General features: G+C 64.1%; 52 protein-coding genes, 1 tRNA gene and 1 pseudogene (2 of these 54 running past the window's edge). 23 read left to right on the top strand and 31 right to left on the bottom strand.

From position 1 onward, the window contains the following. The 3 genes from poxB to AC0L20_RS08030 all read right to left on the bottom strand — a co-directional run. Positions 1-964 carry the 5' portion of a ubiquinone-dependent pyruvate dehydrogenase gene (gene poxB / locus AC0L20_RS08040; protein ID WP_473288101.1) on the bottom strand. The gene continues 773 nt to the left of window position 1, outside the view, so only the first 964 of its 1,737 coding nucleotides appear in the window; it begins with the start codon at positions 962-964; its stop codon lies off the left edge, out of view. 80 nt (positions 965-1,044) lie between these two features. Next, positions 1,045-1,677 (bottom strand): 2-dehydro-3-deoxy-6-phosphogalactonate aldolase, encoded by a 633-nt coding sequence (locus AC0L20_RS08035; RefSeq protein ID WP_473288100.1) that lies wholly within the window; start codon positions 1,675-1,677, stop codon positions 1,045-1,047. A 13-nt stretch (positions 1,678-1,690) separates the two neighbouring features. Continuing rightward, positions 1,691-2,605 (bottom strand): 2-dehydro-3-deoxygalactonokinase, encoded by a 915-nt coding sequence (locus AC0L20_RS08030; protein WP_473288099.1) that lies wholly within the window; start codon positions 2,603-2,605, stop codon positions 1,691-1,693. 239 nt (positions 2,606-2,844) lie between these two features. Here AC0L20_RS08030 and AC0L20_RS08025 point away from each other — a divergent pair, with 239 nt between their 5' ends. Then, complete coding sequence (locus AC0L20_RS08025; RefSeq protein ID WP_007596571.1) at positions 2,845-3,942, top strand: LLM class flavin-dependent oxidoreductase; 1,098 nt, start codon at positions 2,845-2,847, stop codon at positions 3,940-3,942. 55 nt (positions 3,943-3,997) lie between these two features. Then, positions 3,998-4,552: a flavin reductase family protein gene (locus tag AC0L20_RS08020; RefSeq protein WP_211396539.1), complete on the top strand. Its 555-nt coding sequence runs from the start codon at positions 3,998-4,000 to the stop codon at positions 4,550-4,552. Between the two features lie 205 nt (positions 4,553-4,757). Here AC0L20_RS08020 and AC0L20_RS08015 read toward each other — a convergent pair whose 3' ends face one another. From AC0L20_RS08015 to AC0L20_RS08000, 4 genes are all read right to left on the bottom strand, one after another. Further along, positions 4,758-6,638, bottom strand: a complete 1,881-nt coding sequence (locus AC0L20_RS08015) for a sigma-54-dependent Fis family transcriptional regulator (RefSeq protein ID WP_473288098.1) — start codon at positions 6,636-6,638, stop codon at positions 4,758-4,760. A 109-nt stretch (positions 6,639-6,747) separates the two neighbouring features. Continuing rightward, on the bottom strand, positions 6,748-10,053 hold the full coding sequence (locus AC0L20_RS08010; protein ID WP_473288097.1) for an acetyl-CoA carboxylase family protein: 3,306 nt from the start codon (positions 10,051-10,053) through the stop codon (positions 6,748-6,750). Positions 10,054-10,180: 127 nt separating this feature from the next. Next, entirely contained in the window at positions 10,181-10,870 is a 690-nt protein-coding gene (locus tag AC0L20_RS08005) for an aspartate/glutamate racemase family protein (protein WP_473288095.1), read from the bottom strand. A 12-nt stretch (positions 10,871-10,882) separates the two neighbouring features. Beyond that, positions 10,883-12,565, bottom strand: a complete 1,683-nt coding sequence (locus AC0L20_RS08000) for a methyl-accepting chemotaxis protein (protein ID WP_473288094.1) — start codon at positions 12,563-12,565, stop codon at positions 10,883-10,885. A gap of 287 nt (positions 12,566-12,852) precedes the next feature. Here AC0L20_RS08000 and AC0L20_RS07995 point away from each other — a divergent pair, with 287 nt between their 5' ends. Beyond that, positions 12,853-13,353: a hypothetical protein gene (locus AC0L20_RS07995; RefSeq protein ID WP_473288093.1), complete on the top strand. Its 501-nt coding sequence runs from the start codon at positions 12,853-12,855 to the stop codon at positions 13,351-13,353. Positions 13,354-13,365: 12 nt separating this feature from the next. After that, positions 13,366-13,839, top strand: coding sequence for a hypothetical protein (locus AC0L20_RS07990; RefSeq protein ID WP_473288092.1), 474 nt, complete (start codon positions 13,366-13,368; stop codon positions 13,837-13,839). A gap of 61 nt (positions 13,840-13,900) precedes the next feature. Here AC0L20_RS07990 and AC0L20_RS07985 read toward each other — a convergent pair whose 3' ends face one another. Together AC0L20_RS07985 and AC0L20_RS07980 are read right to left on the bottom strand one after the other, a co-directional pair. Next, entirely contained in the window at positions 13,901-14,830 is a 930-nt protein-coding gene (locus AC0L20_RS07985; RefSeq protein ID WP_473288091.1) for a CobW family GTP-binding protein, read from the bottom strand. A 3-nt stretch (positions 14,831-14,833) separates the two neighbouring features. Beyond that, on the bottom strand, positions 14,834-16,324 hold the full coding sequence (locus AC0L20_RS07980) for an amidohydrolase family protein (protein WP_473288089.1): 1,491 nt from the start codon (positions 16,322-16,324) through the stop codon (positions 14,834-14,836). Between the two features lie 1,143 nt (positions 16,325-17,467). Between AC0L20_RS07980 and AC0L20_RS07975 the strand changes: the two genes are divergently transcribed. Further along, positions 17,468-17,764, top strand: a complete 297-nt coding sequence (locus AC0L20_RS07975) for a HigA family addiction module antitoxin (protein ID WP_473288088.1) — start codon at positions 17,468-17,470, stop codon at positions 17,762-17,764. A 16-nt stretch (positions 17,765-17,780) separates the two neighbouring features. Here AC0L20_RS07975 and AC0L20_RS07970 read toward each other — a convergent pair whose 3' ends face one another. From AC0L20_RS07970 to AC0L20_RS07960, 3 genes are all read right to left on the bottom strand, one after another. Then, positions 17,781-18,314 (bottom strand): 2'-5' RNA ligase family protein, encoded by a 534-nt coding sequence (locus AC0L20_RS07970; RefSeq protein WP_473288087.1) that lies wholly within the window; start codon positions 18,312-18,314, stop codon positions 17,781-17,783. Between the two features lie 59 nt (positions 18,315-18,373). Further along, a tRNA-Glu gene (locus tag AC0L20_RS07965) sits at positions 18,374-18,448 on the bottom strand. A 229-nt stretch (positions 18,449-18,677) separates the two neighbouring features. Beyond that, on the bottom strand, positions 18,678-19,022 hold the full coding sequence (locus AC0L20_RS07960; RefSeq protein ID WP_473288086.1) for a hypothetical protein: 345 nt from the start codon (positions 19,020-19,022) through the stop codon (positions 18,678-18,680). Between AC0L20_RS07960 and AC0L20_RS07955 the strand changes: the two genes are divergently transcribed. The 3 genes from AC0L20_RS07955 (at position 19,021) to AC0L20_RS07945 (ending at position 21,783) form a co-directional block, all read left to right on the top strand. Continuing rightward, the gene (locus AC0L20_RS07955; protein WP_473288085.1) at positions 19,021-20,028 is read left to right on the top strand and encodes an RluA family pseudouridine synthase; all 1,008 of its coding nucleotides are present in this window, start codon (positions 19,021-19,023) and stop codon (positions 20,026-20,028) included. The two genes, AC0L20_RS07960 and AC0L20_RS07955, sit on opposite strands and share 2 nt — an antisense overlap. Positions 20,029-20,245: 217 nt before the next feature. Further along, positions 20,246-21,145, top strand: coding sequence for an RNA polymerase sigma factor RpoH (gene rpoH / locus AC0L20_RS07950; protein WP_007596598.1), 900 nt, complete (start codon positions 20,246-20,248; stop codon positions 21,143-21,145). Positions 21,146-21,441: 296 nt separating this feature from the next. Beyond that, on the top strand, positions 21,442-21,783 hold the full coding sequence (locus tag AC0L20_RS07945) for a hypothetical protein (RefSeq protein ID WP_027565289.1): 342 nt from the start codon (positions 21,442-21,444) through the stop codon (positions 21,781-21,783). Positions 21,784-21,790: 7 nt separating this feature from the next. Here AC0L20_RS07945 and AC0L20_RS07940 read toward each other — a convergent pair whose 3' ends face one another. The 4 genes from AC0L20_RS07940 to AC0L20_RS07925 all read right to left on the bottom strand — a co-directional run bounded on the left by AC0L20_RS07940 (position 21,791) and on the right by AC0L20_RS07925 (position 25,284). After that, the gene (locus tag AC0L20_RS07940) at positions 21,791-22,414 is read right to left on the bottom strand and encodes a peptidoglycan recognition protein family protein (RefSeq protein WP_473288084.1); all 624 of its coding nucleotides are present in this window, start codon (positions 22,412-22,414) and stop codon (positions 21,791-21,793) included. A gap of 34 nt (positions 22,415-22,448) precedes the next feature. Continuing rightward, positions 22,449-23,660, bottom strand: coding sequence for a GGDEF domain-containing protein (locus AC0L20_RS07935; RefSeq protein WP_473288083.1), 1,212 nt, complete (start codon positions 23,658-23,660; stop codon positions 22,449-22,451). Between the two features lie 581 nt (positions 23,661-24,241). Further along, positions 24,242-24,853, bottom strand: coding sequence for a LysE family translocator (locus AC0L20_RS07930; RefSeq protein ID WP_473288082.1), 612 nt, complete (start codon positions 24,851-24,853; stop codon positions 24,242-24,244). Between the two features lie 56 nt (positions 24,854-24,909). Beyond that, positions 24,910-25,284, bottom strand: a complete 375-nt coding sequence (locus AC0L20_RS07925) for a response regulator (protein WP_456767840.1) — start codon at positions 25,282-25,284, stop codon at positions 24,910-24,912. Between the two features lie 129 nt (positions 25,285-25,413). Between AC0L20_RS07925 and AC0L20_RS07920 the strand changes: the two genes are divergently transcribed. Further along, complete coding sequence (locus tag AC0L20_RS07920; RefSeq protein WP_473288081.1) at positions 25,414-26,250, top strand: SDR family NAD(P)-dependent oxidoreductase; 837 nt, start codon at positions 25,414-25,416, stop codon at positions 26,248-26,250. A gap of 130 nt (positions 26,251-26,380) precedes the next feature. Here AC0L20_RS07920 and AC0L20_RS07915 read toward each other — a convergent pair whose 3' ends face one another. Beyond that, a complete protein-coding gene (locus tag AC0L20_RS07915) occupies positions 26,381-27,187 on the bottom strand; it encodes a lytic murein transglycosylase (protein ID WP_473288080.1) in 807 nt (268 codons plus the stop codon). 158 nt (positions 27,188-27,345) lie between these two features. Here AC0L20_RS07915 and AC0L20_RS07910 point away from each other — a divergent pair, with 158 nt between their 5' ends. Together AC0L20_RS07910 and AC0L20_RS07905 are read left to right on the top strand one after the other, a co-directional pair. Beyond that, complete coding sequence (locus AC0L20_RS07910; protein WP_473288079.1) at positions 27,346-28,284, top strand: OmpA family protein; 939 nt, start codon at positions 27,346-27,348, stop codon at positions 28,282-28,284. Positions 28,285-28,891: 607 nt separating this feature from the next. After that, the gene (locus AC0L20_RS07905; RefSeq protein ID WP_007614643.1) at positions 28,892-29,128 is read left to right on the top strand and encodes a hypothetical protein; all 237 of its coding nucleotides are present in this window, start codon (positions 28,892-28,894) and stop codon (positions 29,126-29,128) included. A 210-nt stretch (positions 29,129-29,338) separates the two neighbouring features. Here the strand turns inward: AC0L20_RS07905 and AC0L20_RS07900 are convergent, their stop codons facing one another. The 3 genes from AC0L20_RS07900 to dnaG all read right to left on the bottom strand — a co-directional run bounded on the left by AC0L20_RS07900 (position 29,339) and on the right by dnaG (position 36,666). Next, positions 29,339-31,837: an ATP-binding domain-containing protein gene (locus AC0L20_RS07900; RefSeq protein WP_473288078.1), complete on the bottom strand. Its 2,499-nt coding sequence runs from the start codon at positions 31,835-31,837 to the stop codon at positions 29,339-29,341. A gap of 285 nt (positions 31,838-32,122) precedes the next feature. Then, a complete protein-coding gene (gene rpoD / locus AC0L20_RS07895) occupies positions 32,123-34,273 on the bottom strand; it encodes an RNA polymerase sigma factor RpoD (RefSeq protein ID WP_473288077.1) in 2,151 nt (716 codons plus the stop codon). Between the two features lie 377 nt (positions 34,274-34,650). Next, positions 34,651-36,666, bottom strand: coding sequence for a DNA primase (gene dnaG / locus AC0L20_RS07890; RefSeq protein WP_473288076.1), 2,016 nt, complete (start codon positions 36,664-36,666; stop codon positions 34,651-34,653). A gap of 192 nt (positions 36,667-36,858) precedes the next feature. Here dnaG and AC0L20_RS07885 point away from each other — a divergent pair. Further along, positions 36,859-37,421 (top strand): annotated as a pseudogene (locus tag AC0L20_RS07885) (chlorite dismutase family protein). On the opposite strand, the gene AC0L20_RS07880 reads toward AC0L20_RS07885, so the two are convergent. Both AC0L20_RS07880 and AC0L20_RS07875 read right to left on the bottom strand, forming a co-directional pair. After that, complete coding sequence (locus tag AC0L20_RS07880) at positions 37,418-37,816, bottom strand: gamma-glutamylcyclotransferase family protein (protein ID WP_473288075.1); 399 nt, start codon at positions 37,814-37,816, stop codon at positions 37,418-37,420. The pseudogene AC0L20_RS07885 and the gene AC0L20_RS07880 overlap by 4 nt on opposite strands. Before the next feature lie 184 nt (positions 37,817-38,000). Further along, positions 38,001-38,912 carry a transglutaminase family protein gene (locus AC0L20_RS07875; protein WP_473288074.1) on the bottom strand — a complete coding sequence of 304 codons (912 nt, stop codon included), beginning with the start codon at positions 38,910-38,912 and terminating at the stop codon, positions 38,001-38,003. 91 nt (positions 38,913-39,003) lie between these two features. Here AC0L20_RS07875 and AC0L20_RS07870 point away from each other — a divergent pair, with 91 nt between their 5' ends. After that, positions 39,004-39,810, top strand: coding sequence for an N-formylglutamate amidohydrolase (locus tag AC0L20_RS07870; RefSeq protein ID WP_473288073.1), 807 nt, complete (start codon positions 39,004-39,006; stop codon positions 39,808-39,810). An 11-nt stretch (positions 39,811-39,821) separates the two neighbouring features. On the opposite strand, the gene AC0L20_RS07865 is transcribed toward AC0L20_RS07870, so the two are convergent. Further along, positions 39,822-40,442: a LysE family translocator gene (locus AC0L20_RS07865; protein WP_081747781.1), complete on the bottom strand. Its 621-nt coding sequence runs from the start codon at positions 40,440-40,442 to the stop codon at positions 39,822-39,824. Positions 40,443-40,608: 166 nt separating this feature from the next. Between AC0L20_RS07865 and AC0L20_RS07860 the strand changes: the two genes are divergently transcribed. From AC0L20_RS07860 to AC0L20_RS07850, 3 genes are read left to right on the top strand one after another with little or no spacing between them, the layout of a single operon-like run. Then, positions 40,609-40,923 (top strand): ArsR/SmtB family transcription factor, encoded by a 315-nt coding sequence (locus AC0L20_RS07860; RefSeq protein ID WP_473288202.1) that lies wholly within the window; start codon positions 40,609-40,611, stop codon positions 40,921-40,923. Continuing rightward, a complete protein-coding gene (locus tag AC0L20_RS07855) occupies positions 40,916-41,386 on the top strand; it encodes an SRPBCC family protein (protein WP_473288072.1) in 471 nt (156 codons plus the stop codon). The genes AC0L20_RS07860 and AC0L20_RS07855 overlap by 8 nt, the downstream gene beginning before the upstream one ends. After that, positions 41,383-41,895, top strand: a complete 513-nt coding sequence (locus tag AC0L20_RS07850) for an SRPBCC family protein (RefSeq protein WP_473288071.1) — start codon at positions 41,383-41,385, stop codon at positions 41,893-41,895. Before AC0L20_RS07855 ends, AC0L20_RS07850 begins: the two co-directional genes overlap by 4 nt. An 18-nt stretch (positions 41,896-41,913) precedes the next feature. On the opposite strand, the gene AC0L20_RS07845 is transcribed toward AC0L20_RS07850, so the two are convergent. Then, entirely contained in the window at positions 41,914-42,090 is a 177-nt protein-coding gene (locus tag AC0L20_RS07845) for a hypothetical protein (RefSeq protein WP_197031093.1), read from the bottom strand. 409 nt (positions 42,091-42,499) lie between these two features. Between AC0L20_RS07845 and AC0L20_RS07840 the strand changes: the two genes are divergently transcribed. Continuing rightward, a complete protein-coding gene (locus AC0L20_RS07840) occupies positions 42,500-43,306 on the top strand; it encodes a transglutaminase-like domain-containing protein (RefSeq protein ID WP_473288070.1) in 807 nt (268 codons plus the stop codon). Beyond that, positions 43,306-43,497 (top strand): hypothetical protein, encoded by a 192-nt coding sequence (locus AC0L20_RS07835; protein WP_354208102.1) that lies wholly within the window; start codon positions 43,306-43,308, stop codon positions 43,495-43,497. The genes AC0L20_RS07840 and AC0L20_RS07835 overlap by 1 nt, the downstream gene beginning before the upstream one ends. A 27-nt stretch (positions 43,498-43,524) precedes the next feature. Here the strand turns inward: AC0L20_RS07835 and AC0L20_RS07830 are convergent, their stop codons facing one another. Next, positions 43,525-44,298, bottom strand: a complete 774-nt coding sequence (locus AC0L20_RS07830) for a DUF2189 domain-containing protein (RefSeq protein WP_473288069.1) — start codon at positions 44,296-44,298, stop codon at positions 43,525-43,527. 313 nt (positions 44,299-44,611) lie between these two features. Here AC0L20_RS07830 and AC0L20_RS07825 point away from each other — a divergent pair, with 313 nt between their 5' ends. Then, complete coding sequence (locus tag AC0L20_RS07825; RefSeq protein WP_473288067.1) at positions 44,612-46,840, top strand: ATP-binding protein; 2,229 nt, start codon at positions 44,612-44,614, stop codon at positions 46,838-46,840. 14 nt (positions 46,841-46,854) lie between these two features. On the opposite strand, the gene AC0L20_RS07820 is transcribed toward AC0L20_RS07825, so the two are convergent. The 4 genes from AC0L20_RS07820 to AC0L20_RS07805 all read right to left on the bottom strand — a co-directional run bounded on the left by AC0L20_RS07820 (position 46,855) and on the right by AC0L20_RS07805 (position 51,167). Next, on the bottom strand, positions 46,855-48,465 hold the full coding sequence (locus tag AC0L20_RS07820) for an acyl-CoA synthetase (RefSeq protein ID WP_473288201.1): 1,611 nt from the start codon (positions 48,463-48,465) through the stop codon (positions 46,855-46,857). Positions 48,466-48,587: 122 nt separating this feature from the next. Continuing rightward, complete coding sequence (locus tag AC0L20_RS07815) at positions 48,588-49,727, bottom strand: epoxide hydrolase family protein (RefSeq protein ID WP_473288066.1); 1,140 nt, start codon at positions 49,725-49,727, stop codon at positions 48,588-48,590. Positions 49,728-49,949: 222 nt separating this feature from the next. Further along, on the bottom strand, positions 49,950-50,405 hold the full coding sequence (locus tag AC0L20_RS07810) for a GatB/YqeY domain-containing protein (protein WP_473288065.1): 456 nt from the start codon (positions 50,403-50,405) through the stop codon (positions 49,950-49,952). Between the two features lie 42 nt (positions 50,406-50,447). Next, entirely contained in the window at positions 50,448-51,167 is a 720-nt protein-coding gene (locus tag AC0L20_RS07805) for an alpha/beta fold hydrolase (protein ID WP_473288064.1), read from the bottom strand. Positions 51,168-51,313: 146 nt separating this feature from the next. Between AC0L20_RS07805 and carA the strand changes: the two genes are divergently transcribed. Together carA and AC0L20_RS07795 are read left to right on the top strand one after the other, a co-directional pair. Continuing rightward, positions 51,314-52,504, top strand: a complete 1,191-nt coding sequence (carA, locus tag AC0L20_RS07800; protein ID WP_473288063.1) for a glutamine-hydrolyzing carbamoyl-phosphate synthase small subunit — start codon at positions 51,314-51,316, stop codon at positions 52,502-52,504. A gap of 126 nt (positions 52,505-52,630) precedes the next feature. Beyond that, positions 52,631-53,155, top strand: coding sequence for a hypothetical protein (locus AC0L20_RS07795; protein WP_473288062.1), 525 nt, complete (start codon positions 52,631-52,633; stop codon positions 53,153-53,155). Positions 53,156-53,328: 173 nt separating this feature from the next. Here AC0L20_RS07795 and AC0L20_RS07790 read toward each other — a convergent pair whose 3' ends face one another. Continuing rightward, positions 53,329-53,853 (bottom strand): Dps family protein, encoded by a 525-nt coding sequence (locus tag AC0L20_RS07790; protein WP_473288061.1) that lies wholly within the window; start codon positions 53,851-53,853, stop codon positions 53,329-53,331. A gap of 113 nt (positions 53,854-53,966) precedes the next feature. Between AC0L20_RS07790 and AC0L20_RS07785 the strand changes: the two genes are divergently transcribed. Continuing rightward, complete coding sequence (locus AC0L20_RS07785; protein WP_473288060.1) at positions 53,967-54,668, top strand: class I SAM-dependent methyltransferase; 702 nt, start codon at positions 53,967-53,969, stop codon at positions 54,666-54,668. 263 nt (positions 54,669-54,931) lie between these two features. Here the strand turns inward: AC0L20_RS07785 and AC0L20_RS07780 are convergent, their stop codons facing one another. After that, positions 54,932-55,303, bottom strand: a complete 372-nt coding sequence (locus AC0L20_RS07780) for an ArsR/SmtB family transcription factor (protein WP_473288059.1) — start codon at positions 55,301-55,303, stop codon at positions 54,932-54,934. A gap of 111 nt (positions 55,304-55,414) precedes the next feature. Here AC0L20_RS07780 and AC0L20_RS07775 point away from each other — a divergent pair, with 111 nt between their 5' ends. Further along, positions 55,415-56,268: the 5' portion of an MFS transporter gene (locus tag AC0L20_RS07775; RefSeq protein WP_473288058.1), read on the top strand. 316 nt of this gene lie beyond the right edge of the window; 854 of the gene's 1,170 nt are visible here — the first part of the coding sequence; it begins with the start codon at positions 55,415-55,417; the stop codon falls past the right edge of the window.

Here is a 56,268-nt window from a genome sequence, read left to right as displayed (position 1 = left end):
GCGCCTCGATGGTGAGCTTGACGTCGCCGACCAGGCCGAGGTCGATCTTGCAGCGACGACCGAGATTCTCCGGGCGGATGTCGATCTGGGCGACCTTCGCATCAGTCGGGAAGAACTGTTTGTAGGGAAAATCAGTGCCGAGCATCACCAGCGCGTCGCAGGCGTGCATGGCGGCATAGCCGGAGGAGAAGCCGATGAATCCGGTCATGCCGACGTCGTAGGGATTGTCGTATTCGACGTGCTCCTTGCCGCCGAGCGCATGCACGATCGGGCTCTTCAAGGCTTCCGCGAGTTGCATCAACGGCGCATGCGCACCGGCGCAGCCGCGGCCGCAGAACAGGGTGATGCGTTCGGCGCCGTTCAAGAGGTCCGCAAGCGCCTTCAGCTCATCGGCCTGCGGCACGACCTTCGGCGCCGACAGCGCAAGACCACGCGCCGTCGACAGCGCGCGCTTCGGTGGGCTGCGGAAGGCGACGTCGCCCGGCATGGCGACGACGGCGACGCCACGCATGCCGACCGCCGCGCGGATGGCGTTTTCCAGCACATAGGGCAGCTGACTCGAATCGGAGACCAGCTCACAATAATGGCTGCACTCGCGGAACAGGTTTTGCGGATGCGTCTCCTGGAAATAGCCGCTGCCGATCTCGGCGGTCGGAATTTGCGCAGCGATCGCCAGCACCGGAACACGACTGCGATGGGCGTCGAACAGGCCGTTGATCAGATGCAGATTGCCCGGACCACACGAGCCCGCGCACACCGCAAGGCTGCCCGTCATCTCCGCTTCGCCGGCCGCGGCGAAGGCCGCAACCTCCTCGTGCCGGACATGGATCCATTCGATCGTGCCGCGCCGCCGCAGCGCTTCGGTCAGCGCATTCAGGCTGTCGCCGACGATGCCGTAGATGCGCTTGACGCCAGCCTGTTCGAGCGTTGCCACGAACAGGTCGGCCACGTTGTTGATCGCCATGTCGGTCTCCTGATCTCGCTTCCTCGGCAAGATAGGATAACGCGCAACCGTGACGGCATCACGGCTTGTTTATTGCCGCTTCAGTCTTTCGCAATCGCCCGATCGTAGGCCGCGATCGTCAACTTTGCGCGAGCGGCAACATCCGTTGCCGTCATGCCGGGCTTGTAGAGGCTGGAGCCGAGCCCGAACGCGGTGACGCCGCCCTTAATGTACTCCGCAAAATTCTGGTCGGAGACGCCGCCGACGGCGGCGATCATCACGCCGGCCGGCAGCACGGCACGGATCGCGGCGATGCCGGACGCGCCGAGCACGCTTGCCGGAAAGAATTTCAGGCCAGAGGCGCCGGAGCGCGCGGCAAGCAGCGCCTCGGTCGGCGAAAACACGCCGGGCAACGTCACCATGGCGTATTGATGCGCACGCGTGAGCACCTGCGTATCCACATTCGGCGAGACCATCAGCTTGCCGCCGACATCGTTGAGCCGATCGACATCCGCTGTGGTCAGCACCGTGCCGGCGCCGATCAGCACGTCCGCCGGCGCCTGTTTCACGGCTGTTGCGATGGAGCGGAACGGATCGGGCGAGTTTAGCGGGATCTCGATCGCGGTCATGCCGGCCTCGATCAGCACGCCGACGATGGCCTCGGCTTCCTCCGGCTTGATGCCGCGCAGGATCGCGACCAGTGGCCGTTTCATCGCCGGAAAGGGAACGCTCATCTCAACAGTCCTCTCATTTCGTCCAGATCGCAGCAGCCGCCATCGACAGACCGCCGCGGACGGCTTCATCGGCGTCGACCGGCATCACGGTGACCGATAGCGCGTCGAAAGCCAGCCCGTACAGCTTCGCGAGCCGCCCCGAGGCAATCAGCGTGATTCCAGCTTTCGGCATCGCGCCCGAGAGCCCTGCCGCCAGCTCGACGCCGATCAACGTGCCCGACAGCGTTTCGCGCGCCGCGGCCGGTGTGCCCCCGAACAGGAGCTGACGCGACCGCGCACCGAACAGAAAATTGGCCGCGAAGGCCGGTGCCTCGTACGCTGCCCTCACCGCAGCCTGGAAGCTCGTGACATCCTCGGCGTCTTCGGCCCCGGCGACCGCAAGCGACAGGATGGTCTCGCGCGACACCACGCTGAAGAGCTCGCCGGTCATGAAGGTAGAGAAATGCGCGACAGTATCGTCCTTCAGGCGCACCCATTTCGAATGCGTACCGGGCATGCAGACCAGCGCTTCACCGGCGGCGTCGAGGCCGAGCGCGCCGAGCAGCTGCGTCTCCTCGCCCCGCATCACGTCCGGCGCCTTTGCATCGCGCTGCGCTATACCCGGCAGGATGCGGATGTCGCGTGCTTCGCCCGGCACGCGCGCGGCCTGCTTCAGGACGGCCGCGAGCGGCGCCGGTGTATCGACATATCCGGCTTCGACCCAGCCCGTCTTGGCGCCGGCCATGCCGCAGACCAGAACCGGCAGATGAGCTGGTGCTTCGACGGCGGCAAGATGCGATTGCAGCACGGCCGCGAAGCCGGTCTTTGCCGCCGCCAGCATGCCCTCGCCGCTGCGGCGCTCGGCCAGCACCACGCCGGTACGATCGATCAACCAGAGCCGGAAGCTGCTGGTGCCCCAGTCCACCGCGACGTAGGCGGGTTCGGTCATCTCGATTCTCGTCCTCGTCTCACCGGCAAGACGCCGTCTCGCGACAATGAGACGACATCAGGCAATTTCGACCCGGAGATATCGGCTATTGCCGCCGCAAACCAGCGTTTTCTCGCAGGTCTGAGACGCTGTAGCGGTGGCACACCGCTTGCGGAGCGGTGGCACACCGCTTGCTCAAGCAACCCTGCTCACATCCGTGAACCGCGCAACAAGACGCGTCAATTGTGGAGAGGAAACCCATGGAGATCGGCTATTTCACGATGCCTTCGCACCCGCCGGAGTGCGGCCTGAAGGAAGGGAACGACTGGGACCTGCAGGTCATGCGCTGGCTCGACGAGCTCGGCTATCAGGAGGCCTGGGTCGGCGAACACCACACCGCGCCCTGGGAACCCAATCCCACGCCGGACCTGCTGATCGCGCAGGCGCTGATGCAGACCAAGAACATCCGCATCGGACCAGGCGGCTTCCTGCTGCCCTATCACCACCCGGCCGAGCTCGCCAACCGCGTCGCGATGCTCGATCATCTCTCCGGGGGGCGGCTCAATTTCGGCGTCGCCGCTAGCGGCCTGCCGAGCGACTGGGCCATGTTCAACGTCGACGGCATGAGCGGACAGAACCGCGACATGACGCGCGAGGCGCTGGAGATCATTCTGAAGATGTGGAGCGATCCCGCGCCCTGGACCTACAAGGGCAAATTCTGGACGGTGACCAAGCCGGACACGATGTTCGACTTCCTGAAACCCCACATCAAGCCGTTGCAGACGCCGCATCCGCCGATCGGCGTCGCCGGGCTGTCGAAGAATTCGGACACGCTGAAGCTCGCCGGCGAGCGCGGCTTCATTCCGATGAGCCTCAACCTCAACCCGGCCTATGTCGGCAGTCATTGGGATTCGGTCGTAGCAGGTGCCGCCAAGACCGGACGCAAGCCGGACCGCGCGGATTGGCGGCTGGTGCGCGAGGTGTTCGTCGCCGATACCGACGAGGAAGCGTGGAGGCTCTCGACCGGCGACATGATGGGCCGGATGATGGGCGAGTACTTTCTGCCGCTGCTCGGCCATTTCGGCTTCAAGGACTATTTGAAGCACGCGCCCGACGTGCCTGATAGCGACGTCACCGTCGAATATTGCGCCAAGCGGAACTGGATCGTCGGCTCGCCCGCGACCGTCGCCGAGAAAATCGAGAAGATCTACGAGGAGGTCGGCGGCTTCGGCGTGCTGCTGGTGTTCGGCTTCGACTACAAGCACAAGGCTGAAGCCTGGCATCACTCGCTGTCGCTGCTGAGGAACGAGGTGATGCCGCGCCTGAAGCATCTCGGCTCCGCGCAGAAGGCGGCTTGACCCGACGCGGGTGCGGCGCGATCGTGCCGCACCCGTTCTTTCTGGAGACCATCGCGTGAGCGTGGACGCAAAGGATTTCAAGCAGGCGATGCGCCAGTGCGCCGGGGCCGTGGCGCTGGTGACTGTCGGCGCCGAGCACGGCAAGCGCACAGGGCTGACGGTGACCTCGGCCTGCTCACTATCGGACTCACCGCCATCCCTGATCGTCTGCGTCAACCGCAACGCCAGCGCGCACGCGCGTATCCGCGAGGAAGGCGCGTTCGCGATCAACTTCCTGCACGAGGACCACGCTCTCCTGGCGCTCACCTTCAGTGGCCAGAAGGGCGTCAATGGCGACGACCGTTTTGCGTTCGGGGAGTGGACGCGCGGGGTGACCGGCGCGCCGGTGCTGACGGACGCGGTCGCCGCGTTCGACTGCGTGCTGGCGCAGGAATTCGAGACGACGACGCATTCGATCTTCGTCGGCGAGGTCCGCGGCGCATCGCATTCCGACGGCGCGGCGCCGCTGGTGTATCTGCGCAGCAGTTTCCACGTCCCTCACGAAATCCGCGGCACCGTCACAGTCGGAGATCTCGACTCGCGGCATCTGAGCTGGAGCGATTTTTCGTAGAGAGCCGCACTGACGGTGCGCTCTTCCCTTCTCCCCTTGTGGGAGAAGGTGGCGCGAAGCGCCGGATGAGGGGTATCTATCCGCATACACAAATGGCTGAGGTGAATGCGGACGCAGACCCCTCACCCGTCTCGCCGCTGTCGCGGCGAGCCACCCTCTCCCACAAGGGGAGAGGGGAAGAACGTGCGCCGCATGCAGTTGAGGACTACTGCGTCGTCTCGATCTTCAACTGCTTGATCTTGCGATACAGCGTGGCGCGGCTCAGCTTCAGCGCGCGCGCTGTTTCCGTCACGCGGCCGCCATGCTTGCGCAAGGCTTCGACGATCGTGGCGCGCTCCGCCGCCGCGAGGTCCGACTCCACTGCACTTCCACCAAACGGGGGCAGATCGAGGTCGGCATCGGTGATGACGCCGTCCTCCGCCGTGCAGCCGGCGAGCCGCAGCACGTGGCGGAGCTGGCGCATGTTGCCGGGATAGGGATAGGCTGCCAGTTGCGCCCAGGCCTCGTCCGAGAGGGAGCAGTTCGGCGCTTCCTCGCGCGCGATCTGGCGGATGACGTCGTCGCGGTCGGCGCGCTCGCGCAAGGCCGGCAGCCGCACCTCCATGCCGCGCAGACGGAAATAGAGGTCGGTGCGGAAGGCGCCCTCCTCGGCCATGCGGCCGAGATCGCGATGGGTGGCGCTGATCAGGCGAATGTCGACCGGCACGGGCTTCAGCGCGCCGAGCGGCCACACTTCGCGGTTCTCCAGCACCCGCAACAGCCGCGTCTGCAGCGCGATCGGCATGTCGCCGATCTCATCGAGGAACAGCGTGCCGCCGTCGGCCTGCACGATCAGGCCCTTCGAGCCGTCGCGGCGTGCGCCGGTGAAGGCGCCGGCCTCGTAGCCGAACAGCTCGGCATCGATCAGGCTTTCCGGCATCGCCGCGCAATTCAGCGCGACATAGTTGTGGCGCGCGCGATTGCCGGCTGCGTGAATGGCACGGGCGAACACATCCTTGCCGACGCCGGTCTCGCCATACAGCAGCACCGGCAGATTGCGATCGCCGATGCTTCTAAGTCGCTTCACGCTCCTGATCAGGCCAGGGTCGCGGCCGGCGAGCCGCTGCAGAGCATCGAAGCGATCGACCGGTGCATCGCGGCGCGGCGCGAGCGGACGGCCCGAGACCCTCGCCCGCAGCGGCGGCGCGACATGGCCATGCCCCAACGGAGTGCCATCGGCCCGGCGCAGCTCGACGAGATCGTCTGCGTCGCGCGCGGCGGGATGGTCGAACTTGACGTAGCGCGACAGATCGATGCCGGATGCGATCAAACCGTCGGTGAGACCCAGCAGCGCGCGCGCCGAACGGCAGGCGCCGACGATACGGCGATCGTCGTCATAGGCGAGCAGGCCGCTGCCGCCATCGCCCGGAACGGTCGCGATCCATGCGTTGCGGAAATGACCGCGGAAGATCGCACCCTCCATGCGCCGCGTCGCCTCCATCGTCACCGCGAGCGCGAGCTGATGCGCCGTGCGTTCGAGGTCTTCGCGGCAGGAAGTGATGTTCACGGCGCCTGCGAGCCGTCCGGCCTGGTCGAATAGCGGCGTCACGGCGCAGGAAAACATGTGCCACTGCGCGCGAAAATGCTCGTCGCGATGCACCAGGATCGGCTTCTGCTCGGCGAGTGCGGTGCCGAGCCCGTTGGTGCCCTCACAAGCCTCAGAAAAATTCGAGCCGGTGTAGATCTTCCAGTCCATGAACAGTCTTGCGTCAGCCTCGCCAGGCAGGCGGCTGAACAGCATGGTTGCGTTCACGTCTGCCAGATTGACGCAATAGCCGGCATCGCGCAGCACACGGGCGAGGTCGTCGAGTTCCGGTGTTGCGAGCCGGATCGTCTCCTCCATGGGTCCGGCGACGTGACGGATCTCGGCTTCGGTCAGCGTCTGCGGCGGCCCCTGACGGGCGGGATCGAGCTTGTGGCTGACCAGGCAGCGCCGCCAGGAATTGGCAATGCGCGAAGAGGCATCGACGTCGGCCAAGCGGTTTGTAACCTGATTGGCGACGGACAAGACGCGGGCGACATGGTTCGAGGCCGAAAGGCTGGCCATCGCGGACGTCTCCACCCTGTATTATTGTGCAAAGTCTGGCACCGCAGGCGGGGATGTCAATCGGGAACCGGGAACGCGGCGAAGCGCAATCAGAATTGCTGCACCGCCCTCACCACGTATCGATGCACGGCCGCTTCTTCCCGGTCCGCGCCGGCGGCTTTGGCACCGAGCGCAGGCCCGCCATGATCCACCGCCGCGTCTCGGTGGGATCGATGACGTTGTCGATCTCGAACACGGAGGCGATCGAGACGGCCTTGCCGTTGGCATAGAGCTCGGCGACCTTGTTGCGATAATAGGTCTCGCGCTCGGCGGGGTCGGCGATCGCCTCCATCTCCTTGCGGAAGCCGAGGCGGACGTAACCCTCCAGGCCCATGCCTCCGAACTCGCCGGTCGGCCAGGCCGCGGTGAAGAACGAGGCGTGGAAGCCGCCACCGATCATCGACTGCGCCCCGAGCCCATAGCCCTTGCGCAGCACGATGCCGAACAGCGGCACCGTGAGACTCGCGCCCGTCACGAACATCCGCGAGACGTGGCGCACGATCGCGGTCTTCTCGGCTTCTGGGCCGACCATGAAGCCGGGCGTGTCGCAGAGCGAGACGATCGGCAGATCGAAGGCGTCGCAGAGCTGGAGGAAGCGCGCGGCCTTGTCGCCGGCATCTGCGTCAATCGCGCCGCCGAGATGGCGCGGATTGTTGGCGATCAGGCCGAACGGCTTGCCCTCGATGCGGATTAAGGCGGTGATCATGCCGACACCGTAGTCGCGGCGCAGCTCCAGCACGGACTCCTTGTCGGCGACGAGCTCGATCACGCTGCGGATGTCGTAGACCCGCAGCCGGTTCTCGGGGATCGCGCGGCGCAGCAGCCGCTGGTCGGCGGCCTGCCAGTCGGTCACCGCGCCCTGGAAATAGGAGAGGTATTTTTGCGCAACGGATGTTGCCTCTTCCTCGTCCTCGACGAGGATGTCGATGACGCCGTTCGGCGACTGGAACGTAACAGGACCGACCTCGGCCGGGTGATAGACGCCGAGCCCGCCGCCCTCGATCATTGCGGGGCCTCCCATGCCGATCGAGGCGTTTTTGGTCGCGATGATGACATCGCAGCAGCCGAGCATCGCGGCATTGCCGGCGAAGCAGTAACCGGAGACCACGCCGATGACCGGCACGAGACCCGAGAGCCGTGCGAACTGCACGAAGGACGGGCCGTCGAGGCCTGTCATGCCGAGCCGGTCGGTATCGCCAGGCCGGCCGCCACCGCCTTCGGCATAAAACACCAGCGGCACGCGCCAGTCTTCCGCGAGCGTCAGCATGCGGTCGATCTTCTTGTGGTTCATGTGGCCCTGCGTGCCCGCGAGCACGGTGTAGTCATAGGCCACGACGATGCAGCGGCCGCCCTCGGGGCCGAACTTCTCGGCGTTGACGGTCGCGACGCCCATGACGAGGCCGTCGGCCGGCGTGTTCTTGACGAGATCGTCGAGCTTGCGCCGCCGCCGCTGCGCCGCGATCGCAAGGCTGCCATACTCCATGAACGAGCCGTCGTCGACGAGCTGCGCGACATTCTCGCGCGCGGTGCGCTGATTGGTGTTGCGGCGGCGCTCGACCGAGGCAGGGCGATTTTCGTCGAGCGTGTTGGCCTGGCGCGCGATCAGTTCGGCGAGATCAGGACGGATGTGGTCGAGATCGATGTCAGTTTCCGTTGCCGACGCATCGGCCGCGACCTCGAGCGGCTCCAGATACATGATCGGCTCGCCATGCATCAGCGTGACGCCGTCGCCGGCGAGTAGCTTCGTGACGCGACCGCCCTGCTCGGCCATGACCAGATGCTCCATCTTCATGGATTCGATCACGGCGAGCTGCTGGCCCGGGCGCACGACCTCGCCTTCCTTCACCTGAATAGTGACAATGGTCCCTTGCAAGGGTGCTGCGACCATCACCGTGCCTTCGGGCACGGTCTGTGCCGTATGCGCCTCTATGCCGGGGCCGCCGCTTCGCTCGGTCGCGGCAAAATAGAGTGGTTTTGCGGCGCCATCCGCGGCCTCGACGAGCTTGCCAATGTTGCGATCGATGAAGTCTGTCGCGATGCGGTTGGCCTCGAAGTCGGGATGCGCCAGCACGGCCTGGAGGAAGCCGATATTGGTGACGACGCCGTCGATCCGAAACTCGCGCAAGGCGCGCGAAGCCTTGGCGACGACGTCGTGCCAGGCTTCTCCGGGCGTATGCACGATGACCTTTGCCAGCAGCGAGTCGAAGGCGGCGCTGGTCTTGTAGCCGGCATACCCGAAACTATCGACACGGACGCCGGGACCTGACGGCGGCTCGAACACGGCAAGCACGCCGCCGGTCGGGTGCGTCGCCCCCAGCTCGTCCAGCGTCTCCATGTTGACGCGGAGCTGCATGGCATAGCCGCGCGGCTTCGGGATCGAGCCTTGCGCCAGGCCGAGCGAGGCAAGCGAGGCACCGGCGGCGACCGCGAGCTGGGCGCGGACCAGATCGAGGCCGAGCACCTCTTCGGTCACGGTGTGCTCGACCTGAAGCCGCGGGTTGGCTTCGATGAAGGCAAAACTGTCGTCGGCAGAGCCGTCGACCAGGAACTCGAAAGTGCCGAGATTGTCGTACAACGCGGCCGTCGCAAGCTGCTTCGCCGCCTCGATGATGCGGCCGCGCAAGGGCTCGCTTAGCGACGGGCTCGGCGCCACCTCGATCAGCTTCTGGTGCCGGCGCTGGATGGTGCATTCGCGTTCCCAGAGGTGGGAGATCGCGCCGTGCCGATCGCCGATGATCTGCACCTCGATATGGCGCGCCTGCCGGATCAACCGCTCGGCATAGACGCCGTCGAAGCCGAACGCGGCCTTGGCCTCGGACTGGCAGCGCGCATAGGCCTCCGCGAGGTCGGATGCATTCTCGACCACGCGCATGCCACGGCCGCCGCCGCCGGCCATCGCCTTGATCACGATCGCCGCATTGCTGCCGAGGGAAACGAAGAACGCCGTGATCTCTTCAAGGCTCGACGGCCCGCTGGTGCCAGCAATGATCGGCACGCCACAGCGTTTTGCCAGTTGCCGTGCTGCGACCTTATCGCCAAACAATTCGAGCGCGGCCGGTGTCGGTCCGACGAAAGTTATGCCTGCATCCCCGCAGATTCGGGCGGACGCGGCGTTCTCGCTGAGAAAGCCGTAGCCGGGATGCACGGCATCGCAGCTGGCGGCTTTCGCCGCTCTCACCACCGCGTCGATGTCGAGATAGGCCCGCGCGCCGCGGCCGGGAATTTCGACCGCCTCGTCGGCAACCCGCACATGCAGCGACAGCGCATCGTCGGCGGGGTGGATCGCGACCGTCGCGATGCCGGAATCGGCTGCGGCGCGCGCGATGCGGATGGCGATCTCGCCGCGATTGGCGATCAGGAGCTTCTTGAACGACATGCAGCGTCTCCATGCCCGCGTGCCCAAGCGCGGGTCGGCAGGTCCGATGGTTCTGCTTCGTCACTTTAACCGAGGCCGTCAAGGGCAAGAACGCCGGTCGCGACGACCGTTCCCGCGGGCCGGAATTTCAGTCGGTCCCGCGCGCGGTGATCAGGCGAATAATCCGCGCCACGGCAGACGGAATCGGCGCGATGACCGGCACGGTGAACATCGGCTGAAGCTCGCGCGCGACTTCGCCCAGCGGCCCGCCGCCGATGATGACCGCCTCCGCGCCATCCTGCGCGATGCAGGCCTCGACCGCGCCGGCGAGCGCTGCACGCAATCGCGCCGGATCGCGCATCAGCTCCTGCGGATCGCCCTCCGCGAAGCGGACGCCGGTGTAACGCGATCGCAACCCCAGCGCGGCCGGCAAGGCGTCGATCTTTGCTGCCAGCAGCGGCGTCGTGGTCGCCAGGCCGAAGCGACGACCGTTCTCGGCGGCTGCCAGCATCGAGGACTCACCGATGCCGACCGCCGGCAGTTTCAACGCGGCCTTGATCCCGGCCAATCCGGGATCGCCGAACGCCGCGACGATGATACCGTCGCATGCATGCCGGTTCGACTGCGCGATCTCCAGAACTTCGGCGGAAGCTGCATCCAGCGCATCCGGCGTCACGATCATTTGCGGCGCGCGCGTGGCGGTCGCGCCGTCGATGTCGATGTCGACGCCCTCGACGGCGGCCGACCTCGCGATGGCGACCATCATCTCGGTGGTCGCCACGGAACTGTTCGGATTGATCAGGAGAATGCGCGCGCGCCGATCGGAAGTTTGGCCCATCACCCTGCTATACTAGGCCGCCCGAACCCCCGCAACGAAAGCGCTGACCTCGTCTTCCAGCGATTGCAGCTTCTGCGACAGCCGACCGCTCGATTGCAGCACGAGGCCGGCGGCCTGGCCGGTTTCCGCCGTCGCATCCGTCACACCCGAGATGTTCTGCGAAACCTGGTCGGTGCCGGAGGCGGCCTCGCGTACGCTGTGGGCGATCGCGGCGGTCGCGGCGCCCTGCTCCTCGACCGCTGCGGCGATCGACGAGGAGATCTCGTTGACCTCCATGATGGTGCTGCGGATGCTCTCGATGTTGCCGACGACCTGGTTGGTCTCGGCCTGGATCGCGGTGATCTGCGCGCCGATCTCGTCGGTCGCCTTCGCGGTCTGGCTCGCCAGCGACTTCACTTCGCTTGCCACCACCGCGAAACCCTTGCCGGCCTCGCCGGCGCGCGCCGCCTCGATGGTGGCGTTGAGCGCGAGCAGATTGGTCTGCGAGGCGATCTGGTTGATGAGGTCTATGACCTCGCCGATCTTGTGCGCGGCCGCCGCCAGCCCCTGCACGGTGTCGTTGGTACGCTGGCCATCGGCGGCGGCCTTGTCGGCCACGGTTGCAGCCTGCGCGACGCGCTGGCTGATCTCGGTGATCGAGGACGACAGCTGCGCGGCGGCGGAGGCCACCGTCTGCACGTTGCTCGAAGCCTGCTGACAGGCGGTGGCGACGAAGCTCGCGCGGTCGGTCGCCTTGTTGGCGGTTTCGGACATGCCCTGCGCGGCCTGCTGCATCGCGCGCGCCTCGTTGAAGACGTCGCGGACGACGGCCTGAACGTTCGCCTCGAACTTGCCGGCGAGGTCCGTCATCGTCTTGCGCTTCTCCTCGTCGGCCTTCTGCTTCGTCTCCTGCTGTTCGGCGTGCATCCGGCCGACGGCCGACGCATTGTCCTTGAACACGGCGAGCGCCTTGGCGAGCCCGCCGATCTCGTCGCGACGGTCGGTATGGGGCACGTCGAACGCGCTGTCGCCGGAGGCGAGGCGCTCGGTGAGCGCGGTGATCTTCGCCAGCGGCCGGGTCACGCTGCGGCCGATCACAAAGGAGGCGCCGAGCACGAGCACGAACACGACCAGGCACACCAGGGCGAAGGTCATCGCATTCTGGCGGAAGACGGCGTCGACGTCGTCGAGATAGATCCCGGTGCCGATGATCCAGCCCCAGGGCGCAAAACCCTTCACATAGGAGATTTTCCCGACCGGCTGGTCGAAGCCGGGCTTCGGCCAGAGATAGCTGTAGAAGCCCGCCCCCTGCTTCTTGACGACGTCAACGAAGCCGACGAACAGCGCGTTGCCGGACGGATCCTTCATCCCGGAGAGATCCTTGCCGTCGAGCTCGGGCTTGATCGGATGCATGACCATCTTGGGGGTCATGTCGTTGAGCCAGAAATATTCGACCTTGTCGTAGCGCAGGCTTTTGATCTCCGCGATCGCGGCGGCCTGCGCCTGCTCGCGTGGGAGTTTTCCTTCGCTCTCGAGCTTCTGGTAGTGCGCCAGAATGCCGTAACCGACGTCGACCATGTGCTGCGTCTTGGCCTCACGGTCCGCGATCATCTGCGTGCGCAAGGTCGAAAGCGCGATCGGCGCCAGCGCGATCATGCCAAGGAGGCTGATGCCGACAATCAGGACCAGCTTGAAACTGATGCGGGAGAAAAACATCGGTGCTCGCAAGATTTGGAAGGGCTGATATGCCAGTTTATCCCGCGTCCCTTAGCAAAGCTTTAAGCATTCGGGTTCCCGCAAAAACCCGCAAAGTCCGTAGGATCCTACCGGCATGTCCCGGACGGCCTCGCAGGCTCGCTGCATCCGAGATGCGAACTCTTCAAAACTAGAAGACCTCGACATCGCCCCTCCGAGCGTTGACTTGCAGGGGGCTCTGACGGAACGATCGGCGCAGATCATCAGCGCCAGCCGGGGCGCGGGCGCAGCCGGAGGCCAGAGGCTCAATGCATCAATCGACATCGACAGGATCCCTCGACCTACCGGCGCTGAGCGCGGCGGAGCGGCTCTTCATTTGGGGATTTCGGGCCAAGGCCCGCAGCGGAAGCGCCGTTCCGACCGCGGCCGACATCCAGCAAGTGTACGACCATTTTCGCGTGGGCGACGCCGTGCCTTCGCTGGAGTGCATCATCGAGATCTTTGCGTGCACGGCGCATACGGCCATCGCGGTGCACTGCCCGACCTGTCCGCGCATGTCCGACAGCGAGCACGGCATGTTGCGGGCGATCGCCGCCGCGCAGAAAGAGCGCGACGATATCGCGCGCGAGCAGTTCGAATGCTGGCTGCCGCCGGTCGGCGCCGATTGGGCTCTCGCACCCGTGCGCGGGCTTGCAACGATCTTCCGCATGGCGGGTCTCATCCTGCCCGACCGACACGTTCCGTCTTTCGACCATGACCGGACGATGGCGATGAAGAGCTGGCTGGTCGGTAGCCCCACCTTGCACTGACGGGAAGCGCGCGTGATGCAGGATAATTGCGGCTTTGTGCCTGTCACGGAAGCCGGCCAGGCGCGGCTCTGTCCGCTCCAGGCCGCGCTTGCGACGCGGCCTAATGTCGAGAGCTGCGATGATTTTGGCCGCGTCACGCTCTCGCTGTTCCGGTTCATCGCTGCCGCCTATGCGACCGGCGCGTCCGATTGCTGGGAGGCGGCCTATCGCTTTGCCGACGAGGCGCCTGGCATCGCCGACAGCCCGCTGCTGGTCGCACGCGTTGCCGCGCTGGTCAGACTCCTGCGCAGCGGCCGGCCATGCCCATTGTGCTTCATGCCGCCGTCGTGCCGGCGCCTGTCGCAGGACGAGGCAGAATTGATGCGACTGCTGGCGGTGGCGCGCGGCAACCAGCCGGGTGAGCTCGGAGCCGCCGTCTGCCAGTTCGTCGGCAACGAGAACGGGACTGCGACAACCAGGGCCGTCAACGCGCTCGCGTTGTGCTGACAGCTAGCGGTCCTTCCAGATCACCGTGTTCGCCTCGCGCAATTCGCTTGAGGCAATCGCTTCACCGATTCACGACGCATGTCTCCATGATCCCGTCGAGCTCCGCCTGCGAGAGCACGCCTAGCTCTGCGATGAAGACGATCCGCGCACGCGGCGCGCCCGACGTCGGCACTTCGCCAGGCGCCAGCGTGGCGCGGCCCGCGGCGAATTGAAACACCATCTGGCGCCCGGGTTGCTCGACGGTCTCGAACAGGCCTTTTGCCCGCGCGAGTTTTGGCGCGAGCCGGCCGATCGCCTGCTGCAGGCGGGGCAGCGAGATCGGCTGGTCCGAGGTCCAGCTCAGGGTTTCGAAGCGTTGCTCTGCCGGCCGTCGCGGTCCGGGCTCGCGTCGCGCGGGGGCCCGATCGACGGTTGCGGGAAACAGCAGCGCGGACGGAATCTCGCCGTGCGGCGCATCGACCACCACGGCAGGAACGCGTTGCGCGCGGATGGCCTCGCGCATGCGGGAGCCCGCGCCCTCGTCCGCCAGATCCGCCTTGCTCAACGCCACGATGTCGGCGACGCGCAGCTGCGAACGATGCAGCGCGTCGTCCAGGCTGGAGGGCGGTGTCGCCGCGTCCATCACGCAGAGCACCGTCTCCAGCGGCGCCTCGCGCAGGATCACGGGATCCATCAAATTGCGGACGATGTCGGCGGGATCGGCGACGCCGCTGGTCTCGATGACGATGTATTCGGGCTTCGGATCGCGCCGCAGCAGCGTCGAAAGCGTGCGCAGCAGGTCGCCTTCGAGCGTGCAGCAGATGCAGCCATTGGCGAGGCTGACCACGCCGTCGCTCGCGCCCGCGATCAGCTCGGCATCGATGTTGATCGCACCGAAATCGTTGACCACAGCTGCGATCCGCCGCCCCTGCGCATGCGCCAGCAGATGGTTCACGACCGTGGTCTTTCCGGCCCCCAAGAAACCCGTCACCAGGAGAATGGGGACCGGCATGGATCAGCTCCCGACGACGGGACGGCGCACGGGACGGCCGGGCCGCGCCGCCACGTCCAGCACACCGTCGGTGATCAGCGGCTCGCCGCTGACGATCAGATGCCGCACGCCTTCGGAGGGGCGGTTCATCGCTGTGAAGGTCGCGCGGTCCGAGAGCTTCTCGTAGTCGAACACGACGATGTCGGCATCGGCGTCCTTCGTGAGCCTTCCCTTGGCGCGCATCGCGGGCGTGCTCTGCGACAGGATCTCCGCCGGGATCAGCGCGCATTTGCGCACGCCTTCGAGCAGCGACACGGTCTTGCGCTCGCGCACCCATTCGCGGATGAATTTCGTGAAGCAGCCCGCCGAGCGCGGATGCGAGGTGGCGTCATCCGGCAGCGGCCAGGCATCGCCGGTATAGGTCTTGCCGTCCGACGTCGTCCACGGCATCGCGTCGGAGGCGATGGCGCCGCCGGGATAGAGCACCGACATGTCGAGCAGGTCGCGATGATGCGCGTTGTTCTCGGTGTCGAGGATGTGCCACAGCACCAGCGACGACGGCTCGTCGGCCTGCGCCTTCAAGAGCTCCTCGCGATCGCTGAAGCGATGGCCGTCAGTGACCCGCTGCACGGAATCGTAGCCGGTGCCGTTGCGCTCGACGAATTCGGGGTCACTGAAGAAGGCCGCCGCCAGCACGGTCGAGCCGGTGCCATAGGGATAGGCCTCGACCGTGATGGGCAGGCCCTGCGCCTGCGCTTTCGCGATCAGCACGCGGCAGCGCTCGACGTCGGTCTTGCTCGACGAGTTGAAATGGCAGATGTGCATATGCGCGCCGGTGGCGCCGGCATAGCCGATCAGGCGGATATAGGCTTCCGCCGCGCTCTCGGGGTCGACGCGCGACATGTAGGCGACATGGGTGAAGGTCGGAACGTCCTGCGCGGCCGCGAGCTGGCAGACCGCAGTCAGCTCCTGCACGCCGGCGCCCGGCGCATAGGCGTTCAAGATGCCGATGCCGATGCCGCCCTCGTTCAGGCCGCGCGACAGCCTCTCGAGGATTCCCGCGACCTCCGAATCGCTCGCCACGTTGTCCATCCAGCGGCGATCGCGCATCGCGTTGCCGAACGCCTCCAGCGAGCTCTCCGCATTGGAGCCCGTCATCGCGCCAATACGGGCGAAAGCCCAGTTGGTGGCGGCGCCGTAGTTCAGCGCGCGTCCCTTCCTCGCCTGGCGCTCATACCACGACCCGACCGGCAGCACGCCGGCTTCGAGATCGAGCGTCGTCGTGACGCCGTCAAACGCCTGCATGCGATCGGCGGGGAGCGACTGGCCATGCGCATGAAGGTCGATGAAGCCGGGCGCGACCACGAGCCCGGTCGCGTCGATCACCCGCTCGGCGCCGCCGAGCGAGGCGCCGACCGCGGCGACCTTGCCGTCCACGACCGCCACGTCGCCAACCGCGTCCATTCCGCTGGCGGGATCCACCACCCGGCCGCCAGAGATCACCAAGCCGCTCATAATCGAAACTCCTCCGCGCTGAATTCGCATCAAGGCAGATTCCGGGAGGTACGACCACCTCCACCGAAGCCGACGCATCATGCTCGCACGGAAGATCATTTCGCTGGCAAATTGTGAACGGCCGCTTGCAGCCTCGCGGCATGTTTTGCCCGAGCTATGCTTCTCTCGTCACCCTCTCCAAAGAAAGGGCGCAGGGAAGACCGGGCGCCGGCTGGCACCCATAAAAACCCCCATGCGAACTGATTGCACACGCAATGCACAGGGGAGACACAGGGCAGCCGAGACCAGGCCTTCCCTGCGCGATGGTCTGACGGCCTATGCCGTGCTCTCCCCGGAGACGAGTTCCTTCTTGCCTCCGTCACCTCCGCGAAATGCACGGCACCGCGCCGGTTGACGCGCTGACGCCTTCGCAAAGGCTTGACCGTAGCAACGACGGCCAGGACCACACGGTTTCGCCGTACGCAGGCTTTCCTGCTTCGCCTAACGGCTTCGCAGGACATGGTCCTGCTTCACCAAAGACTTCGCAAGCATGAGCGCCGTCCGTCGATGCGGTTCGTGCCATGCTCACGAGGTTCATCTCGCCCTGCATGCACAACCCCGCCTTTAACGCCGCCCGCGTCCACCGCAACTCCCAAACCGCGTTCGTGACGACGTACGACCGCCCCTTTTGTGGGCTGGGATTGCCGACACATACGACAATTCCGAATTTCGGTAAAGTGGAATATTTTTGCGGGGAAGGGTTGACAGACAGTTTGCTGTTTTGGCTGACGGGCACATCCGTTTGCCACTGCTCTCGGGGCGAGGTGGACCGACTCCGTATAGTTGCGAAGCTCACGACTAGGCAGTAGCCTGACGCGTGACAACTCGCAGGTCAGCCATGAGCGTTCCGCAGCGCATCAATGATTTTATCACGTCCCATCGACCGAAGCCGGTGTGCAATAAGTGCATTGCCGATGGTGTTGGATTGATCAATGACGGAGCACATCCCGCGCAGGTAACAGGCGCCTTAGCCACAACAAGTGACTTCGTACAAGAAGATGGCGTGTGCGTTATTTGCAAAGGCCAGAAGAAGGTTATCCGGCGCGCCTAGCAAAGATCATCAGCCCTGGCTGGCAGCTTACGCCAACCAAGAGGAGTTTGCAGATGGCAAAAAAGCTTCCGCCGATTCATCCCGGCGAAATCCTGCGTGAAGAATTTCTCGTTCCGCTCAAGCTGACACCTTACGCGGTCGCGGCTGCCCTGAACGTGCCGCGCACCGGGATCGAGCGTATCGCGCGCGAGGAAAAGCCCGTCACTGCCGACACAGCACTGCGGCTCGGCAAGTTCTTCAAGACCGGCGCTGCATTCTGGATGAACATGCGGGCGCGCTTCGACCTCGAAACGGCCGAAGACGTGCTCGCACCGCAAATCAAGAAGATCACGGCTTACAAGGCGGCATGAGTCGCGTGACGGCCAGCTACGACGGAAGTCTCTGTTCGGAGATGATCCGCAGCGGCGGAAAGGCGACGCAATCCACCACATCGAACAGCACTTCAATTCGTCGCTCGAATGAGCGTGCGAATGCAAGGGCGTCACCGCGACATTCATCGGCGATACGCGTGCCGAGCGTGCAATGCGGCGTCCACATTCCCGGCCGGTAATGAGGACGACAATGTGCCGGGTCGATTGCGGCGCTGATAGAGCTGTGGATGCGGCTTAGCGCCTCATTGCAGGTCGGCTCCACCCAGAGAACGAGTGGCGAGCCTTCGAACCAGCGAATACGTTTGAACTCGATGCGCAATTGCGGTTCGTCGACGACGGCCGCCTGCATGGCGCCCCATGCGGTCTTCTCGTCGATGGCAGGCGGATCGTAGATGGCAAATGTGAAATGTGGCCGATAGCCCAGCGCACGCATCGATGGCTCGACCTCGAACGCGGCAACCTGATCCCACAGACGTTCTATCTCGCCAGCGGAGGCATGGTCGGCCCGGATGTTGATGGCAAGTGCCACAGACTCACCCTGTGGGCGGAACAGTCAATCGCCAAACGGGGGCCGATCGACTCTAAAGTTGGCGCTCCCTAGGGGAATCGAACCCCTGTTTCAGCCTTGAGAGGGCCGCGTCCTAACCGCTAGACGAAGGGAGCGTGAGGGAGAGGACATAGCCTCGAATTTTGCCGGCGGCAAGCGGGGATCGAGGGGTTTTGGACGCTCGCTCGGCGTCGTCCTGGCGAATGCCAGGACCATTACCCCAGATGCGGATGGTTAAGGCAGATCGGAACGACGATCTCGTTCGTGCAACAGGATCCGGTGGTTATGGGTCCTGGCTTTCGCCAGGACGACGATGGCGGCCGGTTCCGCGCCCCAGCCGCCGCCTCACGGCTCATTGGCGAATTTCAGCTTTCCGGCAGGCCGCAAGGTGTGGGCGTCGAAGGTGCGGATCTCGGTGACGCCGCCGATGTCGAGCGTGATCACGAGCCGGTCGCCGGCCACGCCGGTCGAGACGATTCTGGCGCCCTTGGGCAGGGTGGCGGTGACGTCGCCGGCCGGCTCGGGCGCCCTTCCCTCGGACTTGAAAAGGCGGTAGCCCACCCCGATCAGCACAGCGCAGATTGCCAGCGCCGTGGTCAACCCCGCGATCAGCATCATCCGCCGCACCCGCGCGAACAGCGCGGCCTGCTCGGGGCTCGGTTCGGGAACAACGGTATCAGACGACGTCATGGAAAATTCTGGCTCTGCGCAAAGGTTGGAGGTTGTCGTCGAAGGCTCCGAGGGCTCGACCCGGCTCGACCGCGTGCTGGCTGTGCACCTTGCCGAGCTGTCGCGATCGAGGCTGAAAGCCCTGATTCTGGCGGGCGCGGTGAGCCTCAGGGACGCCGCGATCCGGGACCCCGCTTATCACGTCGCCTCCGGCGATACGATCACAATCGACGTGCCGGAAGCGGCCGCGCCGGAGCCGAAAGGCGAGGATATCGCCCTCGATATCGTGTTCGAGGACGACGACATCGTCGTCCTCAACAAGCCGAAAGGGCTGGTGGTGCATCCCGCGGCGGGCCACGAGACCGGCACGCTGGTCAATGCGCTGATCGCCCATTGCGGCTCGTCGCTGTCGGGCATCGGCGGGGTGCGCCGGCCCGGCATCGTGCACCGGCTGGACAAGGACACCACCGGGCTGATGGTGGTCGCCAAGAACGACCTCGCGCATGCCTCGCTCACCGCGCAATTCGCCGACCACGGCCGCACCGGGCCGATGCGGCGCGGCTACATGGCCTTCGCCTGGGGGCTGCCGGGCCGCCATCGCGGCACCGTGGACGCGCCGATCGACCGCCACCCGCATGCGCGCGAGAAGATGGCGGTGCGCCAGGGCGGCCGCGAGGCCGTGACGCATTGGGAGCTTCTGGAGAGTTTTGCCGGACGCGACGGCAAGCCGATCGCCGCGCTGCTGGCCTGCGAGCTCGAGACCGGGCGCACCCACCAGATCCGCGTCCACCTCGCCCATATCGGCCACCCCCTGATGGGCGATGCCGTCTACGGCCCGCATTTCAAGACCAAGGCGAACCAGCTGGGCCCTGGGTCGCAGGCCGCCCTCGCCGTGCTGGGGCGGCAGGCCCTGCACGCTTACCTGCTGGTATTGGAGCACCCGAGGACTGGAGAATTACTTCACTGGGAGACGCCTCTGCCGGAGGATTTGCTTCTCCTTCAGGGGGCCCTGAAAGCGGCGCTATGACGCAGGCCGCTTCAGAAATGCTTTACATTACAAAAAGTTATAGCTGCCACACGGGGACGTGACGTCAGCAATCCTTCCCTTTTTGCCTTCCGATGGAGTATATTGCGCTTGCGTTGAAGACCAACGCGGAACATCGCAGCACCGATCGGCTTTAACCAAGCGGTCGTCTGCCTGGCCCGCCGCTATCGGGGGCCTGAACCTGTTTGGAGGGCGCACTATGGCCCGTACAGCTACCCTGCCGGTCCTTAATGGCGAATCCGGCCTTTCCCGTTACCTCGGCGAAATCCGCAAGTTTCCGATGCTGGAACCCCAGCAGGAATACATGCTCGCCAAGCGTTGGCGCGAGCACGATGATCGTGACGCCGCGCACCAACTCGTCACCAGCCATCTCCGTCTCGTGGCCAAGATCGCCATGGGCTATCGCGGCTACGGCCTGCCGATCTCCGAGGTCGTCTCGGAAGGCAATGTCGGCCTGATGCAGGCGGTGAAGCGGTTCGAGCCCGAGAAGGGCTTCCGTCTCGCCACCTACGCGATGTGGTGGATCAAGGCGTCGATTCAAGAGTACATCCTGCGTTCGTGGTCGCTCGTGAAGATGGGCACCACCGCGAACCAGAAGAAGCTGTTCTTCAACCTGCGCAAGGCGAAGAGCAAGATTTCCGCACTGGACGAAGGCGATCTCCGCCCCGACCAGGTGGCCATCATTGCCAAGCGTCTCGGCGTCACGGCTCAGGACGTGGTCGACATGAACCGCCGCCTCGGTGGCGACGCGTCGCTCAACGCTCCGATCCGCGACGACGGCGAAGCCGGCGAATGGCAGGACTGGCTGGTCGACAATTCGCCGAACCAGGAAGCCATGCTGGCCGAGCACGAGGAGTATGATCACCGCCGTGACGCCCTGAACGGCGCCATGGGCGTGCTCAACCCGCGCGAACGCCGCATCTTCGAGGCCCGCCGCCTCGCCGATGAGCCGATGACGCTGGAAGACCTTGCCGCCGAGTTCGGCGTGTCGCGCGAGCGCGTCCGCCAGATCGAGGTCCGCGCCTTCGAGAAGGTGCAGTCCGCGGTCAAGGGCACGATCGCAAAGGCCGAACAGGCCGCGCTGGAAGCCGCGCTCTAAGCGCGAGGTTTTTAGCGCCAGAGATTGGCGGATCGACAAGAGACAGAAGGCCGGCGGCAACGCCGGCTTTTTTGTTGGGCGCAATTCTCGCCGTCATGCCACGCGAAGGCGGGGCATCCAGTAAGCCGCGGCGCTTGTTGCAAGAGCGAGGTCTCCAATGCAGGTCTGTGGAATACTGGATCGCCCGGCTAAACCGGGCGATGACAGCGGGGTTGTGGTTCTGGCCTTGAACCCGCACTGCCGGTCGACCGACCAAAAGCATCGGGCCGACAGCCTCAAGAGAACGGACACAGACCGTGTCGATCATCCTGCAATCCACCGTCGGCGGCTTCTCCGCCCAGTTCATGCGCAAGCTGCCGCTGGTCGAGCAGGCGATGCGCGACCACGGGCTCGAGCCGTCGGAGTTCGTGATCTCGAAGGACTACGCCTCGACCGCGACGATCCCGCTGATGGGCCCGTTCTTCTTCAATTACAGCGTCTACTTCGGCGACGAGACATTCACCGTCACCGAGCCGAACGACATGGTGTTCCTGGACTACTTCTTCAAACGCGTGCTGGCGGTGGATGACCCACCGGAACTGCCGCGGCGGCCGGGCTTGATCCGGCGGCTGTTCGGCTGGATGTCGCAACCGGTGTAGCTCGTCACTACCCCCAAACCCGCGCCAGCGTCGCGAGCCAGCAGCCTTCGCAATAGCGGGCGTCCTTGTAGTCGATCCAGTTGTGCGCATAGACGCGGTCGAGCGGGATGCCGTAGCGCGCGCGCAGGATCTGGACGAGGATCTTCCACGCCGCGACCTGCGCCGCGGTCGGTCCCGTGGTGACGTCGGGATAGTTGCCGGCGAACTCGACGCCGATCGAATTGTCGCGCACCACCTGGCGAAAGGTCGGCTTGTTGTCGATGTACTTGTTGTCGTTGCGATTGGCACCGTCGCCATGGGTCGGCACCAGGTTTTCCGCGACCGCCCAATAGACGGTGCCGTCGGTCTCCACCCACAATGTGACGCCGCGACGCGTGGGATTCTTCGCCTGCTCTTGCGCGCCGCCGCGCGCCGAGCCTGCCGGTCCCTCGGTCTGGTGCACGATGATGTTGCGCCACGGTTTTGCGTTGCCGACATCGCCCCATGGCGCCAGCCACACCATCTTCAGGCCGGGAATGTCGGGTGTGCCGGAGGCGCGCGCGAGCTTTGCGAGCTCGGCGTCGGTCGCAGCGGCAGGTGCGATCAGAATGAGAGCGGCGAGAACGGCCGCGAGCAGGCGAGAGATCATCATGCGGGTCCAATTCGGACCTGAGGTTAGCACGCCCTTACGCGAATTTGCGCAAGGCCTCGCCCGGACCGATCGGGTCAGGCATGAGCGGCGGCGCCGGATCGTGGACGGCAAAGTCGTTCTTGCCGTTCTTCTTGGCCGCATAGAGGGCGTGGTCGGCATGCGCGATCAGGCGGTCCGGAAACTGGCCGACGCCGCGGTCCCACTGCGCCACCCCGATCGAGATCGCGATCGGAATGTCGATGCCGGTGCAGTTGACGGCATCCTGGCGGCAGACCTCGAGCACGCGGCGGGCGATCGCAGCCGCCTCGCGCAAGGTCGACGACGGCAGCACGACGCAGAATTCGTCGCCGCCGGTGCGGGCAAGCATGTCGCCGGGCCTCAAGCGCGTCTGCGCCATCAGGGTGAAGTGCTGCAGGCAGGCATCGCCCGCGGCATGGCCATGGGTGTCGTTGACGGCCTTGAAGCCGTCGAGATCGATCACCAGCAGCGAGAACGGCTCGCTGCTGCGCTCCGAGCGGGCGCATTCTTCACCCAGCCGCTGCAACAGATGCCGCCGGTTCGCGACACCGGTGAGATCGTCGAGCAGCGCGAGGTCGGCAACTTCGTTGCGCAGGCGGTCCATCGCCATGAGCAGGAAGCCGAAATTGAGCGTCATCGACAGAAACAGCAGGCCCAGCACCATGACGGCATGAGACCCCCCTCCGGAGACCGACGAGAAATCGCCGCCGAGCAGATTGCCGATCGCACGGGCCGCGAAGATCGCGATGATGGTGACGATGACGATGCCGGAGAGCCGGGCTCCCGGGCTGGCACGGCCTTCCGATGGCGACAGCAGCAAACGCAGCGACAGCGCCAGCGGCAGCCCCTGGCCGAGCGAGTAGCTGAGCATGCGCAGCTGCATGTGATCGTATGCGACCATGAAGAACACGACGCCGCCGAGGCTGAGAATTCCCGTCGCGGCCATGACGCGCCAGGACACCGGCTGGCCGTAGAAGCGCTGAATGCCCATGGCGGCAAGGCAGCTCGCCGCGATGACGCCGGCGGCTCCGAGCAGAAGCGGGACAGGCGAAACGACGAAAAGGCGGATCAGAGCCGCCATCGTGCCGGTTGCGCCGACGAAGCACGATGCCATCCAGAACCGCGCGGCCGCGAATTTCGGATAGGAGCGCGTCACGTAGGCCCAGATCAGGCCGAGCGCCAGGAAGTTGACGACGAACACGGTCCAGAGTGTCGGCACGTTCAGCATGGCGCGCGCCACACGCGCAGCGTCGCGCCCTCTGTCCCTGCCAGCTGTCCGTTCATGACCCCGTCCCCGTTTTCTTGCGGAGACAATGCGGCCGTCGCGCTTAACGGAGTCTCACTGCGATCCGCGAAAACATGCCTTTGGTTTTGGATTCATGAACGGCTGGCGCATGGTCGGATCGTCGAGCACGCTGGCGATGCGGATTCGCGGGCTAAAATCACCCGAAAATGCATCTGAGCTGTGGATAACGCGATGACACGGATGTGACAGCGCGGGGCAGAAGCGCGCGAATCTGCTGAGCTTGTCACCGAGGATGTTGCGAGGCTGGCCCTCCGCCGAGCATCCCTCGTGTCGCGTTTCACCATTAACCCTGAAGAGGATCCTATGGCTAAGAAAGCGAAGAAGGCGAAGAAGGCGACGAAGAAGAAGGCCAAGAAGGCAGCGAAGAAGAAGTAACGAGGCTTCTTATTCTTTGCCCGGGTGGAGCTCGCTCCGCCCGGGCGTCGGGTGGGAGTTCTGAGTTTGAAGACGGCGGGCGCAAGGCCCGCTTTTTTATTGGCTTCCGCCCGTATTGGCTGGAGGAGCTACCGCTCCGCGAACGCCAGCTTGGCGCCGAGCGCGGCGAAGCCGGCGGCAAAGCTGCGCCGCAGCCAGGCCATGACGCGCGGGCGGGAGATGACGCGCTCGCGCACCGAGGCTGCGCAGAGGCCGTAGACCACGAACACCGCAAACGTCATCGCCATGAAGGCGCCGCTCAATTCCATCATCCGCGCCAGCACATGGGCTTCGTCCGCGGCGATGAACTGCGGCAGGAAGGCCAGGAAGAAGATCGACAGCTTCGGATTGAGGATGTTGATCAGGAAGCCGGTCACGATCACCCGGCCAGCCGAACGCTCGCGGATCTCGCCGTCCACCGCCAGCGCCCCGGTCTCGCGCAGCGCCTGCCAGGACATGTAGAGCAGATAGGCGACACCGCACCATTTCAGTGCGGCGAAGGCGAGCGCGCTGGTGTGGAGCACGGCGGCGAGCCCCAGCATCGCGGCCGTCATGTGCGGCACGATTCCAAGGGTGCAGCCGAAAGCGGCCGCGATGCTCGCGCGCGAGCCGCGGGTCAGCGCGGCGGCCAGCGTGTAGAGCACGCCGGTGCCGGGCGAGGCGACGACGATCAGCGAAGTGAGCAGGAAGGACAAGGTCATGGACCGACCTTATCACCGCGCCCGGGACCACGAAAGCCGGCCTGCCGGACCGACCGTCAGGCCAGCTGCGCGATCTCGGCCTCGCGGAGCACGTCGAGCGGCGCCCAGGGCTTGGCCCAGAACTTCGCGCCGTTCGGCAAGGGTTGCATTAAGGGGCGGCCGGAGGTGACGACGACGTCGAGCTTCGGGTTGCGGTCCTTGGCGACATGCGCGAGCTCGACGCCGTTCATGCGGCCGGCGAGTTGCACGTCGGTCATCATCAGGCAGAGCGCGCCGGCGCTCTTCTCCAGCACAAGCTCGGCCGCCTCGGCGCTCTCGCACTGAATGACGTCGTAGCCGCTTTCTTCGAGAAGAAGACTGAGCATCTCCCTCTGCATGAGGTCGTCTTCCACGATCAGTGCGGTGGCTCGAAACGGTTGTGCTTGTCCCATCGGCGGCTCCCAATGCTGCCTGTCTTCATCAAGTAACGTAGGTTAAGGTGGGAACAGCGATGCGGTTCGGTTCCATTATGAAAAAATGTAAATCATAGTTCCCGCTCGCGGCTCTACGGGGGGATCATCATGACTGCAATCCGCGGCGCCGCGGCTATCACCGGAGCGGCAAGCGGCATCGGCCGCGCGCTGGCGATCGAGCTTGCGCGGCGCGATTGCGATCTCGCGCTCGCCGATCGCGACGAGGCTGGGCTGAAGACGCTCGCGGCCGAGATCGGAGCCGCATGCAAGGTCAGCCTGCATCGCGTCGACGTCAGCGAGCCCGACGACATCGCGCAGTTCGCGCGTGAGGCGACCACCGCGCATCCCGCGCTCGGCATCGTCGTCAACAATGCCGGCGTGGCGCTGATGGGCTCGTTCGACGAGATCGACCAGACGCAGATGGACTGGCTGTTCGACATCAATTTCTGGGGCGTGGTGCACGGCACGCGCGCCTTCCTGCCGCATCTGAAGACGCTGGGCGAGGCGCACATCGTCAATTTGTCCTCGATCTTCGGCATCATCGCCCCGCCGGGACAGTCGGCCTATGCCGCGGCGAAATTCGCGGTGCGCGGCTTTTCCGAGAGCGTGCGGCACGAGCTTGCAGTCGCGGGCAGCCCTGTGAGGTTGTCGGTCGTGCATCCCGGCGGCGTCGCCACCGCCATCGCCCGCAATTCGCGCACCGGGGTCGGCGTCACCGACAACGCACGCCGGTCGCAATCGATCGAGCGGTTCGAGAACGCGGCCAAGACCACGCCGCGCGACGCCGCGCTGCGCATCATCAGGGGCATCGAGAGAAACGAGCCGCGCATCCTGATCGGCAACGACGCCCGCTTCATGGATCTCCTGCAGCGCTTCCGCCCGGCAACGTACTGGGCGCCGTTGCAGCGCAAGCTGGAGAGGATGGCGAAGGGGCTGGCGAAGTAGGTCAGGGGCGCGGCACTGTCTCCGCTCGTCATTGCGAGGAGCGCAGCGACGAAGCAATCCAGACTGTCTCCACGGAAAGATTCTGGATTGCTTCGCTGCGCTCGCAATGACGATTGTGGTTAGCTCTCCCTCACTGCCCCGCCAGCCGATCGGCAAAATACCCGATCGTCTTGCGATAGATCACCGCCCTGTTCCACTCGCGCATGGCTTCGAAATTGGCGGTGCCTTCGCCGTAGGGCTGGCCCATCTTGAAGCCGCTGGTGTGGAGCAGGTTCGCGGTGGAGGCGAGCACGTCGGGGACGCTGTGGCGGAGATCGACGTGGCCGTCGCCGTCGAAATCGACGCCGTACTTGATGTAGGAGGACGGCAGGAACTGGGTCTGGCCGATCTCGCCGGCATAGGCGCCGATGAGGTCGCGCAGCGGCAGGTCGCCGCGCTGCACGATCTTCAGCGCCGCGAGCAGCTCGCCCTGGAACAGCTCCGTGCGGCGGCAATCATGCGCCAGCGTCGCCAGCGTGCGGACCACCGGCAGCTTGCCGATGTCGCCCTTGCCGAAATCGCTCTCCAGGCCCCAGATCGCGACCAGGATATAGCGGGGTACGCCGAACTGCTGCTCGATGCGCGACAGCAGCGCGGCATGGCGCTGCAGCAGCGCCTTGCCGCCATTGATGCGGCCGGGGCCGACGCGGGTCGAAACATACTGCTCAAAGCTCTTGTTGAAGGTGTAGCGCTGGCGCCGGTCGAAAGCGAGCACCGCGCCATCCTGCTGCACACCGCTGAGCGCCGCGCTGGTCACGCCCGCCGAGACGCCGGCAGCTTGCGCTTCCGAGGTCATGCTGGCGACAAAGCTGTTGAAGTCGCCGCCGCAGCGCGCGGCTTGCGCCGATCCGCCGGCCAGACAGGCGATGAAGGCGATGGCCAAGGCGTATTTCGACATTCGGATGAATCCTACAGGGAATGGGCGGGAGAGCGGTGCGCGATCATGCCCGGGAACCGGATTCGCGTCAAAGCGGCAAATCCTCGCCAGAACCGATCGCTGCCTGCCTGCGACAAATCAAATGCGCTCGCCCCCTCCCCCAACCGATCGAGATGTTCATGATCATGTCCATGTCGCGCCGGATGCTCGCCGCCCTTGCTTTGCTCTCCCTCACCGTGACGGCCGCCTCCGCGCAGACGCGCGATGTCGCAGGTGGCCGCGACTATCCCGGCATCGGCCGGTTCGCCGGCAGCGTCATCACCGGCTATGTGATGAAGGATTTTGACGCAGCGCGGATGCAGGCGGCTCCCTTCAAGGACGGCCAGCCTGTCGACGCGCGGCGGCTCGAGGGCCGCGTCTTTCGCATCGCCTATCGCACCAATCCCGGCCCCTCGATCCTGGAAGTGTCGCGCAATTTCGAGACGCAGCTTGCCAAAGCCGGCTTCGAGACCCTGCTCGCCTGCGACACCGATGCCTGCGGCGCCATTCCCTTTACCGAAGCCGTCGACACGCTGCCGGTCCCGCAGATGTGGGTCGATGGTTTCAACTATCGTTACTACGCCGGCCGCAAGACCGAGGGCGGACGCGAGACCTTCGCCAGCGTCCTCGTCAGCCAGAACAACCAGGACATCACGGCGCAGGTCACCGTCGCCGAGCTCGGCGCCATCGCGAACAAGATGGTGGATGCCGCCGCGATGGCGAAGGGGCTTGGCGAGACCGGCCACATCGCGCTCTACGGCATCTATTTCGACACCGACAAGGCCGTGCTCAAGCCCGAGAGCCGCCCGACGCTGGAGCAGATCGCAAAGCTGCTGACGAGCCAGCCGCAGCTCAACGTCTTCATCGTCGGCCACACCGACAGCCAGGGCGCCTATGAGTACAACCTCGACCTGTCGAAGCGCCGCGCCGAAGCCGTCGCAGCCGAGCTGGTGAAGAGTTTTCGGATTGTGCAAACGAGACTGCGCACCGCGGGCGTCGGCTTGCTGGCGCCGGTGGGTTCCAATGCGACGGACCCCGGCCGTGCGCTCAACCGGCGCGTGGAGCTGGTGGCGCCGTGAGATTGGTGCATGCGGCGCGCGCAACATCATGGAACAATGCGAAGGCGAAAACAGATTAACATATGTTAGTCAGCGCAATTTCTGCACGCACGCGGGAATACGTGCAGGCAAATGCGATTTCAAACAAGGCGCGCGCCGGTCGCCGCATTGCGAGAGCAGGAAATATGAACAAAGTGATTTGGCATCCAAGCAATTGCTTTGACGCTGATCGAAACGCGATGTCGCGACCACTGCATATCTGCGTTCGCTGAGACATCGCAGCGCCAACGATTTGCCTTGCCACGGCATGGCGCCGGTTATAACCTTCTATTCTAGGTTGTCGCCCCGCCAGCCCCGGGCGACGCTGAAGACCAAAATAAACGGCGGGCTTCGCGGCCCGCCGTTTGTTGAGGCAAGGGTGAGCAAAGGGTGAGACAAGGGTCTCCTCGAACGAGCGCATCGGGTTTTGCGAAGCGTTGGACGCTTCCACCCGACATCCAGGTGCCTCGCAAACGGGTTCGTCGACCGATCGCGCAGCCGGTTCTGCCGCTGCAGGGGCCCGCGGCCAGCCTCCGGAAACCTGCCAAAGTCATTTGACTATGGCCCCCTGATCGACGAAAAGCCGGCCATGGCCAAAAAACCCGGAACCAATCCCAAGGGCGAATTCGCCTTTTTCAACGTCTTCTATGAAGACGGCTCCCAACGCTCCAACCGGCGTGTGCCCGCCGAATTGCTCGGCGGCCTCGACGGCGACGAGCCGGCCCGCGCCTACATCATGGAGCAGGACCGCGAGATCGCCGAAAAATCCGGCCGCCCGGCGCTGGAGATCAAGAACCTCGAGCGGGTCGGCGCGAAGAAGAAATAGGGTCGGCGGGTGAGGGTCTACGCCTTTTGCGCACCCTCCTCGCAGCCTGGGTACGCTGGCCGCAACGTCCCTTTCGAAGCGTCTCGCAGGCGCGATCCCAGAACGGGGATCAGACTCTTACCTTAGCGCGCTGGTGAAGAAACGCCGGCGCCAAGGCGTTGGCGAGGAACGGGATGCCCGTCGGGTAAAATACCCCAACTTTGGTCTCGATTAGATGTCGACTGCCCTTAGAAGCCCCTCATCAGCCAATACCGAAACTTCCTTATCCTTGTCTCTGCTGCAGCCGACGAACAAGGCATGCTTCGCTCTGCTGATCGCCACATAGGCCTGATTTCGACCGATTTCATTCCCGAGCTCGAACGCCCCCAAGTCTGGGATAATGACGACGTCGAATTCCAATCCTTTGGTCTCGTATACGTGAGTGAAGTGGATATCAAATCGGGCCGTCAGATCCTCACGACGAGAAAGCGACGCGAGCCGCCTCGCCCCCGCCAATCCCTTGCTAAGTCGGCTGTGCCACTGAACCGCTTCATCCTCAGTCGGCGCAATAATTGCGACGGTCGCATATTCGTCAACCGAAGCAAGCCGCTCCAGAATCACCTTATCGATTTCGGTACCTAGTCCGTATCTATGCAACAGCGCTGGAGGCTGCGAGCGAAGATCGACGCTTAAACGCTCATCTCCCTGCAGTACATTTCGAAAACCAGCACTCAGGTGCGCCAGTGGCTCACGCTGCCTGAAATTCTTATCCAAAAATATAGGCTCGTTTCGGCTCGACCTCGGCACAGATGGGAAAAGTTCATGACGTATCTTGGACCCGCTCCCCTGAAGCCGTTGGCATAAATCGCCTGACAACGTGATCTGATGATATTGTTTCGAAGCAGACAACCCCATCAGGAATACTTCGATTTCCGTAAAATCCTGAACCTCATCGATAAAGACAGCGGTATGCCGTCTAACTCGATAGATATGACCGGGCGCATTAAAATACTCAAATTCGTCTGCAATCATTGCAGCACAGGTGATCAGCACCAGGAGATCAGCATCGGTGAGAGTTCGACGCTCATTCTCTTTCTTTGGCGCAAAAGCAGATCGGACTTCGTCAATCGATCGACTAACATCCAGATCCGCCTCGTCTCCAAATGCGATTTCAACGAAACGAGTAAACGCCACGGAATCGACTGCATCCGCAAAAAGAGGCTCGATGTCCAGCAGCCCAAGAAGTTGCCGAACGAGTGGCGTTATGACGCCCCGCTCTTCTTCTTGTCTGGCCTGGCGCAATTCCTTTTCGAGATCGACGCGATCAGTAAATTCTGCTTGAGTTGACCTCAATCGTATTGATGCCTCGCGAGCGCGATACTCCGCGCTCAGAGTACTATCGACCAGTTTCTGGGCCAAACCGCTCAAGTGAAAACTCGATGATCCAGAAGACGGCTCCGCCATTTTTAGATCTGAGCAAAGGCCACGAACCGCCTCCTTTACCGTGACGGCGATCGCAAAATCCCTCGAAATTACATCTTCCATTTTTGCAGCGACCGACCGTGCAATAGCAGCATCTATCGCACGCAACCAATTCAACTGAGTACGACACGCTGGCACGAGGGAGTCGGCCCTTCGAAAAGATCGCGTTAATCCAAAGCGATTGGAGAGATGAGTTCGATGCTCCTGAAAATCCCTTATGGGAAGATGCTCTAGTTCTAGTTCATGAGCTGTATCTTCTAAATAACGTCGAAGGCTACGACTGAGAACAAACCCGATCATGCCAGCAGGAGAAAAGTCGCTCTTTGGAGCATGCTCCAAACCATAGTGCTGCGTGTTTTCTCCAGTTGCGAAGTTGGAAAAGAATTTGAGACGGCCGAGCGCGACTGAGGTTTTTCCTGCCCCAGCGATACCCTCAACGATCGTAAGACCATGTGGCCTATTTAACGCTGCTTCCTGAGATTGGGTCGTCCGCGTAAAGAACTGATGACCCAACGATTGATTGTCTGAATCGCCTAAATAGATTCCTGCCCAATTTTCAATCCAAGTCGGATCGGCAAGCGCTCCTGGCTCTAAGCTCGGTCGAGCAACTTCTGGAAGATCACGGTCAACATAATCTTCGACAAAGGCCCGCAGGCCTGAAATTGCGAGCGCTGTGATTGCGCGCCCACCAAGAACTGTCATACGCCGAAAGTCTGGGCGTTCGCTGGACAAGTGTAGGCTGGTTGGCCCTTCGAATGTTCTAGTTTCATTGACCTTGAAGTAGTGCGTACCGTCGTTGTTTATTTCCCTTTCGTCACCTACTTGCGCTGACACCAACTTGGTAGCGGCTGGCGAATTCCGTCCAATTATCCCACAATCGAGCTGGCTCACGTTCGCTTGCGTGATGCGGAATTTGAATGGCGTCGTTGTCTTTTGGTCTTCGTCAATCTTGCTTCCGATTACGGTTCGCCCATAACAATGTTGAGCGAGTTCTCTGAAGCCCTTCAGTAGGCTTTGCCGCGCATCATGTATTTCGAGTTCGACTTCGCCTGGGTCGCCAGTGAAGTTTGGGCGTTTACCAAAGTCGCCTATCGCCGCCCACACGTGTTGTGCCAATCGTTCAAGGATTGTGAGCTCCTCACGGGCCTCGGCGTAGCCAGGACGTTTATTGATGTCATTCCCATCGGACCTCACTTGCATAGAGACCTCGCTGATGGACAGGCGCTGATGAAGCGCAAAAGGACGCACGGAATTGAAACCATTTCGAAGATCGTGCGAATTGCTGAGACGAATGGATGCTCCACGCAAAACTAGGAATGGCGTGAACCTTCAAACTGATTCAACCAGAGAAAACATAAAGAGAACGAAGATTCAAGCGCTTATCGCCCGGAAGCTGCTTTAGTTACTTTCGTCTACTTGAGAGATACTTTGGTCAAAGCAATGCCCAATTGGGTAGCGAACAAAAAAGCGGCGAGCTTTCGCCCGCCGCCGTTGTCTCGATGGATGCCCGGATCGAGGCCGGGCACGCCCGAATCAATTATCCAAAAAGCTCCGCAGCTTCCGCGACCTTGACGGATGCTTCAACTTCCGCAGCGCCTTCGCCTCGATCTGACGAATACGCTCTCTCGTCACCGAGAACTGCTGCCCCACTTCTTCCAGCGTGTGGTCGGTGTTCATGCCGATGCCGAAGCGCATGCGCAGCACGCGCTCTTCGCGCGGGGTGAGCGAGGCCAGCACGCGCGTGGTGGTCTCGCGCAGGTTGGACTGGATCGCGGCGTCGATCGGCAGGATCGCGTTCTTGTCCTCGATGAAATCGCCGAGGTGTGAATCCTCTTCGTCACCGACGGGCGTCTCCAGCGACAGCGGTTCCTTGGCGATCTTGAGGACTTTTCGCACTTTCTCCAGCGGCATGCCGAGCTTTTCGGCCAATTCCTCAGGAGTGGGCTCGCGGCCGATCTCGTTGAGCATCTGGCGCGAGGTGCGCACGATCTTGTTGATCGTCTCGATCATGTGCACGGGGATGCGGATGGTACGCGCCTGGTCGGCGATCGAGCGGGTGATCGCCTGCCGGATCCACCACGTGGCGTAGGTCGAGAACTTGTAGCCGCGGCGGTACTCGAACTTGTCGACCGCCTTCATCAGGCCGATGTTGCCTTCCTGGATCAGGTCGAGGAACTGCAGGCCGCGGTTGGTGTATTTTTTGGCAATCGAGATCACGAGACGGAGGTTAGCTTCCACCATCTCCTTCTTGGCCTGGCGGGCTTCGCGCTCGCCCTTCTGCACCGAGTGCACGATCTTGCGGAACTCGATGATCTCCAAGCCGGTCAGCGCCGCGAGCTGATGCACCTCGTGACGGAGGTCCTTGATCCGGTCCTTCTCGTGATGGACGAAGTTCTTCCAGCCCTTGGCCGACAGCTTCGAGACACGGTTGAGCCAGCGCGGATCGAGCTCCGAGCCCGTGTAGTTGCGCAGGAAGTCTTCGCGCGCGACACCGTGGCTGTCGGCAAGGCGCATCAGACGGCCCTCATGCGAGACGAGGCGCTTGTTGATGTCGTAGAGTTGCTCGACGAGTGAGTCGATACGCGCCTGGTTGAGGCGCAGCGACTTCACCTCGACGATGATCTCGTCCTTGAGCTTGCGGTATTTGCGCTCCTGGTGCGGCGAGAGCGAGGGGCCGTGCGAGGTGCTCTCGAGCTGGTTCTGGATGTCCTGCTCTTGCAGCTTGCGCAGCTTCTTGTAGCTGTCGGCGATCTTGTCGAAGATCTCGACGACCTTTGGCTTGAGCTCGGCCTCGATCGCCGCAAGCGACATCTGGTTCTCGAACTCGTCGTCCTCGTCCATGTCGGCTTCGGCGGCGGACTCCGCCGGATCCTTCGCGGCGTCGCCGGCATTGCCGGGCACAGGCGCGGCGCGGAACGGGGTCGGCGCCGGCGGTGCGGCCGGCGGCGCGACATGCGCGGGCGCGGCACCGGTGGCCTGGCCGCCTTCGGCCGGCGCTTCACCGGTCTCGCCGTTGGGACCTGCGATCATCGCATTGTTCATGCCGGCCTTGGCGTCAGGCCCGGCATAGGTCGCTTCGAGATCGATGATGTCACGAAGGAAGATCTTTCCTTCGTTGAGCTCGTCGCGCCAGATGATGATGGCCTGGAAGGTCAGCGGGCTTTCGCACAGCCCTGCGATCATCGCCTCGCGGCCGGCCTCGATGCGCTTCGCAATCGCGATTTCGCCTTCGCGCGACAGCAGCTCGACGGTGCCCATCTCGCGCAGATACATGCGCACGGGATCGTCGGTGCGCTCGCCCGGCTCGCTCTTCTTGACCTCGGTGACGGCCTTCTGGGTGACTTCGACCAGCTCGTTGTCGGTCTCGTCCTCGCCGCCCTCGTCCTTGTCCTCTTCGCCTTCGCTATCGTCGGCTTCGGTGACGTTGATGCCCATGTCCGAGAGCATGGACATGATGTCCTCGATCTGCTCGGGAGAGGTCTGGTCGGACGGCAAAACTTCGTTGAGCTGATCGAAGGTCACGAAGCCACGCTTCTTGGCCTGCTTGATCATCTTCTTCACGGCCGCGTCGGACAGATCGAGCAACGGCGAGGGCGCGTCCTGGGAGTCCTTCTCCGGCGCGTCCGCTGCCTTGTCGTCTTTTTCCTTGTCCTTCGCCTGCAGCGTCTTTGCCTTGGTGGCCATCCATTGCTCCTAAACGCGTTTCACACAGACGATCGCCGCGCCCGCGTGAAATCACTTGAACCTGTTGCTCGATGCTCTCGCTTCGTCAGATCTCGACACGGAAAGGGCGGCGCGGACCTCTTGTCGCCACCCCCGACCTTTCACTCGCCGGATTTGCCTAACGCTTCGTAGAGCCTCTTTGTCGCAGCGGATGCAGGTGTAGTGCCAACAGCAATTGCGCGGATTCATTCCTGACGCGTCTGTTCTGCCTGCGGCCGCCTGGTGGCCAAAGTGCTACAAGACCGTTAAGCCTCGATTAACCCTGTTTTTGCCGCCAAACCTCGGATTTGGCGAGTCTTTTAGCGGTTCCGGTCCCGGCCGTCCGCATGATTCTTTCATCACACGCTCTTCTGGAACCGGCCCGACAGCTCGCCAAAACCCTCGATCAGGGCCTCGGTGCCGTCGACTTCGCCTATCCGAGCCTTGACGTCGCGCAGCCACGCCATGTTGGCCTCGCTGGGATCATCCCCCAAGGCCAACTCGGCGTCTTTCAGCTCTCTAAGTAGTGAATGGTACTGCCGATGCAAGGCGACCAGCTGATGCCAGGTGGAGAGAACGTCATCCCGTGCGGCGCCCTCGCGGGCGCCCCACACCGCCGCGGTCGTGATGCCGCCCTCAACCCTTTGAAGAGCCTGGGAAAATCCGCCCTTCTCAAGGTCGCTGCGCATCTTCTCGGCGAGCTCGCCAGGGTCCGGCGAGTGGTGATGGTCGTTGGCAAAGGCGGCGATGATGCCGGCCCTGAGCTTATGGACCTCGGGATGGGCGAGTTCGAGCGCCGCGACTTCCTCGAGATGGTCGTGCAGCAGCCAGGGGTGGTTGATCAGGATCTGCAGAATCAGGGCCTCCCTGCGGGAGATGGCGCTGCGCTGGCCCCGCATGATCGGGCTTGCCGCGAGCTGCGCGCTCGCCGCCTGATAGGGTCCGGACGGCAGCTGGATCGGTCCGGGTGGGCCGCGGCGGCCTCCACCAAATCCCTGACCGCCGAATCGATTCGCGCCTCCCCCACCCCGGGGCTGGAACTGGCGGCCGGCCGAGCCGGGGCGGAAATTGCCACGGCCGCCGCCAAAGCCGCCGCGCCCGCCTTCGGGGGCAAAGGCGCGCTGCAGCCGTTCGGCAAGATCCTGCCGATAATAGCGCCGCACCACCTCGTCGCGGATGCCGTTGGAAAGCTCCTTGATGCGCGCCTCCAGCGCGGCGCGGCGCTCTGGCGTGGCGAAATTGCCGCCTTCGAGCTCGCGCGACCAGATCATCTCGGCGAGCGGACGCGCCGCCGCGATCACCTCCTCGATCGCGCCGCGACCGCCGGAGCGTACGAGATCGTCGGGGTCCTGCCCTTCCGGCAGCAGCGCAAAACGAAGACTCTTGCCGGGTGCGAGGAACGGCAAGGCGAGGTCCGCGGCACGATAGGCCGCCTTCTGGCCGGCGCGGTCGCCGTCGAAGCAGAGGATCGGCTCGTCCGCCATCTTCCAGAGCAGCGCGAGCTGGTTCTCGGTGAGCGCGGTGCCGAGCGGCGCCACGCTGCCGGCAAAGCCCGCGGTGACCATGGCGATGACGTCGACATAGCCCTCGACCACGACCAGGGTGCTGCCGTCATGAGTGGCTTTGCGCGCGGTCTGGTGGTTGTAGAGATTGTCCCCCTTGTGGAAGAGCGGCGTCTCCGGCGAATTCAGGTACTTGGCCGGAACGTCCTTCTCCAGCGCACGCCCGCCAAAGGCGATGACGCGGCCGCGCAAATCGGTAATCGGAAACATCACGCGATCGCGGAAGCGATCATAGGGCACCGGGATGTCGTTGCCGGCCACCAGCATGCCGGTCTCAACCATGTCGTCGACGGAGACGCCGAGCTTGCCGAGATGCTCTTTCAGCGCGAAACGATCGGGCGGCGCATAGCCCAGCCGAAACTGCAATTGCGTAGCCGGCGAGATCGCACGGTCGGCGAGATAGCCCCGCGCCTTGGCGCCGACGCGCGAGGCCAACGTCTCGGCGAAGAATTTCGCGGCGAGATCCATCACGTCGTGCAGCGAGCGGCGCCGCTGCTCCTGACGCGCCGCATCCGGCGTCACCGCCGGCAGCGGCAGGCCCGCCATATTGGCGAGCCGCTCCACGGCCTCCGCAAACGGCAGGCCATCGGTCTCCATCATGAAGCTGATGATGTCGCCGTGCTTGCCCGAGGAGAAGTCGTGGTAAAAGCCCTTCTGGTCGTTGACGTAGAAGGACGGCGTCTTTTCCTGCTGGAACGGCGACAGCCCCTTCCACTCGCGCCCCGCCTTCTTCAGCTTGACGCGCTTGCCCACGACTTCGGAGACCGAAAGCCGGGCACGCAGCTCGTCGAGGAATTGGGGGGTGAAGCGCATGGGCTCTGTGTAACGCGAAACCGTGTGAGTCGGGCGAAGGGATCAGGGATATAGGGACGACCCGTCCAGAAGTCAGGTTTGTCAGGCTTATACGCGCTGTTCACAGCCCTTCCGTCATTCCGGGGCGCGCGGAGCGTGAGCCCGGACCGACAGAGGCCTTGAACCCGCCCCGGTTCCACGCTTCCATGGGTCATGTTCAGGACCTTCCGAGGCGGCCAGAGTGGGGGTTGGCGCATCACCTCGATTTCGCCTGTGACGGGCGAACCCCTCGCCTTCATGCCGGCGCTGTCGTCACCGACAGCGAGGCCATCGCGTTGCCCCTGGTGCCCTCGCGCAATGCCTGGCGGCTGGTCGGCGCCGCGAGCAACTTGCGCTACACCGAGCGCGCCGAGAAGCAGCAGCTCACTGCCGTGCAGACCGGCCTCGGCCGGCTGGAAGCAACCAGCGCGGCGCTGATCCCGATCCGCAAATCGCAGGCCTGGTGGGAGCTGACCCAGGAAGAGCGCCGCGGGATCTTTGAGGACAAGTCGCATCACATCGCGAGCAGCCTGCGCTTCCTGCCTGCGATTGCGCGCCAGCTCTATCATTGCCGCGACCTCGGCGGGCCCTTCGATTTCCTGACCTGGTTCGAATTCGCGCCCGCGCACGCCTCGCTGTTCGAGGAGCTGGTTGCGATGCTCAGGCGGACCGAGGAGTGGACCTATGTCGAGCGCGAGGTCGACGTCCGCGCGGTGAAGGAAGTGCTGTCGGCCTAGTGATCGAGGAAGCGGCCGGATTCGATGCGCGGCAGATCGGTGACGGGCCAGTTGTAGATGTAAGTCCAGGCCGGCGCCGTCACCCCGTCCGCGCCTGTTACGTCAACCAGCTGGCGCAGATATTCGGTCGGCTCCGGAAAGCCCTCGCCGCAGGCCTCGTACATGTCGAGCTCGCGCAGGAGCTCGTCGGGCACGCGCAGGCGAAAGAGTTCACCGTGGACGCGATCAGACGGCCCATCGGAGAGCAGCAGCCCCGGATAATGCTTCACCAGAACGAGCCGGCCGCGGCAGGTCGCTTCACTCAGAAAATCAGCGTGGCCCGCAAGCAGTCGCGCCATCGGATGGTCGAAGCCGCGCATCAGCGTGCCGTAGACGAAAAGACGATCGGAGGTCATGGGGGCTCTATAGCTGCGAATGATGCGGAGCGACAGCGCCACACATTCCACTGTCGCCCTGGCGAACGCCAGGACCCATAGCCACCGAACACGGGAACGGGCAACTCGACAGCTACAACGTCGCACCACACTGACAGTCGGGGTAATGGGTCCTGGCTTTCGCCAGGAAGACGACGGTGAGCGGCTACGAAACCTCCGCCTCCAGCTCCTCGCCGCTGCGCTGCTCGTCCGACACCACCCTGATGGTCACGTCCATGGCGTCGAACGCGCCCGCAGCGCCGATATAGACGCCGTGCAGCGGGATCGCCTGACGCGGATCGCGGGCGACCGCAACGCGGATGAGATCGCGGGTGCCGACGATGCCGTTGGTCGGATCGAACTCGATCCAGCCCGCGCTCGGCAGGTAGACCTGCACCCAGGCATGCGTCGAACCACCGCCGACATGGCGTTGCTCGATATCCTCCGGCAGGAAGATGTAGCCGGAGACGAATCGTGCGGCGATGCCGAGATGGCGCAGCGCCTCGATCATGAACAGCGCGTAATCGCGGCAGGTCCCGCTACCGGACTGCAAGGTGTCGAGCGGATGCTGCGTGCCCAGCTCGTGGCGCTTGCGGTACTTGAACCGCTCGCGGATGCCGTGGGTCATTCCGCTCAGGATCTTGAAGGTCGGCGTCGGCGCGTCCTCGTCGAGAAAGCCGCGCGCCCATTCCGCGATCTCGCCGTCGGGATCGGTATATTGCGGCGTGATGTAGTGGACGAGGTCGGGAAATTCCTCGTCGTCATAGGCGAACGGATAGAAATAGGCCGAATCGTCCGGCGTCAGCGCGAACTCCTCGACCGGATTGTGCTCGACGGTGACGTGCCAGTCGAAGACCAGCGTGGCCGCGCGCTCGTCGAAATTCGCGATCGCAACCGAATTGCCGAACACGTCGTGGATCCAGTGCAGCGACATCGGCTCCGGCGAGATCTCGAGCCTGGAGTCGAGCACGCGCAGATCATGCCCGTCGCGCGGACGCAGCATGATCCTGTGTTCGCCGAACGCCACGGGGCGGGTGTAGCGATATTCGGTCTTGTGATGAATCGTCAGCAGCGGCATCGTCAGGCAATCATGGTGGGGTCGGGCAGACCAATCTATAGCAATCCCGCCCGATTCTTCGGGGTGACTGCTGTTTCATTAGGCAATCAGGATGGCTTTAGACACAATCGAGGCGACCAATCAACTCCTCAGCGAGGGTGACGTCCCCCCGGTGCACGAGGTGAATGCGCAAGGGACATCGCCTTTTCTGCTCACCTCGGACCACTACGGGCGGGTGCTGCCGCGTACCCTCGGCGATCTCGGCGTCGCGGGAGGCGAGCTGACGCGGCATATCGCCTGGGACATCGGCATTGCGGGGGTCGCCGACCGGCTGGCAGAGATGCTGGGCGCACATCTGATCGCCCAGCGCTATTCGCGGCTGGTGATCGACTGCAACCGCCCGCCCGGCGCCGTGAGCTCGATCCCCGTGATTTCCGAAGCAACCGCGATCCCGCGCAACGAGGGAATTTCGGAGCAGGAGCGCAAAGCGCGCCGGCGCGAGATTTTCGAGCCCTATCACCACCGTATCGAGGCCGCGATCGACCGCCGCGTGCACGACAAGCGGCCGACGGTGCTGGTATCGCTGCACAGCTTCACTCCCGTTTACGCCGGCGTCGCGCGCCCCTGGCACATCGGCGCGCTCTACAATCGCGACACCGTGCTGCCGCAGCTGTTGCTCAGGCATCTGCGCAGAGAGGGCGATCTCGTCGTCGGCGACAACGAGCCCTACGCGGTCAACGACCTCACCGACTACACCATCCCCGTGCACGGCGAAGCCCGCGGCCTCGTCAACACCGGCATCGAGATCCGCCAGGATCTGATCGCCGAACAGTCCGGCCAGCAACAATGGGCCGAGCGGCTGGCGAGGATTTTTGCGGAGATCGAGCTGGAGCTGCGGGCAGAGAGGCTTATCGACTAGCCCGATGGCGGTTATTTTGCCCTGGTCAGCGCCAGCCAGATGCCGCCGCCGATCATGAAGCCGCCGGAGATGCGCGACATCATGCGGGTGCGGCGAGCCGAGAAGAACTTTCGGGCCCGTCCGGCGGCGATGGCGTAGAGCGCGTCCGTCATCACCGCGGTGACCATGAAGGTTGCGCCCAGCAGCGCGACCTGCGGGAAGTGGTCGCGGTTCATGTCCATGAACTGCGGGATGAAGGCGCCGAAGAACACCAGCACCTTCGGGTTCGACAGCAGCACCAGGAAACCTTGCAGGAAGAATCCGCCGCGCGGCGGCGCCGGCGGCTGGTCGACATTGACGCCCTCGACCGGTGCCCAGATCAGCTTGATGCCGAGCCAGACCAGATAGGCGGCGCCGGCAAAGCGCACCCAGTCGAACCAGTAGCCCATGGTCGCCATCAGCGAGGTCAGGCCGACCGCGACGATGCCGATGACGATGGCGAGGCCGGCCTGCGCACCGGCCACATTGGTCAGCGCCGCGCGCGTGCCGTGGCGCAGCCCGTTGGCGATGACGAGGGTGACGATCGGCCCCGGCAGCAGCGCCAGCGCGATGCAGGCGGCAAGGAAGGCGAGATAGGCTTGCAGAGACATCATGGGGAGGACTCGCTGAGAGCGGTTTGGAGCATTAATGCATGGCCCTCAATGTCCGTCCAGCGCCGCAGCCCCCACGTCTTCATCTCCGGTGTCTGCGGGAACACGAGCCGCGCGCGCTGCATCACCGTCTTGACAGGCAACCATTTGGTTGCCTATTGTCGTCGCCATGGATGAGGTCTTCAAAGCGCTCGCCGATGCGTCACGACGGTCGCTGCTCGACAGGCTTCACACCAGGAACGGCCAGACTCTGACCGAGCTCTGCGAAGGCCTCGCGATGACGCGCCAGGCGGTGACCAAGCACCTTGCGATTCTGGAACAGGCCAGTCTGGTCACGACCATCAGGCACGGCCGCGAGAAGCTGCACTATCTCAATCCGGTTCCGATCCATCAGATCGGCGAGCGCTGGATCAAGAAATTCGAGCGCGGCAAGCTCGCCGCACTCGGCGAGTTGAAACGCCAGTTGGAGAAGCGTGATGAGTAAGCCGCAATTCGTCTATGTCACCTACATCGAGACCACGCCAACGAGGCTGTGGGAGGCACTGACATCAAGCGAGTTCACCAAGCAATACTGGTTCGGCGCCGAGGTCAGGTCCGACTGGAAAATCGGCTCCCCTTTCGCGCTGCTGCTGGACGGCGAGACCACCGATTCCGGCGAAATCCTCGAAGCCGATCCGCCGCGGCGGTTGTCCTACAGCTTCAAGCACCAGAAATACGAAGAGCTGCGCGGCGAACCGATCTCGCGCGTCGTGTTCACCATCGAACCGTTCGGCTCGCTCGTGCGTTTGACCGTGCTGCATGACGGCTTCGTCGAAGGCGGCAAATATCTCGGCGCCGTTTCCAACGGCTGGCCGGCGATCCTGTCCGGTCTCAAGAGCCTGCTGGAAAGCGGCAAAGTGCTGGCCATTCCGCGCGCAGCCCTCAACAAGGGATTCGATGCAAAATGAACCTCGATCAGTTCAAGCCGCTCACCGTCTACACGATTTACATCGCCGCGACGCCGGAGAAGGTGTGGGAGGCGCTGACCTCCGCCGAGTTCAGCCGCAAATACTTTTCCGGCTTTGCGGTTGAGATGGAGCCAAGACTCGGCGGCAAATTCATCGTGCGCGCGCCTGACGGGTCAGAACACATCTCGGGCGATATGTTCGAATACGATCCGCCGAACAGGCTGACGGTGACGTGGAACGTCAACTGGCCCGACCTCGTCGCAAAGCTCGGCACCACGCTTGTCACTTACGAGATCGAACAAGCCGGCGAGGCCGTCCGCCTCACCATGAGCGAACGTCACGACCGCCCGCTCAGCGACGACATCCTCTCCGGCGGCCGCACCGGCTGGCCCGCAATCCTGTCGGGGCTGAAGAGCCTGCTGGAAACGGGCAAGGCGCCGCAGATCAAGATGGCGCCGCCGGCGCAGATGCTGGAAGCGTTGAGGGCGATGGGTATCAAGACGCCGTAGCGGACGAACCCTGCGCCGTCACCGCTTCTTCTTCACCGGCGGATTGATTTCGTCGATCTTGCGACTGCAATCCGCTTCCGAAACGTGCGGGCCCGAGACAAAGGTCCCGCTGACCTTGATCGCGTACCAGCCCGACTCGACGCCGAGCCGGAGCGCTTCTTCTGTCTTGACGTGCCGTGGCGAGAGAGCTTGCATCGGTTGAGTTTGCATCGGGTGCTTTCGGTTGGCGTTCGATCTCATGATCGAATCGCGGTGAAACCTTCAGGCGTCCGCGGCACGGGCGTGCCGCGTCCGCCTCACCGCCGGAGCGGGCAATATACGCAACGACCGCTGTTGCGACGTCGCGATGAGTCGGCTCCGCCAGTGCGAGGGAATGAGGCGCTTCACGTCGCGCGAATGGTCGTGGCGCTGCATATGCGCAGAGACGACAGGTTCTTTCCGACGTTGTCGGCACCGTGCGCGCAATCGCCGCAATTAGCTATCGTTTTCTCGCCCGTGCCGCGCTTTTGAAGCGCTAATTGCCGTTCGCGACCGAATAAGCCGTCGAAGCCTTGTGATCGGCCGCTTCGTAGCCATGTTGGGAGCTTAGCCAAGGGAAAAACGTATGAAGCTCCGCGTCGGGTTTGAGATGCTGTACGAATTCCCGCAACCCACGCCTATGATCATGGTGTTGGGCACGCACTTCACCCGCGCCTCCGATGTCATCGTGCCCGACCTGGTGACCACGAGACCCTCGGTGCCGATCACTCCCTATCGCGACCTCTTCGGCAATTGGTGCAGCCGTATCGTAGCGCCGGCCGGCACCTTTCGCCTTGCCGGCGATGGGGTCGTGAGCGACAGCGGCCTGCCCGACCCGGCGTTTCCGAACGCAGTTCAGCACGCCGTCGAGGCGCTGCCGACCGACACGCTCGTCTATCTGCTCGGCAGTCGCTACTGCGAGACCGATCGCCTGTCGGATATCGCATGGAAATTGTTCGAGCACACTCAGCCCGGCTGGGCGCGGGTCCAGGCCATCTGCGATTTCGTTCATCGTCACATCGCCTTCGGCTATGAGCACGCGCGCGCAACCAAGACGGCGCGGGAAGTCTACGACGAAGGCAAGGGTGTGTGCCGCGACTATGCTCATCTTGCCATCGCGTTCTGCCGCTGCATGAACATCCCGGCGCGCTACTGCACCGGCTATCTTAGCGACATCGGCACGCCGAAGCCCTGGGCCGCGGGAGATTTCGCCGGCTGGTTCGAGGCTTATCTCGGCGGAAGCTGGCACATGTTCGATCCCCGCAACAACACGCCGCGGATCGGCCGCGTGCTGATCGCGCAAGGACGCGATGCCGCGGACGTCCCGATCACCCAGACCTTCGGTCCGAATAAGCTGCTCAATTTCAAAGTATGGACCGACGAGGTTGCCTGATGACAGACAACAGCGTTGCGCTCAGCGCCGATGAATTTGCGTCGTTGGCCGAGATCGGCAAGGGCAAGGCGCAAGGCGAAATTCCGCAAGCGCACGGCGAGCGGCTGACCAACCTCGGTTATGCGATCAGGCGCCTCGGTGAACTCGAATTGACCTCATCAGGCGAGCGCCGGCTGGCAACGGGCGAATAGCTCGCTGCCGTTGCGTTCGGCGTCCTGTTACACCACCGGCACCACGATCCGCCGATAAAGATGCCAGGTCGCGTGCCCGAGCACGGGCAGCGTCACCACCAGCCCCAGAAAATACGGCAGCGCCGAGACGATCAGGACCATCACGATCACCGCGGCCCAGCCAATCATCGGCAGCGGGCTGGCGACGACCGCGCGCACGCTTGTCACCATCGCCGTGACGAAATCGACCTCGCGGTCGAGGAGCAGCGGAAACGACACCACGGTCAGCGAAAACAGGATCAGCGACAGCACTGCGCCGACCGCGTTGCCGATGCCGAGGAACAGCAAGCCCTCGTTCGTGGTCAGCACCACCGTCATGAACTCCTGCAGGCTCGAGAACGAGGCATGCAGGCCAAGCAGCAGCGCGATCAGAAGCCGCACCTGATACATCCAGACCACGAAGACGAACAGCGTGACGAAGGCCATCCAGCCGATCTCGCTGCGCGCGCGCACGGCCGACCAGATCGCGCCGGGCGAGACGGGCTCGCCGCGCTCGCGGCGACGGCTGACTTCATAGAGCCCGATCGCCACGAATGGCCCGAGCAGCGCGAAGCCGGCGGCCAGCGGATAGACCAGATAGACCATGCCGAACGCGGTGAAGCACAGCATGATGGCAATGCCGCCGGCGGCGTAGAGCGCACCGAAGCAGAGGCCGTAAAGCGGCAGCGCCTGGAAATCACGCAGGCCCTCGACCAGCGCCTCGGCGATGTCGGTCGCCACGACGGGACGCACCACCGGATCGACCTTGCCCGAAATGGACATCAGCTTCCTCCTCCTTAGCCGGTGCGATCTCCGTCGCACGCGGATGACCTCGATCTTAGCGTCCCCGCGGCCGGCGCGCACGCGCGAGTTGACGGCCGGACGACGGTATCCCGAGGCCGCCGGCGCAGACCCGGGAAAGCCATCGCGCCGTCGGCGGCGCTCCTTTCGAGAAGCTCATCCGTGCTGCACGTAGCTCGAAATCTTTCCCCGTCGAGGACTTTTTCGGCCCGTTGCCTATGGACTGAGCGGAGGGTGGTGCCGCAAATTGGTCCTTGAACGAGCAGCGCGATGACCAGAATGGACCGTCCGACCGATGAGCTTGCGTACCCGGCTATTGATACTCGTCATCGCGGCCATGCTGGTGCCGGCGAGCCTCGTCGGGCTGCGTTTCGTGCAGAACCGGAGCAGCGAAATCAACGCCGCCCTGGCCAATCTGGCGGCCTCGGCCGACGACATTGCCAGTGATCTGAGCGAGAAGATTCAAGGGACCGCGCAGCTTCACTACGGTCTGGCCCGCGCGCGCGATCTCGACACGCGCGACAAGGCGGCATGCTCGGCGTTTCTATCGGACGTGCGCGAGGAATACCCTCAGTTCACGGGAATCCTGACCATCGACCCGGACGGCAGCCTGTTCTGCGACTCGCTGCGGACCAACCGCACCCTCGATCTGAGGGATCGCGCCTATTTCAAGCAGGCCCTGGTCTCGCGCAGCGTCGTGGTTGAGCCGGTATTCGGCCGGCTGACCGGAATATCGGTGCTCCAGATCGCATATCCGGTGCGATCGGAGGCGGGCGCGCTGAAGCTGGTGCTGCTCGCCTCGTTCAACCTGCGCAAATTCGCCGAGTATCACCACAAGCGGCTGCTCGCCGAGAAGGATGTCCTGCTCATCGACGCCAAGGGCACCGTTCTCGTTGCCCCCTCGACAGCCGGCTGGACCGCGCCCGTGGGCGCGTCGATTGCGGGATCCGACCTGCTCCGCTTCGCGACGGCTCCCGATCAAAAGGCATTTCAGGAAGTGACCGATCGCGACGGCCGCACGCAGGTCTGGGCCGTCGCCCACTCGCCTTCGATCCGTGATGCCGGCCTCTTCATCCTGGTCGGACGGTCCAAGGACGGACTGGTCGCGGCGGCGAATCGCCGGCTCTACGAGGACATGGCGATCCTCGCGGTGGCCTTGCTGCTGCTGCTCGCCGGTGTATGGATCCTCGCGACCGTGAGCGTCGGCCGCCAGGTCGGGCGGCTCGCCAACATGGCGAAGAGACTCGGGCTCGGCGATCTCAGCGCGCGAATTCCCCCTCCCCATCCGCGCGGCGAGCTGGGTGGATTGATGACCCTGCTCAATGGCACCGCCGAGTCGCTCGAGCAGCAACGCGCGGCCATCGCGGACCTCAACCAGAAGCTCAGCCAATCCCAGAAAATGGAGGCCATGGGCCAGCTCACCGGCGGCGTGGCACATGACTTCAACAATCTCCTCACCGTCATTCTCGGCAATTCGGAGCACCTTGCCGACAGGCTGGCGGGAAACAAGGAGTTGCACCGGATCGCCGGCGACATCGCAACAGCCGCCGAGCGCGGCTCCGACCTGACGCGGAGCCTGCTCGCCTTCGCGCGCAAGCAGCCCCTGAGGCCGCGAGAGATCGACGTCGGCGAGAAGCTTAGGGAGATGGAGCACTTGTTGCGCCGCCCCTTGGGCGAGCACATCGAATGCACCTTCGCGCTCGCACCGGACCTGTGGTTGATCAGCATCGATCCCGGCCAGCTAACGACTGCGCTGCTCAATCTCGTGCTCAACGCGCGCGATGTCATGCAGTTGGGCGGCAGGCTGACCATCGAGGCGCGCAACGTCTCGCTCGGTGAATCCGACTTGGACATCAACGGCGAGCCGCGACCGGGCGACTATGTCATGGTGGCCGTGACCGACACCGGCAGCGGCATGACCGCCGAGGTGGCGAGCCGGGCGTTCGAGCCGTTCTTCACCACGAAGGAGGTCGGCAAGGGAACCGGGCTCGGCCTGAGCATGGTCTACGGGTTTGTGCGCCAGTCCGGCGGCCTGGTGCAGATGCAGTCCGCACCGAGGCAAGGCAGCACCGTCAGGCTGTTCTTTCCCCGCCTGGCGACACCGCCAAACGAGGACGCCTCACCCGCCGAAGGGACCGTCACGCGCGAAGGAAGCGAGACCATTCTCGTCGTCGAGGACGACGACATGGTTCGGACTTATGTCGAAAGCGAGCTGAAGACGCTCGGCTACCGCGTCATCACGGCCGCAAGCGGCCCGGCGGCGCTCGACGTGTTGCGCCAGTCCGCGGACATCGACCTGCTGTTCACCGACGTCGTAATACCCGGCGGCATGTTCGGGCCGGAGCTTGCCAGGCAAGCAATCCAATTGCGGCCCGGGCTCAAGGTGCTCTTCACCTCCGGCTACAGCCAAAATCCGGTCAAGGCGCCCGACGGGGTAGGCGATGCCCGCATCCTGACCAAGCCGTTCCGGCGGCGAGACCTCGCCGCAATGCTGCGGTCCACGCTGTCGACGCCGCAGCGGTGAGATGACGATGTGCTCTACCCGAGCGCTCGCAGCTCGCGCCGCAGCACCTTTCCGGTGGCGGTCATCGGCAATGTCTCCGCGAACTCCACGAAGCGCGGGTATTCGTGGGCGGCGAGCTGCACCTTGACGAACTCCTGGATCTCGCGCGCGAGTGCGTCGCCGGCGGCGAAGCCCGGGCGCAGCACGATCCAGGCCTTGATCGATTCGGTGCGGATCGGATCGGGGATGCCGACCACCGCCGCCATCGCCACCGCCGGATGCTTCATCAGCGTGTGCTCGATCTCGGACGGACCGACGCGATAACCGGCGGTGGTGATGACGTCGTCCTCGCGGCTCACGTACCAGAAGTAACCGTCCTCGTCCTGGATGCCGAGATCGCCGGTGAGCAGGAACTCGCCGGCATATTTCTTCGCTGTCGCCTCCGGATTGCGCCAGTATTCCAGCATCGTGCAGGGACAGGGTTGGCGCACGCCGATGATGCCGCGCTGGCCACGTGGCTGCTCCTCGCCTCTGTCGTTGACGATGCGGACATCGAAACCCGGCGTCGCCTTGCCCATCGAACCGGGGCGGATCGGAAACAGATTCGCGTTGCTGCCGATCACGAGATTGCATTCGGTCTGGCCAAACACCTCATGCGCGTCGATGCCGAAAGTTTCGCGCACCCAGCCGAGCAGCTCGCCGCCGAGGGACTCGCCGCCGGTAAAGATGCTGCGCAGCTTGACGCCCGGATGCGTCACGCCGGCCTGCCGCATCAGCTTCAGCGCGGTCGGCGGCAGGAAGACATTGCGCACGCCGAGATCGGCCATCATCTCCATCGCCGCTTGCGGCTCGAACTTTCGCGCGCGGTGGCCGACCAGGGGAATGCCGTGATACCAGAACGCGAACAGGCCGTTGATGAGGCCACCGATCCAGGCCCAATCCGCCGGCGTCCACATCAGATCGCCGGGGCGGGGCAGGAAGTTGTGGCACATCTCGACATTGGGGAGATGTCCGAGCACGACGCGGTGGGCGTGCAGCGCGCCCTTCGGATTGCCCGTCGTGCCCGAAGTGTAGATGACCAGCGCCGGATCGTCCGCAGACGTGTCCACCAGCCTGAACTCGGGCGATGCAGCCTTGATGGAATTCCAGAACGATGTCGTGCCCGCCGGCGTTCGTTCGCCAACGATGTAGACATTCTTGAGCTCCGGCAGACGGTCGCGAATCTTCGAAAGCTTCTCCCAGCCCGCCTTGTCGGTGACGATCGCCTTGGCCTGCGAGTTCGACAGACGGAATTCCAGCGCGTCTTCGCCGAACAGCGCGAACAGCGGAATAGAGATCATCGCCGAACGGAACGCGGCCATGTGCGCGATCGGCAGCTCAAGCGACTGCGACAGGAACACCGCGACGCGGTCGCCGCGGGCAAGACCATCTGCCTTCAGCACATTGGCGAAGCGGCGCGACATCTCCGCAACTTGGTCGAAGGATGTGCGCGTGATGGCGCCGTTCTCGTCGACATAGACCAACGCGAGCCGGCCGGTGCCGTCGGCGTGGCGATCGCAGCAGGCCTCCGCCATATTGAAGCGCGCCGGGATCTCCCAGCGGAAATTGCTGTAGAGTTCGTCATAGGTGTTGGCTTCGGTGAGCATGGCTGCGGGCGTTTCCACGATCTCGGCGTCATGGCCGGACTTGTTCCGGCCATCCACGTTCTTGTTTGGCCCCAGTTTAAGGACGTGGATGCCCGGGACAAGCCCGGGCATGACGGCTGTGGCTACCGCACGGTCGCGAAAAATTTCCTGACCTCGCCGACATACAGCTCTGGCTGCTCGAATGCGGCGAAATGGCCTCCCTTCTTCATCTCGCTCCAATGCGTGATGTTGCGGAAGTTCGGCTCCATCCAGCGCCGCACCGGCGTGATGATCTCCTTGGGGAAGACAGCCACGCCCGTCGGCACCTTGACGACCGGCGAGGTCCGGCGCTTGCCGAAGCTTTCCCAATAGAGCCGCGCCGACGAGGTCGCGGTCTCCGTCGCCCAGTAGAGCATGACGTTGTCGAGCAGCTCGTCCTTGGTGAAGATGTTCTCGGGATGACCGTCGCAGTCGGTCCAGGCCCAGAATTTTTCCAGAATCCAGGCCGCCTGTCCGCTCGGCGAATCCGTCAGAGCGTAACCGAGTGTCTGCGGCCGCGTCGATTGCTGCTTCGAATAGCCGGAGTCGAGGTCGACGTAGTGCTTGAGGCCGGCGAGCGCGCGCTTCTCTTCCGGTGTCGGTTCGCCTTCGACTTTCGGCGCGGCGTTGAAGGCGAGCGTGATGTGGATGCCGGCGCAATGCTCGCCGTCCTGCATGCCAAGCGAGGTCGTCACCGCCGAGCCCCAGTCGCCGCCCTGCGCGCCATAACTGATATAGCCGAGCCGGTCCATCAGCTTGGCCCAGGTCGCGGCGATACGATCGACGCCCCAGCCGGTGGTGTTCGGCTTGCCGGAGAACCCAAAGCCCGGCAGCGACGGACAGACGACGTGGAAAGCATCGGCGGGATTGCCGCCATGCGCGACAGGATCGACCAGCGGCGCGATCACCTTCTGGAATTCGACGATCGAGCCGGGCCAGCCATGGGTGATGATCAGCGGCAGCGCCGACGGCTCCTTCGAGCGCGCATGCAGGAAGTGGATCTCGAGCCCGTCGATCTCGGTGGTGAACTGCTCGAAGCGGTTGAGTTTTGCCTCGCGCGCGCGCCAGTCGTAGCCATCGGCCCAATAGCCGCAGATCTCCTGAATCCATTTCAGCGGCGCACCCTGGCTCCAGTCGGAGACGAGCTCCGCCTCCGGCCAGCGCGTGCGGGCGAGGCGCGATTTGAGGTCGGTGAGAATGTCGTCGCTGATGGCGATGCGAAACGGCTTGATGGTGCCTGTCATCGGTTGCTCCCGATTTGTCTATTGGGAGAGAGTAGACCGAACGGGCGCCGCATCAAAGGTGCACCTTCTCCCCTTGCGGGAGAAGGTGGCGCGAAGCGCCGGATGAGGGGTTTCTATCGGCAAATTCTTGTCGTGAGAGTGGTACACGCGGAGAGAGACCCCTCACCCGTCTCGCCGCTTACGCGGCGATCCACCCTCTCCCACAAGGGGAGAGGGCAAGAACTAGCCCGTCAGAGCAGCCTTCACCAAACCGGACGCCTTGCCGAAATCCATCTGGCCGGCGTACTTCGTCTTCAGCACGGCGATCACCTTGCCCATGTCCTTCATGCCGGCCGCGCCGGTCTCGGCGACCGCGTCCGAGATCGCCTTCTTGACGTCGTCGTCCGACATCTGCTTCGGCAGATACGCCGAGATCACCGCGATCTCCTCGCGCTCCTGCGCCGCGAGCTCGGCACGGCCGCCCTTCTCGTAGAGCTCGACCGATTCCTGGCGTTGCTTGATCATCTTCTGAAACACGCCGAGCAGGTCCGCGTCCGAGAGCGGCGGCTTGCCGCTGCCGCGCGCCTCGATGTCGGCGTTCTTGATGGTCGAATTGACCATGCGCAGCGTGGACAGCTTGCGCTCTTCCTTGGCCTTCATGGCCTCCTTGACCGCATTGTTGATGTCGTCGCGCAGCATGGTCGTGCTCTCCTAGAATATCCGAGGCCTGATCTAGGCCGTTCACGGCCCTGAGACAACCGGGGTTCCCAGCCATTCGACCAGCGCCCGCACCGTCGCCGCGGGCTGCTCCGGCTGCGGCAGGTGTCCGCAATCCTCCAGAACGACGAGCCTTGCACCGGCGATGCCCTCCGCCATCTCCTTCGAGAATGCGTTGGGTATCGTGTTGTCCGCATCGCCCGTCAGCACCAACGTTGGGCACTTGATCGTCGCAAGCGTCGGCCGTGAATCTATCCGCGCGATGATCGCGGTCTGCTGTCGCAGATAGCCTTCGACGCCGACGTCCTCGCCCTGCTCATGCACGAGCTGGCGAATACCGGCATCGTCGCGGCGCGACGGATGCACCAGTTCGGGAAACATCTCCTCGCGCGCGGCACGCAGCTCGCCGCGCCTGGCCCGCTCCATCAGGCCGCGCCGGCGCGCGGTCGCCTCCTCCGTGTCGGGCCGCGCCTGAGTGTTGATCAGCGCCAGCTTTGCTACCCGCTCGGGCGCCTGGCGCATGATCTCGAGCGCGATGTAGCCGCCCATGGAATGGCCGGCGAGCGCGAAGCGCGGCGGCGCCTCGCTCAGGACCCGGTGGGCGATCGCCGCCATGCTGTCGTCGCGAATATGGTTGGCGACCATCACCGGGCCGAACCGCCAGAGCGACGGGATGACTGGTGCATAGATCCGGGCCGAGGAAGCTAATCCCGGAACCAGCAGAATCGGCGTCGTCTGGTCCATTATTGCCTCCCAAGCCCCGGAACTTGCCGGAAATTATGCCGCGGAGCTTAGGGGCCCAAGGCGACCTGTCAAATATGCAAAAACGCATGTGAATCGGCGCATCTCCGCTTTGACGTCGGCGCCCGCGGAGACTATGAACCGGGCTCATGACACAACATGATAACGATCCCGCCTGGCCGGACCACAAACCGACCGCGCTGTTGGTGCTTGCCGATGGCACGGTGCTGGAAGGCTTTGGCCTTGGCGCCGAAGGCCAAGCCGTCGGCGAGGTCTGCTTCAACACCGCCATGACCGGCTATGAGGAGATCCTCACCGATCCCTCCTATGCCGGCCAGCTCATCACCTTCACGTTCCCCCATATCGGCAATGTCGGCACCAATGACGACGACATCGAGACGGTGAACATGGCCGCAACGCCCGGCGCGCGCGGCGTGATCCTGCGCACCGCGATCACAGATCCCTCGAACTACCGCGCCACCAAGCATCTCGACCAGTGGCTGAAGGCCCGCGGCATCATCGGCCTCTCCGGTATCGACACCCGCGCGCTGACCGCGCTGATCCGCAACAAGGGCATGCCCAACGCCGTGATCGCGCACGCCAGGGATGGCGAGTTCGACCTGCACGGCCTGAAGGAAGAAGCGCGCGAATGGCCGGGCCTCGAGGGCATGGATCTGGTGCCGATGGTCACCTCGGGCCAGCGCTTCACCTGGGACGAGACGCCCTGGCTCTGGGAGAAGGGCTTTGGCCGTCAGGACAAGCCTGAGTTCAACGTGGTCGCCATCGACTACGGCATCAAGCGCAACATTCTGCGCCTGCTCGCCGGCGTCGGTTGCAAGGTGACGGTGGTGCCGGCAACGACGTCATCCGAGGACATCCTGGCGATGAAACCGGACGGCGTGTTCCTGTCGAACGGTCCCGGCGATCCGGCCGCGACCGGCAAATATGCCGTGCCCGTGATCCAGGACGTGATCAAGTCGGGCACGCCGACTTTCGGAATTTGTCTCGGCCACCAGATGCTCGGCCTCGCCGTGGGCGCCAAGACCAAGAAGATGCACCAGGGCCATCACGGCGCCAATCATCCCGTGAAGGACGAGACCACCGGCAAGGTCGAGATCACCTCGATGAACCACGGCTTTGCCGTGGACGAGAGCACCCTGCCGACCGGCGCAACCCAGACCCACATCTCGCTGTTCGACGGCTCCAATTGCGGCATCCAGCTCGACGGCAAGCCGGTGTTCTCGGTGCAGTACCACCCCGAGGCTTCACCGGGTCCGCGCGACTCGCACTATCTGTTCCAGCGTTTTGCGGATCTCATGCGGCAGAAGAAGAGCGCGTAAGGCGCGCGCTCTTTCGCAACTAACGTCATGACAAAGAGCCCGGGCCTAGTCCCGGGCTTTTTTCGTCAAAGGAACGCCGCTCAGCTCCCTTCGTTGATCCCTGCTACGCTCACGCAGGAGCCTCTTATGTCTATCGTCCGCGACAATGCCGAGCCGCTCGCCATCGTGTTCGAGGATGACGGGCTCGTGCCGAACAATATCCTCCCCTTCCTGGTCTACCAGGCCGCGGTGAAGCTTGATTCCAGACAGCCGGAAGAGACGATCGAACGCTTGTTCGAAGCGAACGGCTGGGGCGGCACGTGGCGCAATGGCGTCTTCGACTATCTGCATTATCATGCGACGGTGCACGAGGTGCTCGGCGTTGCGCGTGGCAGCGCGCGCGTGCGCTTCGGCGGCGACCATGGCCAGGAGCTGGAGATCAAGGCCGGCGACGTCGCGATCCTACCCGCCGGCACAGGTCACCAACGCATCAAGGCCAGCGCGGATTTCTGCGTGATCGGCGCCTATCCGCCGGGTGCGAAGATGGAAGTCACTCGCGCAACGCCGGAGAACCACGCGAAAGCGGTGAAGACGATTCCAAACGTCGCGCTGCCGCCGGCCGATCCGGTGACGGGCAAGAACGGGGCGTTGATGCGGTTGTGGCGGCCATGAGTCGCGAAAGCTAACCACACACCGCCGTCGTCCCGGCGAAGGCCGGGACCCGTAGCCACGAAAGGTAGTTTGGCGAAGATTCGCTATTGCGCATCTCGCGCCACAACTTCTCCCTGGGGGTATGGGTCCCGGCCTACGCCGGGACGACGACGTGGAAGCAATCCAGCGTGCCCCTACGCCTCGTTGCCGCCTTCCTGTCTTGTGGCTTCGAACAGGAACCAGGTGCGGCGCTCGGTCTCGTCGATGAAGTTTTCGAGGATGCTGGCGCTGGCGACGTCACCGGCGTCGTCGCAGACCTCGTGCGCCTTGCGCATTGCCGCGGCGACATGCTTGTTGTCCTGCATCAGCTCGCGCAGCATCTCGCGGGGCGGGACATAGTCTTCGTTGTTGTCCTTGATGGTCTGGAGCTTGGCGATCTGCCCGATCGATTTCAGCGTGGTGCCGCCGATCTTGCGGACGCGCTCGGCGAGCTGGTCGGTGGTGGCGAAGATCTGGTCGGACTGTTCGTCGAGCAGCAGATGATAATCGCGGAAATGCCGGCCGCTGATGTGCCAGTGGAAATTCTTGGTCTTTAGATACAGCGCGAAGGCGTCGGCCAGAAGGACGTTGAGCGCCTCCGAAACCTTGTTGACGGCCTGGGACGAAAGATCGGTGGGAGTGTCGAGGTCGGGCGAGACCTTTTGTGGGGCTTTGCTCACGGGAAACCTTCCTGTTAGGACGCAGACATTGACGGCGCGCCGCCGCACCCCTAACGCAGGCGGGCAGCGCCGGTTCCTGCAGCGGAACCGTTTGGGGGGGGCCCTCGACGACCATGGACGATTGGATCGATTACTACGACTCGACGCATACGATCTATGTCAGCAAGCTGCATCGCGACTTGCACTTCCAGATCATCGCGCGGGACATCATCGGCTACATCTCCTCGCCCGAGGCGACCGTGCTCGACTATGCCTGCGGCGAGGCGCTGTCGGCTAGCCAGGTCGCAGCGGCCTGCGGCAAGTTGATCCTCGCCGAGCCCGCGCCCGGCGTGCGCGGCCGGTTGATCTCGCGGTTTGCCCCGAACACGAAAATCCGCGTCCGGTCGCTCGACGACGTCCACAACATGCAGGAGCAGTCGATCGATCTCGTCGTGATGAACTCGGTCGCGCAATACATGGCGCCGGACGAGCTCGACGCAGCGCTCCTCAACTTCCGCCGCATCCTGAAGCCCTCCGGCAAGCTGGTGCTCGGCGACATCCTCCAGCCCAATGTCGGCATGTTCAGGGACGTCACAGCGCTGCTCAGCTTCGGCCTTCGTCACGGCTTTTTGAAAGATGCGCTGATCGGGCTGATCAGCACCGCATTGTCGGATTACCGTCAGCTGCGCACGCGCATCGGGCTGCAGCGCTACAGTGAGGAGCAGATCACCGCCAAGCTCAAGACAGCCGGCTTCACGGTCCAGCGCGCTCACCGCAATATCGGCCACAATAGCTGGCGCATGACGTTCGTCGCGCGGCCGCCGTTGGTCCGTTGAGCTTCGTGGATCCGTTAAGCATAACGTCTGCCTGAGGTGGCTTGTCGCACCCCGATCAGTAATGATCGCCGCGGCCCGGTGGCGGAAGTGTCTACGCGAGGGCGATGCATCGCTCTTTATCCTGGTTCAAATCCAGGCCGGGTCTCCACGCTTCGCCCCTCACGGGGCTACGCGTGGCGCAGCCACGCGAGGCCCGCAGGGGCGAAGCGTGTCCGGCGTAGCTGGAGCGAAGCGCAAGCGAAGACGGACTGGCCGCCCAATCCTCAATCAGCCTCAACCACATCGCGCTCCGACAGCAGCTGCAACCGGTCCGCCTCCTTGGCGGCCGAGCTGATCACTGCATCAAGCAGACCCGGGAAGCGTGCGTCCAGATCGTCGCGGCGCAGCCGCACGAAGCGGTTGGTGCCGGCGACGCGGGTCTGCATCAGGCCGCATTCGCGTAGCTTGGCGAAGTGATAGGCCAGATTCGACTTGCCGCTGAGCCCGTTGAAATCGCCGCAGCACAGCTCGCCGCTGACATGGTCCTGCTGCGCGAGTTGGTACACGATCGCCAATCTGATCGGATCGCTCAGGCAATCCAGGACCATCGGCAGTTCGATCTGCTCGCGGGTGGGGTGGGGAGGCGTGCGGCTCATGGTCTGCCGATCATAGCGAAATGGCCTCGATGTTCAATAGTTCTTGAACCAATTGACTCCCGATCCGGTCCCATTGATAGTTCAATAAACGTTGAACATAGGACTTTCCTAATGAGCGTATTCTGGTTGGCCCTGGCGGCCTTTGCGATCGGCACGGAAGGCTTTGTCATTGCTGGGCTTTTGCCGTCGATCGCAACCGACCTGGCGATTTCCGTGCCCGCCGCCGGGCAATTGGTCACGGCCTACGCCCTCACCTACGCGGTCGGCTCGCCGATCCTGGCGGTGACGCTGAACAATATCGACCGCCGCACCGTGCTGGCCCTGGCGCTATCGACTTTCATTGCCGGAAACCTCGCGGCGATGGTGGCGTCGAATTACGCCTTGTTGCTGGCCTCGCGCATGCTGATGGCGCTGGGCTCCGGGCTGTGCATGCCGACCGCGCTGGCCGTATCCGTGGCCGTCGCCGCGCCGGAGCGACGCGGCCGTGCGGTGGCGTTGGTCACCTCAGGCCTCACAGTTGCGACCGTCATCGGCGTTCCCCTCGGCAATCTCGTCGGCAGCCTGCTCGGCTGGCGCGCGACCTTTGCCATGGTCGCCCTGATCGGCGCCGTTGCGCTCGCCGGCCTCCTGCTCGGCCTGCCCCGCGGCCTGCCGCGCAACACGGCCTCGCTCAGCGATCGGCTGGCGGTGGCGCGTCACCGCAATGTCCTGACGGCGCTTCTGATCACGATTTTATGGGCGCTCGGCGGCTTCACCGTGTTCACCTATTTCGCGATCCCGCTGCGCGGCCTTGGATTCGACGCCTCGCAGATCAGCCTCGCGCTGCTGGTGTTCGGCGGCGCCGCCGCGATCGGTAACATGCTCGGCGGCGTCCTCGCCGACCGGCTCGGCACGCTCGCGACAGCAGGTCTCGGGCTTGCCGGCATGGCCAGCGCGCTGATCCTGCATTCGCTGGTCCTGAAGCT

The organism is Bradyrhizobium sp. Kon58, assembly GCF_055807455.1.
This window is presented reverse-complemented; position numbering and strand designations above follow the sequence as displayed.

Bases quoted from the DNA above. Each gene is read 5' to 3' on its own strand.
- AC0L20_RS08035 (WP_473288100.1), bottom strand. From the start codon at position 1,677: ATGAGCGTTCCCTTTCCGGCGATGAAACGGCCACTGGTCGCGATCCTG.
- AC0L20_RS08030 (WP_473288099.1), bottom strand. From the start codon at position 2,605: ATGACCGAACCCGCCTACGTCGCGGTGGACTGGGGCACCAGCAGCTTC.
- AC0L20_RS08025 (WP_007596571.1), top strand. From the start codon at position 2,845: ATGGAGATCGGCTATTTCACGATGCCTTCGCACCCGCCGGAGTGCGGC.
- AC0L20_RS08015 (WP_473288098.1), bottom strand. From the start codon at position 6,638: ATGGCCAGCCTTTCGGCCTCGAACCATGTCGCCCGCGTCTTGTCCGTC.
- AC0L20_RS08010 (WP_473288097.1), bottom strand. From the start codon at position 10,053: ATGTCGTTCAAGAAGCTCCTGATCGCCAATCGCGGCGAGATCGCCATC.
- AC0L20_RS08005 (WP_473288095.1), bottom strand. From the start codon at position 10,870: ATGGGCCAAACTTCCGATCGGCGCGCGCGCATTCTCCTGATCAATCCG.
- AC0L20_RS08000 (WP_473288094.1), bottom strand. From the start codon at position 12,565: ATGTTTTTCTCCCGCATCAGTTTCAAGCTGGTCCTGATTGTCGGCATC.
- AC0L20_RS07995 (WP_473288093.1), top strand. From the start codon at position 12,853: ATGCATCAATCGACATCGACAGGATCCCTCGACCTACCGGCGCTGAGC.
- AC0L20_RS07985 (WP_473288091.1), bottom strand. From the start codon at position 14,830: ATGCCGGTCCCCATTCTCCTGGTGACGGGTTTCTTGGGGGCCGGAAAG.
- AC0L20_RS07980 (WP_473288089.1), bottom strand. From the start codon at position 16,324: ATGAGCGGCTTGGTGATCTCTGGCGGCCGGGTGGTGGATCCCGCCAGC.
- AC0L20_RS07975 (WP_473288088.1), top strand. From the start codon at position 17,468: ATGGCAAAAAAGCTTCCGCCGATTCATCCCGGCGAAATCCTGCGTGAA.
- AC0L20_RS07955 (WP_473288085.1), top strand. From the start codon at position 19,021: ATGGAAAATTCTGGCTCTGCGCAAAGGTTGGAGGTTGTCGTCGAAGGC.
- AC0L20_RS07960 (WP_473288086.1), bottom strand. From the start codon at position 19,022: ATGACGTCGTCTGATACCGTTGTTCCCGAACCGAGCCCCGAGCAGGCC.
- rpoH (WP_007596598.1), top strand. From the start codon at position 20,246: ATGGCCCGTACAGCTACCCTGCCGGTCCTTAATGGCGAATCCGGCCTT.
- AC0L20_RS07940 (WP_473288084.1), bottom strand. From the start codon at position 22,414: ATGATGATCTCTCGCCTGCTCGCGGCCGTTCTCGCCGCTCTCATTCTG.
- AC0L20_RS07935 (WP_473288083.1), bottom strand. From the start codon at position 23,660: ATGCTGAACGTGCCGACACTCTGGACCGTGTTCGTCGTCAACTTCCTG.
- AC0L20_RS07930 (WP_473288082.1), bottom strand. From the start codon at position 24,853: ATGACCTTGTCCTTCCTGCTCACTTCGCTGATCGTCGTCGCCTCGCCC.
- AC0L20_RS07925 (WP_456767840.1), bottom strand. From the start codon at position 25,284: ATGGGACAAGCACAACCGTTTCGAGCCACCGCACTGATCGTGGAAGAC.
- AC0L20_RS07920 (WP_473288081.1), top strand. From the start codon at position 25,414: ATGACTGCAATCCGCGGCGCCGCGGCTATCACCGGAGCGGCAAGCGGC.
- AC0L20_RS07915 (WP_473288080.1), bottom strand. From the start codon at position 27,187: ATGTCGAAATACGCCTTGGCCATCGCCTTCATCGCCTGTCTGGCCGGC.
- AC0L20_RS07910 (WP_473288079.1), top strand. From the start codon at position 27,346: ATGATCATGTCCATGTCGCGCCGGATGCTCGCCGCCCTTGCTTTGCTC.
- AC0L20_RS07905 (WP_007614643.1), top strand. From the start codon at position 28,892: ATGGCCAAAAAACCCGGAACCAATCCCAAGGGCGAATTCGCCTTTTTC.
- rpoD (WP_473288077.1), bottom strand. From the start codon at position 34,273: ATGGCCACCAAGGCAAAGACGCTGCAGGCGAAGGACAAGGAAAAAGAC.
- dnaG (WP_473288076.1), bottom strand. From the start codon at position 36,666: ATGCGCTTCACCCCCCAATTCCTCGACGAGCTGCGTGCCCGGCTTTCG.
- AC0L20_RS07880 (WP_473288075.1), bottom strand. From the start codon at position 37,816: ATGACCTCCGATCGTCTTTTCGTCTACGGCACGCTGATGCGCGGCTTC.
- AC0L20_RS07875 (WP_473288074.1), bottom strand. From the start codon at position 38,912: ATGCCGCTGCTGACGATTCATCACAAGACCGAATATCGCTACACCCGC.
- AC0L20_RS07870 (WP_473288073.1), top strand. From the start codon at position 39,004: ATGGCTTTAGACACAATCGAGGCGACCAATCAACTCCTCAGCGAGGGT.
- AC0L20_RS07865 (WP_081747781.1), bottom strand. From the start codon at position 40,442: ATGATGTCTCTGCAAGCCTATCTCGCCTTCCTTGCCGCCTGCATCGCG.
- AC0L20_RS07860 (WP_473288202.1), top strand. From the start codon at position 40,609: ATGGATGAGGTCTTCAAAGCGCTCGCCGATGCGTCACGACGGTCGCTG.
- AC0L20_RS07855 (WP_473288072.1), top strand. From the start codon at position 40,916: ATGAGTAAGCCGCAATTCGTCTATGTCACCTACATCGAGACCACGCCA.
- AC0L20_RS07850 (WP_473288071.1), top strand. From the start codon at position 41,383: ATGAACCTCGATCAGTTCAAGCCGCTCACCGTCTACACGATTTACATC.
- AC0L20_RS07845 (WP_197031093.1), bottom strand. From the start codon at position 42,090: ATGCAAGCTCTCTCGCCACGGCACGTCAAGACAGAAGAAGCGCTCCGG.
- AC0L20_RS07840 (WP_473288070.1), top strand. From the start codon at position 42,500: ATGAAGCTCCGCGTCGGGTTTGAGATGCTGTACGAATTCCCGCAACCC.
- AC0L20_RS07835 (WP_354208102.1), top strand. From the start codon at position 43,306: ATGACAGACAACAGCGTTGCGCTCAGCGCCGATGAATTTGCGTCGTTG.
- AC0L20_RS07830 (WP_473288069.1), bottom strand. From the start codon at position 44,298: ATGTCCATTTCGGGCAAGGTCGATCCGGTGGTGCGTCCCGTCGTGGCG.
- AC0L20_RS07825 (WP_473288067.1), top strand. From the start codon at position 44,612: ATGAGCTTGCGTACCCGGCTATTGATACTCGTCATCGCGGCCATGCTG.
- AC0L20_RS07820 (WP_473288201.1), bottom strand. From the start codon at position 48,465: ATGCTCACCGAAGCCAACACCTATGACGAACTCTACAGCAATTTCCGC.
- AC0L20_RS07815 (WP_473288066.1), bottom strand. From the start codon at position 49,727: ATGACAGGCACCATCAAGCCGTTTCGCATCGCCATCAGCGACGACATT.
- AC0L20_RS07810 (WP_473288065.1), bottom strand. From the start codon at position 50,405: ATGCTGCGCGACGACATCAACAATGCGGTCAAGGAGGCCATGAAGGCC.
- AC0L20_RS07805 (WP_473288064.1), bottom strand. From the start codon at position 51,167: ATGGACCAGACGACGCCGATTCTGCTGGTTCCGGGATTAGCTTCCTCG.
- carA (WP_473288063.1), top strand. From the start codon at position 51,314: ATGACACAACATGATAACGATCCCGCCTGGCCGGACCACAAACCGACC.
- AC0L20_RS07795 (WP_473288062.1), top strand. From the start codon at position 52,631: ATGTCTATCGTCCGCGACAATGCCGAGCCGCTCGCCATCGTGTTCGAG.
- AC0L20_RS07785 (WP_473288060.1), top strand. From the start codon at position 53,967: ATGGACGATTGGATCGATTACTACGACTCGACGCATACGATCTATGTC.
- AC0L20_RS07780 (WP_473288059.1), bottom strand. From the start codon at position 55,303: ATGAGCCGCACGCCTCCCCACCCCACCCGCGAGCAGATCGAACTGCCG.